Genomic DNA, 42,079 nt, shown 5'->3' on the forward strand with positions numbered 1-42,079 from the left:
GTGGACGACTTTTACGCCGCCCGCGACAACACTATGCCGTCGCTACCGTGGCCGAGTATTGCTCCGCCGTTCACACTCCAGATCCGACAAAAGCGTGTCGACAATCAACAGCTGATTGCCGCCACCCAGGTTGATGAGCACGCCGTCGGGCGTATCGCTGCCTGCCGCCAAGATGGCATCAAAGCTCCCAAACCCCGGAACGTCTAGGGCCACTTCGGTACCGTTTACCCCGCGCACAAACCCTTCGATACGGTCAAACCCACCATTTTCGCCGATGTAGATCACATCCTGGCCACCACCGGTTACAACGGTTTCGTTGCCAGCGGACAGCTGGAAATGATCGCCGCTCGCCGTGCCAATCAGTGTCTGGTCTGACCCATCGCCGACAAGGTTTTCGCCGGACAACTGATTGAAAATGTCCGCGCGCCCAAAAAGGCTATCCTCAAAAGCGATCCGCTCGATGCCAGCCAAAGCACTGTGGAAATGATCGACAACAGTGATGACCTCTCCGGTATCGGTGATCGTGATGAGCAGATCGTCTGTGCCCGTTTGACGCGCAAAAGTCACTTCGGTGCTGCGCACGCCGACCAGCTGCAAGACGTCTCGGTCACTTTCCTCAGGGACTTCAACCTCAACAAAACTCTCTTCGCCTTCGCCGATCTCAATTAGGTCCCCTTCGCCTTCGCCGATCTCAACTAGTTCCCCTTCGCCTTCGCCGATCAGGAGCAAGTCACCTTCATCTCCGCCGCCCCAGACAAACTCCACTCTGGTTTCGGCAATCCGGTCGTTGCCATCGCCACGGGTCCAGACATAGACATCCGCCCCTTCGCCGCCGTTGAGCAGATCGTCGCCCGCCAAGCCTTGCAGGGTGTTGTCGAGGTAATCGCCCTCAACAAATCCGGTGCCGTTGACGTCGACAAAGGCAAGGTCGCGCTCAATATCGACGAGAGACTGCCGTGTGCCATCGCTGAACTGGATCCATTCCAACCCATCGCTGCCGTACCCTAACTGGTTGTGAATGCTGATGGTTTCGCCAGTTTCAGGGATAGTGATCAAAAGGTCGGTCGATGTGCCATCCACCCGTGACAGGGTGATCTCGCCCGGAGCAACGTCCATCAAATAGAGGACGTCAATGGAGGCAATCCCGTTGCTGTCATCAATAACGTGGTCGTGGCCATCCCCCTTGTGCCAGATATAGGCGTCAGAGCCTTGCCCCCCGTCCATTGTATCCGCACCCAGACCGCCAATAAGGATCTCCTGATCGTATCCACCAATGATCTGGTCCGCGCCATCTGTTGTCGGCGCGAGCGATGCATTAGCGACGGCATTGCGATCCAAGGTCTCGTCAGCAAAGACGAAGCCGGACAATCCAGCCTTCAAGCCGTTTTGCACCGGTTGAAACTGGTTCTGAACGCGCACCGTTTCACTTGTGACTGGGTTGGTGATCAACAGGTCCAATCCATCCCGGCCAAAGATGACATCGGCGCGGTTCAGCCCCTCCAGCAGCAGGCGACCACTGCCGCCGTCAAAGTCGCTATTGATGATAAGGTCATTGCCCGATCCTGCGCGCCAATAGAAATCAGCGTTCTCTCCAAAGCCGGTCAACACATCATCGCCACCCAATCCGTCTATACGGGTTGCGCCGGTCATCGTGTCGTTGCCTTCGGTGCCGTATACGACGGCCATGTCGATCAGTTCCTGATCATTCAGGACCGTACCATCCGAGAGCTCCACCCGCTGAATGGGCCGCGAATTGGCAAATTGTGCCCCCCATGCCGCATTCAACAGCAAGACCGAGTCATCAACACCGTAGGACAACCGAATGTCAGAGATCGAGCCGTTATCGTTGACAAACTCCACCCGCAGGTCTGCGAGCGTGGTGTCCAACAGCCGCACCGTGTTCACCACGGTTTCGTCATTGCCGTACCGCGCGTCATTGATGGTATCGTGCCCGTCTCCAGGGCGGAACACATAGGTATCGTCGCCTGTACTGCCGCGCAGGCTGTCATTACCCGCAAGCCCATCAAACACTTCATTGCCGGAGCTGCCAGACAAGGTATCGTCGCCAATGGCACCAAAAACAATGCTGTTCCGGGCAATCTGCGCCGCGTCCCAAATGGAACCATCGGCAAATTCAAAATACTCAACGCCCTGGTTTGCACTCTGGAACTGCTGATCAATGGTGAGCGTCTGCCCGGTGGCCACAACCGTGACAATCAGATCGACCCCGTCACGTTGCAAAGAGACATCACCAGGCGTCACATCCAGCAGCTGAACCCGATCCACACTGGCGGAACCCGCGTGTCCGGACTCGTCAATGATGTCATTGCCAGAGTTGTTGCCGAAGACATAGATATCGGACCCACCGCGCCCGTTGAGCACGTCATCGCCGCCCGCTCCGTCAATAATCTCGTTGTCATTGCCTCCCGTCAGCACGTCGGCGTCTTCCGTGCCTGTGAGGGACACAAACGAGCCACTGACCGGGTTTGTCAACGCCGTGATTTCGGTCGCGGAGAGCTCACCATCGTCAAATTGCAGCGTCTCGATCACATCGCTGGTGTTGATGCCGAACTGATTTCGGATGATGACAGTGCCATTTGGCAGGGTCACGACCAGATGATTGACGTCTTGGGCAAACGTAGCCTCAGATTGGGTAAACCCCTGCACAACCAATCTGTCGCCCACAGAGGAGCCATTGTCCTCGATGGTAGTGGTGCCGGTGACACCTGCCCCGCGAATATAGAGATCGCCGCTGCGCTCTCCATGCAGGCTGTCGGTCCCGTCGCTCAGGTGCAGCGTGTCGGCAAACCGGAAGCCAGTGATCACATCGTCACCGGGCGTGGCACGTGCGGCGAAATAGTCGTCGATCAACTCCTGTGCGGTGATCACTTCCCCATTGGCGAACTCGAACTCTTCGACTTTGTAGGCGCTGTTGTCGGACCCAAACCCATGGGCGGCCGTCTGATTGATAATCCGCAGACTGTCACCGGGCTGCCCATTGGCAAAGGTCAGAACCAGATCGTTCAGCTCTACCGTCAGGATCAGATCATCACGGTTGATATCGGCAAAGATCAGACGATCCAGTGTCTCATCGCCGGCAGTGTAGATCTCTTCAATGCTGTCGACACCGCCGCCGGTGCCATAGTGATAGGCATCCGCACGCAACTCATTGCCGACATGTGTCTGATCATCGTCGGTGTTGAGGAAAACTCCCATCCGGTCATCGACGGCTGGTACAATGGTTTGGCCATCATCGGTTAGAATTTCAAATTCGAAACCAAGGTCATTGATACCCGCAAAGAGAATGCTACCGCCATTTGCGAACTCGACCAATATGTCGCGCCCATTGGACTGGACCGTTGCTGCAACCTGCGCCGCGTCAATCCCGCTCAGGAAAAGGCGGTGCATGCCCGGTGCGGCGGAGACGTCAACGCTGTCGATGCCGTCTCCTGCCGCGTAAACATAGCTCACATCCCAATGGTCACTTTGCGCCTGCGCGGCGGTCACCACAAGGGAGTCGCTGCCTTGCCCCAAATCGACAAGTGCGGTGCGCCCGTAAAAGGTCTCATAGGCGGCAATGTCCAGGGTTCCGGTATCATCGCCTGCGGTGCCCACGAACCCCGAGGACGCATTTACAGCTGCAAAGGCAAATTCAACCAGGGTCGGATTGTCGATATGACGCGCCAAGGCGGATCGAACGTAATCGTTGAAGTCTGAGTTGATCTGAGACGCGCGAAAAAACTGTTCTGCTTCGGCAAAGTACTCGTTGCGGAACGCGGACAGCAGCGGCATGATTTTTTCCAACTTGGCCATCGCCGCACCGGTGTCCTCTGGCAGTCGGGTACCAATTTCATAGATCACACGTTCCAGATTACCGTCGAGCAGCCCGTATGTTGGGCTGACGTCCGCATAGGTAAGCGCAAAAAACGGGCTGTCGATGAAGTCGATCACTTCCTCTGGTGTTGTGGCTTGGCCAGCCTGAATGCTTGCCATTTCAATGGCAAAGCGCAGCGCCAAGGAATCGATGAGCGTGTGATAGTGCCCAGTGGTAACTGTGCCGTTGTCTTCGCCGGGTGTTTCCGCACCTCTGAAAGCGTCCAGAAACGCAACCCTTTGTTGTTGCGCGTCGGCTCCTGGCAAATCGTGCACGCCTGCCCAGCGCAATGCCAGAGCCTCGAACCGCAGCTGGAACTCAGTGCCCGTCAATCCGGCAGCATCGGCCATCAGCGACTGCGCCATCGTGAACAGCTCCGGATCATGATAGGCCGCGCTGCGCAGATCCAACATGTGTCCGAAGCCTTTGGTGTTGGGAATGTCGAGGTAGGCCGACCCTTGCTCAAAAACGATCGGCGGCTCGGTTTGGCTGATCAAGGTGTTGACGCCAAAGAACACGGCAGCTGCCTGGCCAATGTCACCCGCCGTGGTTTCGTAAATGGTGCTGGAATGCACGAAGTTTTCTCCGCGCATCTCGCCAACGGGCGTACTCGCCACGGAAATGCTGCGTATCCCGGCCTCGTCCAAGGTTTGCAGCTCATTGGCCGAGCTCACACCGTCTTGATTGAGGTCACGCCACAGGCGCAGGCTGTCCCAAACTGTGTCACTGGCGTCAATGACGCCGTTGCCATCATCGTCCTGTGTCGCAAGGTCAGAAATTGCATCCACGGTTGCCGTGCCAAACAGCTCGGCTTGCGTTTCAATCAACCCATTCCCATCCACGTCCCGCGCCAACAGGCCGTCGTCCGGGTCGACCCAGCCGGTGAGTGCCGCAACACCATCACCATTGGCATCAAAGAACACCGGCACCTCGCTGGCTTGGGTGAGTTCGATGCCATCGCCATCCAAATCCAGTACAAGCGGATCCCGCGGCACCGGTTCAACGGGGTTCGGCATGCTTGGCCCGCTCGGCGGTGTCCCTCTGGGCTCGTCGGGACCTGGCGTTTTCGGTTGCAGAAGTCTTTGCAAGTCCTCCTCTTCTTCACTACGCCTACGGCCGCCGTTGTTGTTGTTGTTGCTGCGGCCTCTATCGTCGTCCTGATCGTCGCGATCTGGATCTGCCGGAGGTGGTGCCGGCGAAGTGGGTTCTTGCTCCAGCTGCTCCCGCTGCTCATTGGTGAGTTCCAGGTCTTCCCATTCGGTATCCGGAGAGATGATGATTGGCTCCCCGGGTTCGATAGGCGCGCGTCCGGGATCATTTCCACTTACCCCGTCACCATCTGGTCCTGAGTCTTGGTTGCCATTGCCATCATTGCTGTCGTTTCGGCCATTGTCCGGCTCGATCACAACCGGCTCGCCGGTTCTGTTCGCTTCGTCGATCGCGTTTTGGATCGTCGCGACGAGATTGTTGAAATCTCCAGCCGCTTGTTGAATGGCACCCAGCGTGTTGGCCAGCGCGCCAAGCGTGACCGAGGCGATAGCGATGGCCGCAGCTTCGGGTGCGACAACTGCACCGAACACCGCGAGTGCGCCGCTGGCCGCTGAAAGCAACAGTTGTGCTTCACCTGCGGTATTGCCAACCAGCGCCAAGCCGCCTGTCAACTCGCCTGCATCTGTCGCTTCATCAAGCAGCTTCAAAAAGTCTTCAAGTGAAATCAATGCCTGCGCAGCGGCATGTAGGCTGTTCAGTGAACCAAATTCGTTGCCCGCAGTTGCAAACAAGCCAGAGTTGCTAGAGCTTTCTATCGTGTTGATTATCTCGCTGAGAACACCAAGAATATTGTCGTTGAGCGAAAAAATGCTATCTGCGTCGCCCCAAGTCTCGCCCGCAGCTTCATTGAACGCTAGGTTAAAAACGCCAAGCACGTCACCATAACCGCCAGCTTGTTGCACTTGCTGATAGAAACTCAGTTCTTCTGGCATAGTTGCCTCCCCGTACGCGGCACAACTTCCCCGTTTCCAACCCGCGTTCGCAGATTGGATCAGGTCTTGCCGCGACCTTTGTGAACTGGCGGAGGGTGGGTTTGAACGCCGCTCCGCCGACTAAAATAACGCCCGGGAAAGCCCCATCCCGGTCGGGTGAATATGAGTACGGACGATATGAACCGGCCTCGGGTGCCGCAACAAAAAGCAGCTCAGAACACTCATCGCTATTTTTCCGATTGATCAAAAAATCGGACCAGCACTTAATCCAAAAAAAACAGCGCTTTACAGTATTTTTACTGCCAGGTTCTTTTGATCTCCCCCCTGGCATGAGGTAGTGAAATCATGACTTGAGCGAAGGTTCGCCTCGCGACAATTTCACGACCATACACCATATGGTGTATCGAGGTTTTAGACGAGTTTTAGATAGTTTTTATGCCAAACACGCATTTTCCCGAAAACGGGGACAATTCTCACGTCGAAGCGGAGTTGATCGAACGAATCTACAAGATTGCGATACGCCCGCAGGCCTACGATGACTTCATGGATCAATGGGCCAGCTACGTCTCTTCTGCCTTGGCCGATCTAACGACGCTGGAGCGTGAATATTCCAGCACAGCGGATCTGCAAACACCGCAGGTTCAGCGCCATTTCGAAATGGGGTTTCGCCTGCTTGAGGAGCTGGGACGCCAGGATGCGCCGTCTGCGGATGCCTCCACAAAGGGGGGCGCTGCCGCCTGTCTTGTGAACCGAACCGGGCAGATCGTTTGGCACAATGGCGCCGCTGGCCGCCTGTTCGATCTACGACGTGGCTCTCACGTGTCGGACCTGACGATGTGGGAGAAATCGCGTGGCGCCTTGGGCGGTATGATTGCGCGTTTGTCACCGACGGCGGAGGTCTCCCACCACAAAGCGGTACTACGCGTGCATTCCGAGGCCGCGGACCGCACCGTGTTTTTGGTTGCGGATATAGTGGACCGGACGGACGAAGCGGTGGTGTTGCTCCGAGAAGTTCAGGCCGATTGGCATGACACCGTCGGCGAGATGCTGACGCAGTCCTTTGGTCTGTCTCAGGCCGAGTTGCAAATTGCCGAATGCCTGGTGGAAGGGGCCGATATCCCTTCTATTGCGCAACGCCGGTCAAGCTCAGTCAATACAGTGCGCACGCAGGTGAAAACACTGATGTCCAAAACGGGCGTCTCGTCACAGACGGAGCTTGTACGTCTTCTGCTCTCCCTCAATGCGGTTGACGATCTAAGGCATCGCTCCAGCTCGCATGTAAACCAAGGGCAGACATCTCAATTCCTGCAACGGGATGGCAGGGTAATGACCTATCATCGGTTTGGCCCCGAAATGGGACAACCCGTTGTTTTTTTCCACGGCATGTTGGATGGCTGCGATTTTGCACCGAAAGCCATACAGCTCCTGTTTGAACATCGCATCACAGTTTACGCGATCGAACGCCCGCATTTTGGAAGCAACCCAGGGGACGGCGGTCCAAAAGAAACTGCGCACCAGCGTTTGGCATCGGATGTCGAAGATCTGCTGAACTTTCTTGATTTGAAACAGGTCACCCTGTTTGGGCACATGGGCGGATCAGTCTACGCATTTGCGGCGGCGGCGCATTTAGGAGAGCGCGTGCAGGCGATTGTAAGCGTCTCCGGCGGAGTGCCAATTGTCTCCGCGCGCCAAATTGCCTCGATGGCGCCGCGCCAAAAGCTTGTTGCCTATACCGCGCGCTACACCCCAAACCTTTTGCCATTTGTCTTGCGAGCTGGCATTCGCCAGCTGGATTTTGGCGGTGAGGAAAAGTTTATTCGCGCGCTCTATGCCTCCTCCCCGCACGATATCAACATGATTTCAAAGAGCGATGTCTTGGAAATCATAGCCGCTGGCTACCACTTCTCGGTTGCGCAGGGTTACGAAGCCTTTGAGGTCGACTCGTTCCACGTTCTCAGTGATTGGCGCGCTTCGGTGTCCGCATCAACGGTGCCTGTGATTCTGCTGCATGGGCAGGACGACCCGGTGGTCAGCGTCGCCTCAGTACGAGAATTTGCCGCGTGGTTGGGTCCACGTGCCTCACTCAACGTGGTGCCGGATTCCGGGCAACTGCTTCTTTATCAAGCGCCAGAGACGGTCGTTTCGGCCCTAAAGCAGGCGGTGTCCCAACCAGCTAGGCTCAGGACCCATTGATCTCCGATGATTGGGTCGTACTCTGTAACGGCATTGCAGATTTCAACAACACAGCCAGGCCGCCCATGATACGGTCAACGATCAAAGGACGATTGATCACCATGGATATCGTCTTGCGAACCCGCACATCTTTCAGGGGGCTCTTCCCGTCGGTACCGCCGATCATCGGTGAGGATTCACCAACGTAGTCGAAATGCAGATAGATCACACGGCTTGATGCGCCCCGCACCGCATTCACCTTGTCATCCGCCCGTAGACGATCCAGATCCTGAACAGGGAACTATTCAATCACATCCACATCACCTGCCAGAAGCGCGGCGACACGGGCCCGTTCATTGGTGCTGGGCTGGATCGTGGTGGCGGCCCAATGTGATCCTCCCCCGGTGAAGTGGTCCGCCGTTATGTTTAGGAAAACGGGGGTTTCACACTGGGAAACAAGCGACACAAGCCAAGGCTCTGTTGCACAAATCGAATGATGAGCAGACTTCCCCTTTCCCCGGACGGACTTATCCTACGGGCTCAGTGACGAGTATGCCAAAAGCTGTGTCGCTATTGAGTGCCGCAATCCGGACTTGGAGTTCGGCCACCTGCCGGTCGAAGTCTCGGGCCATGCCCCGCCCGGCAACACATTTGCAGAATGTGCGAGAGGAGGGCCTTGGCCAAGGAGTTTGACGCAGTTCATTTTCGTCTCTGCGCGGCTGCGTCGGTGATATCCGGTCAGTTTTCGCCAGAGTGCCCGCCCGAGATGTTTTCCGGCACTTACGGCTTCGTCTCACACGATAGCGCCCGCTGTGGTTGGCTTCCAAAGTTGTGCGTTTTTACGCGGAGAGAGAGCCATTGATGCGTCATTGGTTCGAGCACAATGGCGAGCGGCAGCTGCCCCACGAGCGGCAATCACATTGTGGCATCTGCGCGTGTCACAAGCCCCATCGGCTGTGACTGTGGCAATCTCCTGGTCGGGCGGGATTTGTTCCAGCAGGTCAGGCAGAATAGGTACGGCGCCGACGTTGCTTGTGGTGACGCCACCCGCACGGATTTCCAGTGTTTCCTCGTCATCCCGAGATGCGGATCGCGCCAAAGGCGTATTTTGCTACCTCCATGCTCGCGCGCGCTGCACTCTTTCAGCCGAAAGGTGATTTTTGCATCGCCCAAAGGGGGCCTTCACCCTTCGCCTTTATCCCGGTCGCGTCGATCAACAGGTGCCGCCACGGTAGGAGATGGCGACGTTCAGTGTCTTCTGACGGCGGCATAGGATGCTGAAGTCTTGCACTTTCCAGTCAAGCCCGGCCAGATGCAACAGGCTTTCGACAAAGCCGGTCGTCTGGCGAAGGGGCATACCGAAAAGCACCTTTATCGTGAGGCAAATCTGGATCGCGGCATCGCTGAACTCAGGCTGACGCCCGCGCTTGCCCGTCGTGGCCTCTGTCGCGGCTTTCTGCTGAGATCCTTGGGGGACATGCTTCGGTTCGTGGTCAGCGCTTCGGCTGCCAACATGATGCTGGTTCGATGCAATTCCGATGTGCCCATCGCATAGGCGGCTTGACTTATGTGAGCGACAGTCCAGACCACCGCATCATCGGAACCACGTCCCTGCGGGACCTTGTAAGCCTGCAATCAGGTAGGCAACGGGTGGGATATCATCCTATCAGACCGCGTTCGGCGCAGCATCTGACTGAGATTTGTGCCATCGACCCGAATCCTATGAAGAATGACCGCGATGCGGCGTGCGAGGGCGACCATCGCGTTATTACGACCGCGGCGCTGCACGAGTTGGGCTTCCCATGTTCGTAGCCATGTCGATTTACCACGGTTCATCATGACCACTGCCCGGCAGGCGATTTGCAAAGCAAATCTGCCGAGAGGGGGTGCGGCCTGGCACAATGCTCGCCTCGAATTGACGTTACCAGCTTTGGTGATACCGCCGGACACGTCCCGTTCACCGGACTGATTGCGTGAGGGCGTCAGACCAACCCAGGGGCCGAGCCGCTTCGAAGAGCGAAAGCGCTTTGGATCATCGATAGCTGCACGGAAGGTAAGCGCCACGACCGCTCCAATCCCCGGCATTGTCATGAGGCGGCAGCAAAATGGATCGTGCCCTGCAATCTGGCGCACATGTTTTTCGAGGCCAGCCAGTTCCTGTTGCAGGGACGCACGGCCCGCAGCATCGGTTCGGTCGCGGTTTCCAGCATCGGATTGCCTTCTGCCAACTCCCGACTGCGCGTCTCAAAACTACCGCGAAAGATCGCACCTGCCTTGAGGCCGAAGTTCCACAACAGTCCACGCAGCGACATTTCCAGAGCTATCATGTTATGTTGAAAGGCTTCTCGGGCGCCAAGAACAGCCCGGATTTCTTGAACCGACACAGACTTGCCATGAACCGGACGGAACCATCCGAGATGAAGCAGGCATGCAACCCCTTCAGCATCCCGTCGATCCGTCTTGATCGGCTGGCGATGAAATACATTCCCTACGACGCGGGCGGTAAAGCCATGGCGGCACTGCTGTCCGGTGAGATTGCGGCCCTGTCCACCGGGTTCTCCGAAGCTGTTGATCTGGCCGCTGCGGGCGAAGTAAAAATCATCGGTGTAACCTCGGAGGAACGCGTTGATGTGGCGTCTGATGCCATGACGCTTAAAGAGCAGGGCATCGACGCCACGTTTGTAAACTGGCGCGGGTTCTTTGGTGCTCCGGGCCTGCCCAATGAGACACTCGAAGCCTATCAAACCGCTCTTGAGAAAATGTACGACACGCCCGAGTGGGAAGCCGTGCGCGCGCGCAACGGTTGGGTCAACATCCACAACTCCGGCGACGCGTTCAAAGCGTTCCTTGAGAACCAAGAGCAGGTCATCGGTGATCTGATGAAGAAGCTCGGCTTCCTCTAAGTCACGCTCAAAACGCATACGATAGCAGCTCGGGGCGGGGATTTCCTCCGCCCCAAGCCCATCCCGTGGGAGGGGAGCATGGCACTTGATCGTTGGATCGCATTGATAATTCTTGGGGCCTGTCTGGCTTACGGCTATACCGCTTGGTTTGTGATGGATGAGGGGCTCGCCCCGTTCATGCGCCGCGCGCCGATCTGGCCAAGCAGTTTTCCCAAGGTTCTGTCTGTCATCGGCATTGCCACCTCGCTGATCATTCTCCTCGGGGTTGAGAAAAGCGAAGCCAAAGCGCTCGAAATCGACTATCGCCGCTTGCATGACTACCATCTCGGCCAAGCCATTGCTCTGCTGGGTATAATGGTAGCCTACGCCTTTCTGCTGCGCCCCTTCGGGTTCATCGGCTCGACTTTCGGTATTCTTGTCCTTGGCTCGGCCCTCTTGGGGGAGCGTCGTTGGATTGTGATGGCTGTGGTCGCCGCACTCGCCACCTTCATCGCCTGGTATCTGGTCCAACAGGTGCTCGGCATTTATCTGCGCCCGCTGCCGGGCTTCATCGGAGGTTAATGCCATGCTCGAAGGACTTTTGATTGGCCTGCAAACGGCCCTCTCGGTTCAAGCCTTGCTCATGGTGGTTGCGGGATGCTTGATCGGCACGTTCATCGGCATGTTGCCGGGTCTGGGTCCGATGTCGATCATCGCGATCATGATCCCAGTCGCCATTTCCATGGGCGATCCCTCGACCGCCCTGATCCTTCTCGCCGGTGTCTATTACGGCGCGATTTTTGGCGGCTCGACGTCGTCGATTCTCCTGAACGCGCCCGGGGTTGCGGGCACGGTGGCCAGTTCTTTCGACGGCTACCCGATGGCGCGCAAAGGCAAGGCAGGCAAGGCGCTGACCATCGCAGCCATCGCCAGTTTCGCCGGCGGCACAGTCGGGGCGATCTTGTTGATGATCTTTGCGCCCATGCTGTCTTCGGTCGCGTTGTTGTTCCACTCGTCGCAATACTTCGCCCTGATGGTTGTGGGATTGTCTGCGATTGCGGCCTTTGCCGGTACGGGGCAGGTGGCGAAAGCGCTGCTGATGACCATTCTCGGTCTGATCATGGCCACCGTGGGTGAAGGCGCGCTGTTTAACATGCCACGCTTCACCATGGGGTTGATGGACCTTCAGTCAGGCTTTGGCTTTGTAACGCTAGCCATGGCGATGTTTGCCTTGCCCGAGGCGCTGTTCCTCGTGCTCAAGCCCAAGGAAATCGGAGGGGAGGGAGAGAAGATTTCTGATCTGCGCATTTCCCGTAAAGAGGCGAAATCGATTGCGCCGGTGATCGGTCGTCAGTCGCTGCAGGGCTTCTTCATCGGGGTGCTTCCCGGCGCTGGCGCGACGATCGCCTCGTTCCTTGGTTATGCCGTTGAGCGGAACATCGCTTCCAAGGACGAGCAGGACGAGTTCGGCAAGGGCTCGATCAAAGGTCTGGCCGCACCTGAAACCGCGAATAACGCGGCCTGCACCGGTTCCTTCGTGCCTCTGCTCACACTCGGCATTCCGGGCTCGGGCACAACGGCGATCCTGCTGGGCGCGTTGATCGCACTCAATGTGACGCCCGGTCCGCGCCTCATGATCGATGAGCCGCAGGTGTTCTGGGCTGTGATCATGTCCATGTTCATCGGAAATCTGGTGCTGCTCGTCCTGAACCTGCCGCTGATCCCGTATATCGCCAAAGTGCTGTCGGTGCCGCGCAACTACCTGATCCCCTTCATTCTGTTCTTCACACTGATGGGGGCCTACATCGGACAAAACAACGCGATCGAACTGCTGATCCTTGTCGGCTTCGGTGTCTGCGCCACAGCGCTCAAGTTCGCCGATTATCCGCTGGCGCCGCTGCTGATCGGGTTCATCCTTGGCGGGATGATGGAAGACAATTTCGCCCGCTCGATGCAGCTTTATGACGGGGTTGCTTTCATTTGGGAGCGGCCGATGACACTCGGCCTTCTGGTGATCGCCGTGCTCTTGGTGCTGTTGCCCAGCTATCGTGCGCGGCGCGCCCGCGCCATTGCACGTGCCGAGGGGGTGGCCGATGGGGATTGACCCCTCTCCCAGGTCAAACAGGAAGGTGATCGCATGACTCGTGCGCTCACCTTTGCCATTGCGATTGCAGGGGCGCTTTCCTTCCTGATCCTTGGGTTGCCGCTGCCGTTTTTGCTTGGCCCGATGTCAGCCTGCCTGTTGGCAGCCTTGTTCGGGGCCAGGATGACCGGGGCGGGGCAATTCGGGTTCTTCATGCGCACGTTTCTGGGGGTGGCCGTGGGGGCCTCAATCACGCCCGAGTTGATCCACCATTTGCCCGACATCGCCATATCGCTGATGTTTGTGCCGTTGTTCATCGCTTCGATTGCCACCGTGGGCTATCCGCTGCTGCGCTTTGTGTTCAAGTTCAATCCCGTTACCGCGTGGTATTCTGCCATGCCGGGAGGGCTGCAGGACATGCTCATTTTCGGCGAAGAGGCAGGCGGGGATCCCCGCGCTCTGTCGCTGATCCATGCCACGCGGGTGGTGGTACTGGTGTCTATCGCGCCCGTGATGATCGCGATGACTTACGGTCTCGACCTGAGTGCGCCGCCGGGCGCGCCCATCGCCTCGTTGCCGATCAGCCAGATCGTGATCATGGCGCTGGCGGGGTTGATCGGCTGGAAACTGGCCAAGCGCGTTGGCCTCTTTGGTGCATCCATTCTGGGGCCGATGATCCTGACCACGATCCTATCGCTGACAGGGGTGGTGCAAACCCGCCGACCCGCTGAGATTATCCAAGCCGCGCAGTTCTTCATCGGCATCGCCGTGGGGGTGAAGTACGTGGGGATCACCCGGCTCGAGGTGCGCAGCAACATCACGGCTGGGCTGGTCTATTCGGCTGTGATGGCGCTCGTCTCGCTGGTATTCTTCAAGATCATCGTCACCCTCGAACTTGCCCCCTCACTCGACGCGCTAATGGCGTTCTTGCCGGGCGGTCAGGCCGAGATGGTCGTGATCGCTATCATCGCAGGAGCCGATCTTGCCTATGTGGTCACCCACCACGTGCTACGTATTCTGACGGTTGTTCTTCTCGCGCCGGTCGTGGCACGCGTGCTGAATATGCGAAAATAGGTAAACCTCAACGATCACGTCGATCTTGGTGAGAGTGGCGCGCCTTCGTTCATTTTGGACATTACAGAAACACAACAAAACGAAAGTGAATTGATCAAGCAAATCCAGGTCAACGGATCGGGTAACCGCCGCGACCGGACGTGCTACCAAATCAAACGGGCGGCAATGCGGTCATTCGCAGCGGTGGCTCGCAACGCCCGCTCTGGGCCGTTTGGCAAGCCCCCCGGGCCGGACCATCTTAGATTTCCATATCGAGAAGTATTGATGCCAAGCACTTTCCATGGGCGTCCAGCGCGAGTGATCGTGTGACCCCCCCGACAAGCGCTCCGCGCAGCACGAAATTCAGCGCGTGCAACTGTGGGATGCTGTAGCATGTAACCGATCCTGCGTCAGCAATACCGAAATGAGCCGCCACGCGGCCTGCGGTGACCTGTTCCTTGATCAAAGGCCAATTCTCCGGTTGAAGCGCAATCACCGAGATATTGGAGGTGTCGCCTTTGTCTCCGGCACGGGCATGTGCAATCTCATGCAGGAGCATCCTGACCCTCCATGATTTCGTAGCTCGTCACAACCTGTTCGGCGGGGATCAGGGCCGACGCGATGCCGATGATTTCCCGCGCGGACTTCGTTGCGCCACCGCCTCCGGCGGGACCGCAGAGGTACAGGCTTTCAACCTCTTCCCCGATTCTTGTTGCGGTTGCCTCGTCGACGCAACGTGCCGCGTAGCGCATGCGGATTTCGTTCGGTTTGCTGTCCCTGCACATCCTGTCCGGCGCAATGGAATTCAGTCCGATCAGCTCGCCGCGCTCCTCATGGACATGTTCATGGCAATCGACCAGACGTGCGCGCACCAGGTCCAGCGCAAGGCGACCGCGCGCGACGCAATTCGCACCGGCATAGGAAATCTGCCCTTCGCCCAGCCAACCGTCGTGATAGCCGACCGAAACCTTGAGCTGCCTGGTGGCTGGCGTGCCGGAGGCACCCGCAACTGCGACCCGGTCGGGGCCGACCTCGTCCAGCGTCACGGCCGAGAAATCCGCAACCACGTCAGGTTGGAAGTACCGCGCCGGATCGTGGATCTCGTAAAGCAGCTGCTCAATGCAGGTGGCGCGGCTGACCATCCCTCCGGCTTCAGGAAGCTTGGTGATGATCGCATTGCCATCAGCCGAAACCTCGGCCAGCGGAAAGCCCACTCGGGCAAGGTCGGGAACGTCCTTGAAGCCGGGATCGGCAAAATAACCCCCGGTGATCTGTGCCGCACATTCCAGCAGGTGACCTACCAGCGTGCCCCGACCAAGCCGGGTCCAGTCGTCCATCGCCCAGCCGAAACTATGCACCAGCGGAGCCAGGAACAGCGCCGGGTCCGAAGCGCGGCCACAGATGACCACATCCGCCTCCGCGTCCAGCGCCGCGACGATGCTACCGCAGCCGATATAGGCGTTGGCCGACACGAGCCTTTCCCCCAGCGCCGCGGCCGGTTGGTCGGTTTCTTCGAGCAGGTGACAACCGATCCGGTCCAGCACGTCGTCCCCGGTCACGGCGGCAACGCGCGTTGACAGGCCCATCTCGCGGGCGAGACGGTAAACCAGGGCAGCGGCGGCACGCGGGTTGGCCGCTCCCATGTTGGTTACGATCCGCGTTCCATTGGCCGCACAATGGGGCAACACGGCCCGCATACGGCGCTCCAACAGCGGGTCAAAACCGCTCGCGGGATCCCTGCGCCGCGCCTGCTGCGCCAGCGCGATGGTCCGCTCGGCCAGACACTCGAAAATCAAGAAATCCAGCTCTCCGCGTCTTGCCAGATCGACCGCAGGTTCGATGCGGTCACCCTGAAACCCGGCCCCTGCCCCAATGCGGATGGTCTTCATGTCGCGCCCTTTCCGTTCGATCGGCCCAGGGCGCGTGCGCCAAGAAAAACACCAAGCGCGAGGAAAGGCGTGACCGGATGCGGCCAGATCGCCAGCGCGATGATGGCCAGCAACAGCGTCACGTCCAGCCCCCGGTACCCGGTCAGCTGTGCGTTCGCCAGCAGGGCCGGCACAGCAAGGACCAGCGCAAATCCCGCCGCGACGGCTTCGGCAATGGCCAGCGGGCCACCATGCATCGTCATGCCCGGGTAGAGGATCAGGAGGAACGGCACCAGGTATGTCACGGCGCCCAGTCGCACCGCCTCTGCGGCAGCGGGCAGCCAGTTGGTCTTTGCAATCCCCGACCCGACGAAGACGGCGACACAGACCGGCGGGGTGATCACCGATATGGTGGCAAAGTAGAATACGAACAGATGTGCAGCGAGTGGATCGATACCCACAGCCGTCATCGCCGGGGCCAGGACGGCTGCCACAAGCACGTAGGCGGCGGTCGTCGGCAGTCCCATCCCCATGACGAGACAAACAAGCCCCACGATGATGGATACCAGCACTGTGGAATCCCCGGCCAGCGTCACGATCAGCGAGGACAGCGTGACCCCGATTCCCGTTAGATTGATCATGGATACCAACATCTGCGCCCCGGCCAGCAGAACGCCGATGATGACCATTCCTTTGCCCGCATCCTCGAGACCATCGACGACACGCCCCAGCATTTCACGCAACGACAGGGAACCCGCCTGAGTGGCGACAAAGGCAACCAGCAGCCCGAGAACCCCGTAAAAGGCGGAGGTGGCTATGGACCGGCCCAGCCATATCCCAATTCCCAACCCTCCGAGAGCGGCAAGGATAGGCAGAACTCGGCGCGGCGCGATGATACCAGCCCAGGTCGGCAATTCGTCTTCGGGAACGATGGCAAGGCCACGATTCAGCGCGACGAAGTGAACCGTGACGAAGACAGAGACGTAGAACATGACGGCAGGCAGGATCGCGGCCACGATGATGGTGGTATAGGGAAGACCCAGGATTTCGGCCATGACAAAGGCTGCCGCCCCCATAATCGGCGGGGCGATCTGGCCACCGGTCGATGCCACGGCTTCGACTGCCGCCGCAAAGGGGCGCGGATATCCCAGCCGGATCATCATGGGGATGGTGAAATTGCCGGTGGTCGCCACGTTGGCAACGGCAGAGCCCGAGATCATTCCGAACAGCCCGCTGGCAATGGTAGCGATCTTGGCGGCACCGCCGGGCTGACGGCCGCCCAGCCGCATTGCAAGATCCATGAAAGCCTGCCCACCCCCGGTATGCAGCAGCAACGCGCCGAACAGGACAAAGGCTGCGATCACCGTCGCCGCGACGCCCGTGAGCATCCCCCAGATACCCAGGTCTCCCAGGAAGATCGTCTCGGTGACAAAGGCGGTGTCGAAACCGCGATGCCGCAACGCGCCGGGCAGCAGGTTTCCGAACAGCGCATACCCCACGCCCGCGATTACCAGCGCCGGAAAGATCATACCGACCGTCCGCCGCCCCAACTCCAGGACCGCCACGACCAGCCCCAGCGTCAGCACCTTGTCCAGCGTCGTGGCCCAGGGCAGCGTCGTCATGATCGTATCGTAGTTCCAGACCACATACCCACAGGCCGCAATGGTCACGCCGCATAGTCCGAGATCAAGTAGCAGGCCCAGCGGTCGCCATGGCTTGCCCGCTCCCAGTGGGTAAAGTGCAAAGCCCAGCGAAGCAACCAGCGCAAGGAACAGCGCGCGCTGGATCAGCCCTTCGAACGGGCCTGTCGCAGCAGTGTAGAAAACGAAGGCCCCGACGAGGATCGCCAAAGCCTTCTGGATGCGGTCAAGCGTCATTTCAGGTCAGTTCCCGGGTTTGAGCTTTTCGGGGAGCGTGTGACCATTTTCCTCGAACCAACGCGCTGCGCCCGGATGCAGAGGAATGGTGCCATAGTCCAGCGTCATCTGTGCCAGGTCGACGCCTTTCAGGCTGGCCATGGCGTTGGCCTGCGCGCTGTCGTCCGTCATGATCGCTGCAACGATCTGGTAGGCGGTTTCCGCGTCCATCGAGGTCGGCGCCGCGACGCCGACGCCAAAGCTCCAGGTGGTGTAGGCCGGAATGCCGTCTGCCGCGCCTTCAGGAATATCGACAACCGAGATGTCGGGCATCTTCTGCCGCAGGGTATCCGCCTGTTCGGCACTCAGGCCAACGACAGAGATGTCGACTGCCGTGGCAATATCCATGGTGGAACCATCCAGTTTTTGCCCCGAGCCGGATTTCACATAGCCCGCTACCCGGTTGTCCTTGATTGCGCCGACGATATCGGTGGTCGAGCCGCGCACGTAATCGGCCGACAGTCCCAGCGTTTCAAAGACCGCTTCGGTGGTGGCCTCGGTGCTCGACCCCTTGATGCCCGGGTTGAACCGCACGTCCTGCAGCCCCGCGAGGCTATCGATCCCGGCATCGGCGCGCAGGATAACGTTTTGCGGCGCATTGGTATAAACCCACAGCAAAGCCAGGTCCTGCGGGTTGCCGTCAAAGGCATTCTTTCCGGCCACTGCATGCTGCACAGCATTCGTCGTCACCAGACCCAGGTCGACCTGCCCGCGCGCCATGCGGCGGATATTGTCCATCGTGGCGCCGGTTTCGACCACAGATGCCTTTAGCCCATCGGCCTTTTCGTTGATCAACTGGCCCACTGCGACGAAATAGCCATAGTGACTCGACGAAGCCGAGGTCGAGCCGATCAGCAGATCCTTGTCCTGCGCCAACGCGGGCCCCGTCAGCATAGTTGCCCCCAATAGGGCGATCAGTGCGTGTTTCATTCTATCCTCCCTTTGGCCCGCTTGCCGGACCCTGCCGCGATAATGGAGGCGCAATTCTATTGCGTGAAGTGAGATATATGGCATAATTGATGCATGATTATCAACAATCTTGATCTCTCGGACTACCAGGCTGTCTTCACACTTGTCCGGGCCCGGTCCTATCGTGCCGCCTCGGATGAGCTTGGGCTGTCGCCCTCGGCCATGTCACGCCAGATCTCGGCCATCGAAAACAGACTTGGTATCCGCCTGTTCGACCGCGACACGCGCAACGTCGTCCCGACCGAGACCGGGCTAACATTGGCACGGATCGCGGAACGGGTGCTTCATACCGCACAGGACGGGATGGCAGAGTTTGATGCTCACCTGTCGGCGCGCAACGGGCACCTGACCATCGCGGGCCTGCCATCGGTCACGGCGGGGCTGTTGCCCGGGCTCCTCAAGAGCTTTTCCCAAAAGCACCCTGACCTGGACCTTAGGATCATGGATGCCCTTTCGGGGACGGTGCTCGAAGCGGTTGAATCCGGGGTGGCGGATATCGGTTTCACGGCGGGCACCGTTTCCGCGCGAAGCCGCCTGTCCTTTCAGCCCCTGGTTGACGATGCCTTCGTCGCCATTGGGGCTTCGGACGGTCCTCTGTCCCAGGATCGCACCTATTCCTGGGCCGAGATCGCCGCGATGCCCTTTATCGCCATGGCCAAGGGGACCAGCGTACGGGAGCTGCTGGACGGGGCGTGCCTGCGGATCGGCACACAACTCAACCCACGCTTCGAAGTGGCTCACCTTGCCACCGCAGGCGCATTGGTAACCGAGGGTCTTGGGGTCACGGCCTTGCCAAGCCTGACCCTGCCGGTTCTACGAACCGAACGCCTTATTTTGCGGGAAATCCCTGATTTCGGAGCACGGCGCATGATCGGATTGGTGCGGCGCTCCGGCCGCTCACTTTCGCCGGCGGCCGAGGCGTTTTTCGGTCATGTCCGCCAGACGCGTTTTCAAAAGGATTCCTTGCGTTCATTCACCTGAGTTTCATCCGCCACCGACGATTGGTCTTCGTTTCTTCCTTCCGTTCGTGACACTCCTGAAAGTTGGCAATGGGTCGCCACTGTCAATCTTCCGCTCAAACGGTTGCTCGTCGTGACCAGCCACGAAATCCCTTGCCGAGACGGGCCAGAGCCCGGTCAAACTCTTGACTTGGGACATTCGGCCCCGGTTCAAATTGCTCTTTTTGGCGGCTCCACATCTGTTGAACCATCCGCATTACAGACCCAAAGCAGACAGGGAGAAAACGATCACCCCGAAACATGTGACATTCGCAATGATCAGCAGCGCCACCGCAAGGGATCCCAGATCCTTGGCCTGTTTCGCCTCAAGCGACCACCCGGGAGAGATCCGGTCGGTCAGCACCTCGATCGCGGTATTGAGCGCTTCGACCGCCAGGAGCAGCGCAAAGAGAATGGCAAGGGCCGCAACCTGCATGAGTGATGCGCCCAACCACAAGACAAGAACAAAGCCCATGGCACCAAGCGCCAACTCCTGTCGGGCCGCGGCTTCGCCCAGGAGGCGTCGAAATCCTGCCAGCGAATAGCGGGCAGCGGCAATGAAATGCGCAGCACCGGTCACCGGGTGCGGGATCTCTGGCGTGCGGAGGGCATGCGGCGATTTCTTGGCTGTCATGTGCTGGACCTTTCCGGGCGGCATGTGGAGGTGAGATCAAGGGATGGCTCTCGGACGGAGGTCGAGACATCCATCAGCCCCAGAACCGTGTGAAACAGGTTGTCCTGGCTGACCGGTTGTCTTGTGAGATCGTCCAGACAGCCTCCATCAAGCTGCATGGCCTGGCGAAAACGTTGCGGCAGCCACATCAGGAAGGGAACCTTGGTCTGCACCTCAGGCGCCATGAACATCGGCGCGGCGTGAAGATAGAGACCGGCCTCGCCAAGGGATTCCCCGTGATCGGAGAGGTAGATCATCGCGGGCAATACCCGTTCTTGTTCCTGAAGGCGTGTGATGGCGCTGGCGAGGATGTGATCGGTGTAGGCGATGGAGTTGTCGTAGGCATTGGTGATTTCGCCTTGCGTGCAATAGTCGAATTCAGCGGTTCGGCAGTCGCCGTCAAAAGGCGCGAACCCTTGCGGATACCGCATGTAATAGGCAGGCCCATGACTGCCGATCATGTGCAGGACCAGAACTGTGTCCTCCTTGATGCTGCCGATTTCCTGCTCCAGGGCCTCCAGAAGCGCCTGGTCGGTGCATTCTCCACTGGCGCAGGCCGCAGAACCGATGGTGGCATCGATCCGGCGCGATCCGGTGCGGCGGGCAACTCTTTGATCGCCGGTATTGTTGTCGATCCAGACAGGATTGATACCCGCATGCTGCAGCACATCCAGCAGGTTTTCACTGCCCATGAACCGCTGGTGGCTGTAGTCCGTGCGCGAAAACGGGGAAAACATGCAAGGCACCGAAACCGCGGTCGATGTTCCACAGGAAGACGTGTCGCTGAAATTCAGGATATCGAGCTTTGCCAGTTCCGGCGTCGTGTTCCGGGTGTAGCCATTGAGGCCAAAGTTCTGCGCCCGCGCGGTTTCTCCGACGAAGACGACCAGCAGAACGGGTTTTTCCGCGGCCAGAAGATCAGGCCCCTTGACCGCATCCTGCCCCAATGGCGCGACTTCGGTGTTTCTGGCCCGGATCTCCATCTTCGCGTAGCGCGCGATGGCGCCGATTGTGGCGCCGGGCTGATAGCTGCCCATCAACTCATGGTGTTCGCGGATGATCGAGACGTTTGCCTTGAGGTTGATAAAGAGAAACCCAAAGGTCAAAACGAAACTGGCAACCACCGTCAGCGGCATTTTCCACAGCAAATGGCGCGCTGGCGGATAGGTGATGCGCGGCCAGAACAGCAACAGGGCGGGCAACAGACCGCTGAGCGCCATATGGCGCAGATAGGGCAGCGTGATCAACTGGCGGGTTTCAGCGACAGTCGTATTCATGACGTTCTGAATCATCAGCTTGTCGATCACCGCGCCAAGATGATCCTGATACCATGCGGCAGCCGCAGCAAGCAGGATGAGACCGGCAAGAGCCGGGCGCTGCACCCGTGGCAAGGCAAACGGGCTGAGGGTGAAAAGGGTCAGCATCCAGACGGCACAGGCAAAGAGCAAAACGTTCATCGGCGCGCCGTCGAACAGCCTGCCGAGATGCCCCCAGAACACGGTATTGAACACCAGCATCATATAGGAGGCGACAATGAGGTTGAGCACCACAGGCGAAAGGCGCGGGCGCCGCAGAACCAGCGCCGCCAGAACGCCCGAGAAGGTCCAGGGGATGCCGCCTGCCGCGAAGGGCAACAAAGCATAGCCGCTGTCCCTGGCGGCCCGGGGGAATGAGACGTCAGAGGCGTTTTGATCTGCGCGCGATGGAGCCCGCTCTGTGGTGTTTCGGTTGTGGTCCGTGGCCGAAAAAGAGGTGGCTGTCGTCATCTGACTTGAAGTCCCGCTGCAAAGTGCAGCCCATGGATAGGGTGCCCCATGTGTCCCCAAGCTTGTCGCAACTATACAAATCGGTAATCTCCGGGCGGCTTGACCGGCGGGAAAATGAGCGTATGCAAAGTGCCATCGCCCTCCTTTGGAAAGCTCCTGAATGCGTGTTCTTGTTGTCGAAGACGATCCTGAGACGGCTGACTACATCACCACCAGCCTTAGGGCTGAAGGGCATACGGTCGACCATTGCGACAATGGCAAAGACGGGTTCCTGAATGCCCTGGACAATGATTACGACGTCATGGTCTTTGACAGGATGCTGCCGGGGCTGGACGGGCTGACGCTGATCAAATCGGTGCGCGGGGCCGGCAACGAAACCCCGATCATGTTTCTCAGCGCCTTGGATGGTATCGATGATCGGGTTGAAGGCCTGAAGGCCGGTTCGGATGATTACCTGATAAAGCCGTTCTCCTATCAGGAGCTGTCCGCCCGCCTAGCAGCACTGGTGCGCCGCCCGCCGCTGAAAGCCGAGGAAACCGTTCTCCACGTGGCCGATCTTGAGATGAACCTCGTCCGGCGGACGGTCAGCCGCGGCGGCACGCAGATCGACCTGCAACCGCGGGAGTTCAGCTTGCTGGAGTATCTCATGCGCAATGCGGACCGGGTGTTGACCCGCACCATGCTGCTCGAAGCTGTCTGGGATTTCCATTTCGACCCCAAGACCAGCGTGGTGGAAACCCATATCAGCAGGCTGCGCAACAAGATCGACAAGCCCTTCGCACGGGAGCTGATCCACACCATCCGCGGTGCGGGTTACAGCCTGCATGGATAAGGCGCCGCTCTTGCGCCGTTTGCGGCGCTCCACCTCCGTCCGCTTGTCGCTGCGGTTTGCCCTGCTCTATTCCCTGCTGGCCGCGCTGGTCTTTGCTGCCGCCTACAGAATGGCCGATTACGAGACCTCCAAATGGATCAGGGAACAGCTCGCCGACCAGGAGGCTGTTTTCCTCGAAGCCTATCGCCAAGGCGGCAGGGAGGCGGTTGTTGCGCAGCTGGCGACATATGGCGCCTTCAATTTCGAGGATCACCGCATCTTCCTGCTGGTGGACGCGGAGGAGCGTCCCCTTGCCGGAAATGTGAAACGCATCACCGCAGACACGGCGTCCGGCTACGTGGATGCCTCCGCCATCGTCTTTGTTGCGACAAGCCGGAACGAGGGCTTCGGCTATATTCTGCGCGAGGTCGAGCTCGGCACGGACACGCTGGTTCTGGGTACAAGCACCTATTTCCTGGCTGAATTGCTGGAGGGGCTCGGGGCCGGATTGATTGCCGGTTTTCTGTTCATGCTCCTGGTCGGCGCCGGCGTTGGCGTTATTGTCGGCCGCCGCACGGAACATCGGCTTCGGCAGGTCACCGCGACTCTTGACGATGTTGCGCAGGGCGATCTGCAGGCCCGGGTGGCACTGATCGGCAATGATACCGACGACCTGGCGCGGTTGTCGCGCGAGATCAACAGGACGCTGGGACAATTGCAAAAACTGGTCGAAAGCCAGAAGCAGATTTCGGCCGATATCGCGCATGATCTGCGTACCCCCATGCAACGTCTGCGCCAAAGGCTGGAAGCGATCGGCCAATCACCGGAATTGCCGGAGCCGTTGGCCAACGAGGTCTACAAGGCCATCGATGCGGCCGACGATCTGATCGAGACCTTTCACGCGCTGCTGCGGATTTCGCAGATCGAAGCCGGCGCACGCCAGGAAAACTTCGCCCAGGTTGATCTCATCGCCGTTCTTGACCGCATCGAAGACGCCTATGGCGTAGTGGCCGAGGAAAAGCAGCAAGTGCTGACATTCACCGTCGGGCCAAACCCAATAGGTGTTTTCGGCGACCAGCAATTGCTGGCCCAGATGATGGCAAATGTCATTGAAAACGCCCTGCGCCACTGTCCACCAAGCGCACGCATAGAGGTTGTACTTTCAGCACGGAGCGGCCGGGTTTTCTTTTCCGTCTGCGACAACGGAAAAGGCATACCCGAGCAGGAAAGAGAAAAGGTATTTCGCCGGTTCTACCGTGTGGAAAAGAGCCGGACGACGCCGGGCAACGGGCTTGGCCTGAGCCTGGTCAAGGCGGTCATAGACCTGCATGGAGGCGTCATCACGCTGTCCGACAATTCTCCCGGGCTATGTGTCACAGTCGCATTTCCAAAATCTGGCGAAAGTGCCGACTGAACTGATTGGCTGGCCAACACGTCTGGATGCCATGTCACCCGTAGCGCGCTAGGTTTTTCCTTATCAAGAACATGATATGTCAGTTCTGCGGAAAAGGTGGAGGTCGCGAAGTCCGATTCCGGCGCATTGCCGCCAATGGTCAAGTCGCAGCAAAGGTCAGCCAGAAGAGATCAGACCTGTTCACCGCTCGATTTTCGAGACGTGAATCACGCTGCAACGTAGAAATCAACGGGGTCTGGCCCTAATGTTCGGGTGAACAGGAGGGTGCGCGATGCAAATTGACGGGCTGCAATACGCCAATTGGTCGGAGACCGTGTTTCGTCAAATGCGGGAAGGAGGGGTGGACGCTGTCCATGTTACCATCGCCTATCACGAGATGTTCCGGGAAACGGTCAGCAATATTGAAACCTGGAACCGCCACTTCGAGGCCTATCCCGATCTGATCACTCGGGCGGGGACAGCCGAGGAGATCCGCGCGGCAAAGGCCGCCAACCGCACGGCAATCATTTTTGGCGCTCAGACACCCGCCCCGATGGAAGATGACATAGGCCTGGTCGAAATCCTTCATACCCTGGGATTGCGTTTCATGCAGTTGAGCTACAACAACCAGTCCTTGCTGGCGACCGGCTGCTACGAAGCTGAAGACCCCGGGCTCACCCGCATGGGCCGTGAGGTGGTGGCGGAAATGAACCGGGTGGGCCTTGTCGTGGATATGAGCCATTCGGCTGAACGCTCCACTCTGGAGGCCATCGAACACAGCACGCGGGCGATCGCGATTACACATGCAAATCCCGCAGGATGGCACCCGGCGTTGCGCAACAAGTCCGATACCGTGCTGCGGGCCCTGGCCGAAACCGGCGGCATGCTGGGGTTCTCGCTTTATCCCCATCATCTGCGTGGCGGGTCGGACTGTACGCTCGAAGACTTCTGCCGGATGATTGCCGATACGGCAGAGCTTATGGGGGCAGAGCATATCGGGATCGGTTCGGACCTCTGCCAGGATCAGCCGGACAGCGTGGTGGAGTGGATGCGGGTCGGTCGCTGGACCAAGCGCATCGACTATGGCGAGGGCTCCGCCGCCGCGCCGGGTTTCCCGAGACAGCCGGAGTTCTTCCGCGACAACCGTGATTTCCCCGGACTTGCAGAGGGGCTGCGCGGCGTTGGGTTTTCCGAAGCGGATGTGCGCGGAATCCTGGGCGAAAACTGGTTGCGCTTCTTCGCAACCGGGTTTGGGCCTGCACCATGAACGGTCTGCGCCCCGCCTCAGAGGTCATGCGCCTGTCGCGTCTGGGGTCTGCCCATCAGACCCGGTTGAGCTTCATGCGCGTCCTGCTGCGGGGATTGCGCAAGGGCGGTTGGCAGGTGGATCGTCCACTATGGGACATCGACGCCCAGGGCGTGGGCCGCGCTGTCTATCGTGTCCGCGGGCAAGGACAATGCTACAGCCTCGTTGCCTTCGCCCATGACTTGCCGGACGCCCTGCGCTCGGACCGGGTGATTGCGGAAGCCTGGGACGCCACCTTTGCCCTGATGGATGGCGAAGTCTCTGCCGCAGATCTGGATCGTCTGGCCGCCAATGTCCCGCGACAGGAGGCGGGCCGGGTCAGCGACCGCGAACTGGTTCTTTCGCGCGCCAACCGGTCGACCCGCCTATGGTCCCACGTGGTTGAAAGACTGGCGGCAGGTCGACAGCCGGATGCGGAGCGATTGGCCGAAGTGGGCTATCTGATGCGCACAACTGCCGTTTACGGCTCGGGAAAGTTCGGCGCGGCGGACCACACGGCGCTGGCTGGCCGGGACTTGATGGACGGGCCTTTTCGAGCAGAAATGCTGGCGGTCTGGCTGATCCGGGCCTTTGTCTGCGATCTGGTCGAGCACCTGGCCCGTGCACGCGGCGGAGCACGGGCAACAACACTTCACCCCGCCCTGCGGCGGAGCCTGGGTATCGGCAATTCCACCGGGCTTGGCATGGCACCGTTTCTCGTGAACCATCCGGCCCTGCTGAACGCGTGGATTACTGCACGGGAAACCGCGCTCGCCCGGATCAGGGCTTTGCCCGAAAGCACCCCCGGGACCCGTGCCAGTTTTGAACGCGCCCTGGGCGGTTTTGCGCGTCTGCTGACGGGGTGGCATTCCGAACACCCGATTCAGCGGGCGAAACTGGCAGACCTCTCTGCCGATCTGGTGCTTTTGCGGGCGCATATCGCCAAGGGGGCTCTGGAGGCTGCAACGCCCTGGGCCAAGCTATGGGACTGGGCCATGCGCACCCTTTCGGTGGAGGGACAGGAATTGCTGCTTTCCCTCATTCTGGAACCGCATGGCGCCTATGTGGATGACCTGGCCGAGCAAATGGGCGCGCAGGAGCGCAAGAGCGCCCGCATTGCCGGCGCCATGACCGTGTCGGAGCTCAATACGCTGATTGCAAAGCAGTTCGACTGGGCACTGACACCTGATTACACATCTCCTGAGGCCTGCGCGCGGTTTTGGTACGTGTCGGAAGCAAAGCTGGAACCCCGGCTTGGAGAGCGGCACACGGAGCCCGGCGCAGAGCGCGAGCAGCCTTTGGGCATCGGACGTGCAGTGTCAGAGCTGGCAGGCGCGTTGGACAGCCGCCCCCCAGGCGAAACCGTGGCGGCCTTTCTGCGCCTCCAGCCAGAACATCGCCGCGCCGTACGGCGGGTGCAGATGGCGAAATCCGCGCCATATGGCGAAATCCGCGACAACCTGATCGCAGCCGACCTGCTGCCCATCGACATATTGCGCTGCAAGCTGGCCTTTTTCGGAGCCACAGGTTTCGATCCGCGGTCCGACCGTTGGGTGCGCATTACCATGTACCAGAACGCGCCATTTCCGGATGAATTGCACCAGTTGCCGGAAGACGATTGGTGCCTCCCCGCGGCGGAGGCAGAGGCATGAGTGAAATCCGCACACTGTCCGAGATCACGACGACCTGTACAAAGGCGGTCCGGGGCGCGGGATGCCCCTGGGGAATGGCCGAGGAAGCCGGGCTGGCCGCGAGGCTTCTCTCTGCCCACGGGTTGCCCGGGGCAGAGGCCGTGGCCGACCTGCTGGCGACGCCGCGCAGCTGTCCTTGCTCGAAGGCAAAGGGGGCACCGGCCTGCGGACTGGCAGAGATGGTGGCGCTGCTGGATGCCCCGCCAACGAGCGATGTGGCCTTAGGCGACACGGCCGCGCCGCTGTTGTTGCTCGGCTTCGCACTGGCGGAAGGCGGGTACTGGGATCTGCGCTGGCCTGGCGGGGCGGCCCGGTGCGGGCCAGCAGGGGTATCGCTTTGTGGGGAATTGCCCGGGCCCATCGCGCGGGTCGACCTGGCGCGCAGTATCGAAGCGGAAGACATGCGGCCCGCCGATTGGCGTAGTCGCCCGGTGAAGGAAGACGCATGGGGCGCATTGGAAGACCTGGCGTCGCGGCTGCTTGTGCCTGAAACCACGCAATCACGCGCCTCCGGGGCCGGACCAGACAGATAGACAGCGAGGAGAGACCTGATGGCAAAAGTATCTGTTGCCGAAATCCAGGAGACGAGCAGAGCTGCCTTGGAGGCCCACGGTGCCGGACCTTGGCAGGCAGCGGAGGTCGCCAGGGCCGTTGCCCGAGCCGAACAGACCGGCAATGTCATCTGCGGGCTCTATTACCTCGAAAGCTACTGCCTTCAGCTGCGCAGCGGGCGCGTGAACGGTCAGGCAGAGCCGGTGGTATCCGTCACGCGTCCCGGTGTGGTCATGGTGGATGCGCAATTCGGATTTTCTCAGCCGGCCTTTGCCAAAGCCCTGCCGAAGGCGCTGGCCGCTGCGCATGAAAACGGCATCGCCACGCTGGCGGTTGGCCACGCGCATACCTGTACCTCGTTGGGCTATTTTACAGAACAACTCGCCGCGCAGGGATTGGTCGGGATCGGCATGACCAACGCCTCTGCGATCGTTGCCGGGCCTGGTGGCAAGACGCCTGTTCTGGGCACCAATCCGATTGCCATGACCATACCGGGGGATGGTGAACCCGCATTGCACGCAGACTTCTCGACCGCCGCGGTGGCGCTTGGAAAGATCACGATGGCCAAGGCTGCGGGAGAACAGATTCCCCTGGGCTGGGCCGTGGATTCGGGCGGCAATCCCACGACCGATCCCGAGGCTGCCTTGCGTGGTGCACTTGTCTCGGCGGCGGATTACAAGGGCTGGGCTTTGGGGCTTCTGGTCGAGGTGCTGGCCGCCGGACTGACCGGTTCCGTCAACTCGCTGGACGTGAAGGGGCTCAAACTGCCGGATGGCCCGCCGCATGACTTGGGGCAATTCTACATTCTGATCGACCCCAGGGCCCACGCCGATGGTCTTGCCACAAGGATGCGCCGTATAGCCGAGGCAATCGCGGCCGACCCGGAGGTGCGCATCCCTGGTGTTCCTCGTCGACACCTAGATCCGGTGCTGGTGCCCGACAACCATTGGAAAAAGGTTACCGCGCTGATGTGATGCCCTGCAAAGCCAGGTGATGGAATGCCGTGATGAAACCTGTCTGGCAGCTGTATTTCTCAGCTGTTCGGGCAATCGTTCAAACCGATGGCAGCCCTGTACTCATCTCTTCTGCTCCGTTGTCCAAATCGGCCACATGCGCCTGCAAGAGATGATGAAGAGAGACCGTGCTGGCAGTCTAGGAACCATCGAAGCCACAAGGCCCAGGCGCCAAACATCGCCCTGGCAGCAACCTCGGCGCAGGTGGATTTGCAGAGAAAGCAGACCGTTCAAACTTGCTCTCCCGGTTCGTCCAATTGGCTCCAAACACTGGAGTCCGGCACCCCGAAAGCGACTTTCGCCGCACAAGCAGCCAAGGGGCGCGACCACCCCCTTGGCGTATCTCTTGAATGGCGCGCGGTCAGATCCTACAGAAGGTCATCGGGCCAGTGGTAGCCTTCACCATAGAAGATGCCCGTGGCGTGGTCTGATAGCGTTAAAGCCCCCTTCTCGGTGAGGTTCCCGGCCTCTGCCAAGAGGGCCTCGCGCATTGGCAACACATCGTATTCAGACACCCCCACCGGGACTTCCAAAGGCACGAGCTCAAAGACATCCGCTACCCCAGCGAAGGTCTCAGCCAGTGCTGACGCCAACTGCATAGCGTCGTTTGGCAGCGATTGTTTGGCCATTGCCTGTGTCTCCACCGAGGGCGGCACGGCCAGCACAATCGATTCCATATTGCCGGTCCCCCGGATTTCCCAGGTCACAATCAAACGGCCGTTGTCGAGTTGGTCCAGCTCGGCAATGAACCCGTCGCCGGAAGAACCGATCGACGTGTCGATTTCCACATGGTCGTTCAGCGGATTGCCCAACAGATCAAAACTCTGCACGAAGAGGTGGTCCGAAGCTTCGTTTCGCCACATCAGAGCGACACCGCCTCCCTCCAGGGCGATTGCCTGGTCAAAGGTGATGTAATTGGTGCCGGACAAGTCCCAATCAAAGCTAATCTCGGTTCCCTCGACTTCCCCCGTGGCATCAAGTCTCTGGGCCTGAATGCCAACCTGCTCGGAGAACCATGTCACCAGGAAATCGCCATCATCGTTCAGGACAACGACCTGAGAGGCCTCCTGAACGCTGTTGGTGGTTGTGTTGACGTGGAACTCTGCTGAGAAAGGCGTCATCTCTGTTCCTGGACCGGTGCCCCCGACAAGCCCAACGTCGACAATCTGCCCGAAAATTCCACCGTTGGAGTCAATTACATCGGCTCCACGCCCAGACTCCCAGGTCACCACGAAACGACTGTCGCTTAGGGCGGTCACGGAAGGGATCCGTTGATTGCTGAGTGTCGTGGTGTTGACGATCATCTCATCGAGGCTCACCGGAGACGAAGCGCCGCTTGGATCAAGGTCAAATAGCTCGGCCTTTACGCCGGTGTTGGCGCCGTCTTCCAGGGAGGTGGTCCAGACGACAACGAATTTGTCATCCCCCAAGGCTGTTACCTCGTGATCTGACGCAGCAAAAAGCGGCGCATTATTGTTTTGGTCGTCGCGCGCGCCGATCAGGAACTCGCTGCCAACAGGATGCCCATCCGATCCCAATTGCCGCCCGACCAATCCGCCATCATAGTCTTCCCAGATGACGACTGGCACGCCGCCGACATCCGCGATTTCCGGGTTTGCATATGAGAAATGTGATTCATTTTGGTTGATCTTGGTGATCGGCTGGTCCGGAACACCATCCGCCGAATAGTGCTGTACCCAGATGCCATGACCATCCACGTCTTCGGAGGTGAAGACCAGGATCCGCTCACCGTTTGCCATCACGACATAGGACGGATCGGCGGCCTCCAGCATTGTGGGGACCAGTTCAGTCGGCAGCCCAGCGGCAGGCGGAGCGCCGATGATCTGGGTCTCGATCGCGCCCTGATGTTCCCAGGTGACGACGAGCCGCCCGTCGGGAAGTTGATCAAGATCTCCTATCGCATCATTGTCGTTGCCAGAGACAATTAGGGTGGCTTCAGTCAATGGGAAGCCGTCCAGATCGTAGCTTTGCACATAGACGTTGCTACTGCCATATACGGCATTGTCGTCGCGCCACATCACCGCGATTCCGCCATCTTCCAGCGCAACCACTTCCATCACGGCCCCGTGGTCCGTTTCTTGGGCCTGCTCAAAACTCCCCGAACTGACTTCTTCACCACTGGCGTCAAAACGTTGGAACCGCATGGCTTCGTCGTAGGAAATCCACACAGCATAGTAGCCGCCATCTTCTAGGGCTACGATATGAGGGGCATCAACCTGGGCGACGGTGGTATTGACGGTGGTATTGATGTCAAACGGCGGCGTTTCTGCGACCAGTTGCCCGCCTGCATCGAGCGAATAGACCCTGGTCAATACCTGAGAGCTTGGCCACTCAGTCCAGGTCACGACAAATCCGCCATTGCCGAGGTTGGCCACATCAGCCTCTTCGAAGTTGCCGCTGACGCCTTCGCTGACTTTGAACGGGGTGGAATCGACCAGTTCCAATTGACCGGAAGACGAGATTTGGACCCGTTGTGCGACAATGTCGGTCTGAGTATTGTCAGGACCGTCGCGGAAGTGGTTTTCTGACCAAACCAGAACTGCCTGACCATTCCCCAGATCAACAAGTGTGTGATCAATAATGTTCCGATCAGGCAGGCCAGATTGGTCCCACCGGCCAAATGGAACTTCGCTGCCCTCAGCAACGCCCTGATCGTTCAACAGGCGGGCGACAAGCTCCCCATCCTGCCTTTCCCAAATGGCCATGACCTTGTTGCCTATGGTGGCGATTTTTGGATTTGCCTTGTTGCCGATGGCTGAGGTGCTGATGGTCTGCGGCGCGAGCGGATCCGACCCGTCCGCGGGGAAGCGGATCACCTTGATGACACTTTGCCCAGCTTCCACATCAGTGAAGGTGACCAGGCGCTCGCCACTGGTGAGGACCACTACCGAAGGGTCGCCCCCGTCCATTGTGTAATTGACGTATGTCGGGGTGGCGTCCACCTCATGCGTAAAGATATCGCCGGAGTAATTCTCGACCGTTACCAGCAGATTGCCACTGGGCAACAGATCCAGCTCCGCAATGAACTTGGCTCCATTGGTGCTGGTATTTGTTGTGTCGATTTCGACATGGTCGGTGAGCGGATTACCATTCAGATCGAAGGTCTGAACAAACAGGTTTCCGGTGGTCTTGTGCCGCCACATGACCGCGACGCTATCGCTGTCCAGTGCTACAGCCTCATCCAGGATCAGGTTGGCGGTTCCAGACATCTGCCAATCAAAGGTGCCTTCGACACCGACAGTTTCCCCCGGATGATAAGGGTCACTGTAGTCAAAGCGCTGAAATTGAATGCCGACAGTTTCCGAGAGCCAGGCGACGAGGACTTCACCATTTCCGAGGTCAACGGCCTGCGGTGCGCTTTGGACATAGTTGACGGTGCTGTTGATGTGAAATTCCGCGCCTTGGAGAATCCAACTCCCGCTACCGCTAGGGTCCGGTTGGTAAATCTGCCCGAATATCCCATCGTTTGCATCCTGGCCGCCAGTGCCATTCGGCGAGGCCCAGGTGACAAGCATGCTGCCATTGCCAAGCATCAGCACATCAGGCGTGTCCTGGCTGCCGGAATAGCCTGTATTGACGACGAAGGGATCGCCCGAAGTCCCTCCGGGCTGCAGATCCTGTGCCACAACCGCATATCCGCTGCCATCGACAACGCTAGACACCCAAACCGCTGTGAAACCACCTCCGTCATTTGCGACAATCGAATGGTCTTTGACCGCATTGAGCGGTGCGTTGGTGCCCGGATCCCTGTGGCCGAAACTGAAAACGTCACCCGGGAAAGAAGTGGTAAGAAGATCCCAATAGCGGGCCTCCAGACCGCCGTCCGTGGCCTCCCAGATGATGGCGACCGTGTCATTTTCATCCACGGCGATCTTGGGAAGCGCGTTGTGGTTGACCGTTCCGGTGCTGACCCGCTCTAGGCTTATCGTTGCACCTGCTGCATCGAAACGCTGCATCCAGATGGCAAATCCCGTGCCATCGTTCCATGCAAAGGTCACAATCTTCTCACCCGAGGGCAGGATGACCATCGAGGGGTCTTTTGCGTCGTCAATCAGTGGATTCGAGAGAATTACGTCAGCCATAATAGCCCTTTCACTATACTTTTACGGGCATATGATGATCACATGGTTAACAAATAATTAACAATTCAAATGCTTGAAGTTGTGAGAAACTCACATCAGGCAGATATCAGATTGATTGCTGCGCACACCGACAATGCCGCCGCAAAGGCAGCATTCCAACTCTGCTTTGAGTTGGTGTTTTAGATCATGTGCACAACACGGCGCCGCGCGTTGGACCAAGCGTTGCACCTGGTGTTTTCCAGGCATCGTTGCCGCCGATCTGGATCCTATTGTCCACCGAGGCTGCCATCACCTGCCGGGCGGCGGCTATTGGGGACTTGCCAGATCTTTCGCATTCGCTGGAGTGCGCCATGGAGGTTCCGCAATCGATAAGCAGCACTTTCGGGCGGCTATTCCCGGGCCAGAAACGCCAAGAGCGCGGCGCTATAGCCAAACGCACCAAAACCGGCGATCACACCCGTCGCCACGCCGGACACATAGCTATGATGCCGAAAGGCTTCGCGCTGGTGAACGTTTGACAGGTGAACCTCGTAGATCGGCTTGTCAAACGTCGCCAAGGCATCGCGGATGGCCACCGATGTATGCGTATAGGCGGCGGGGTTCATGATGATGCAATCCGCTTCAAGGCGCGCGCGGTGGATCAGGTCAACCAGTTCGCCTTCGTGATTGCTTTGGGCAAACACCATGTCCAAGCCGTTCTGGTCACAGATGTCCTGACAGGCGGCTTCGATATCCTTGAGGGTCAGGAAGCCATAGATTTCGGGTTGGCGTTGCCCCAGGAGATTGAGGTTGGGACCGTTCAGAATGAACACGGTTGCGTTGGACATGGGTTTATCAGACTTGCTGTTCGTGGATTAGCTTTGCGGCATGCCCTTGGTCCGCCCCAGTCGCTTTTGTGCGGCGATGCGGAAGGGCGCATTCAATGAGCCAAAGCCCTTGAAACGCGGATCGCGCTGGACGATCTCAAAGAACATTCCGCCGGCGAAGCTGCGGGAATACAGCTGGAAAAAGGCCGCGCCATTCTCCTCTTCATAGAGGATATTTGCCGCCTGCATCTTGCCGAGCAAGACATCGCTCAGGTCAAACCGCGCCGCCAGATCGGCATAGTAGTTTTCAGGCATCGGCAGGGAGTCAAAACCGATCTTTTCAAGGGCCGCAGCGGTTTCAAAGATGTCGTCGCATTGCAGCGCGATATGTTGAAAAGCCGTGCCAAAACTCTTGGTCAGGAACTCCCCGGCCAGGGTGCGGTGCGTCTCGGCGCCATTCAAGGTCACGCGCAGCGCCCCTTCCGCATTCTCGACAACCTGGCTCCGCACAATGCCATCGGGATCGATCACGTCCACCATCGGAGACTTCTGCATGTCAAACAGCGCCGTGTAAAACAGCGTCCAACTGAGCATGTCTTCATAGCTCATGGTCTGCGCCAGGTGGTCAATGCTCCGCAATATCGGCTGTTCGGGCGCGGTTTCATCGGTGGCCACGAATTCAATATCCCAGACACGCGCCAAATCGGCCTCATCCCCGATGAAATGCAACACCGATCCATGCAGGCCACGGATGGCGGGGATGTCCAGTTCCCCGGGGCCAAGAGGCTGTTCAAAGGTCCGGACGCCCAGGGCCGAGGCGCGGGCAACCGTGTCCCTGGCCGAGGGCACCTTCAGCCCGATATCGCAGACGCAGAGACCGCGGGTATTCCAGGCATGCGCAGCGTGGCCTTCGGTGTCCGCATTCACGACAAAGCGGACCTCCCCTTGTTGCCACAAGTCGATCTGCTTGTTGCGGTGCTGTCCGACGCGGGCAAATCCAAGTGAGCGCAGCAAGGCCGAAATAGCTTCGTGATCCTCGCCCCGCGCGGCGAATTCCACGAATGCCACCCCATCGACCGAGACCCGCGCGGGAATATCCAGCGGATCCGCCACGATGCCGGGCTCGGCCCGGTTCACATCATCCATCAGGGCGATCAGCGACCGGTAGCCATCCTGCGCAACCATACGTGCATTGTTGCCGCGGAACTGGTCGTTGAACACCTCAAGGCTGATCGGCCCCTGGTAGCCCGCCGCCATCACAGCCCGCATGAAATCGGTAATCGGCAAGTCGCCTTCGCCGGGCATGTTGCGGAAGTGACGGGACCAGTACAGCAGGTCCATCTCGATCAGCGGCGCATCCGCCAACTGGACGAAAAAGATCTTCTCGCCAGGGATCGCGCGGATCGACTTGGGATCCAGCCCCCGGCCCAGCGTATGGAAGCTGTCCAGGATCAGGCCAATGTTGGGGTGGTCGGCACGGCGCACGATCTCCCAGGCGTCGCGGTGATCGTTGACGTTCTTGCCCCAGGCCAGGGCTTCATAGCCGACCCGCAGCCCCCGTGTCCGGGCGCGTTCGCCCAGCTCCGCCAGGTCATCCGCCGCGCGGTCAATCCCGCCCAAGGAGGCCGGGTGGACACTGGAGCAGATCAGCACCAGATCGGCGCCCAGTTCCTGCATGATGTCGAACTTGCGTTCGGCCCGGTCAAAAGCCTTGGAGCGCATCGGCTCGGGCAGGCATTCAAAGTCGCGGAATGGCTGGAACAGCGAGATCTCCAGACCATGGTCGCGGATCATCCGCCCCACCTCGCGGGGGCTGCCGTCATGGGCAATGAAGTCCTGTTCGAAAATCTCGACCCCATCAAAGCCGGCGGCGGCTATCGCCTCTAGCTTTTCGGTCAATGTGCCAGAGATCGAAACGGTGGCAATCGCGGTTTTCATGTCTCAGAACCTTCTTGGTATTGATCGGCCTCAGTAGCCGAGGGCGCGCGGCAGCCAGATGACGGTCTCGGGCACGAAGGTGAGGATCAGCAGCACCAGCACCTCGACCAGGAAGAAGGGCAGGATCGCCCGGGTCAGGCGCGCCATCCCGACCTGCGCGACCCCCTCGGCCACGAATAGACACAGCCCAAGCGGGGGCGTGATCAGCCCGATCATGAGGTTGAAGATCACCAGGATGCCGAAATGGATCGGATCGACCCCCAAGGAGACCGCAATCGGGTGCAGGATCGGAACCAGCACCAGCATGGCGGCGATGCCCTCCAGAAACAAACCGACGAACAGGAACAGCACGATGACGGCCAGCAGGAAGGTGGTCTTGCCATCGACGTTGCCCAGCACCCAATCCGTCAGCATGTTGGGAACGCGGTTATAGGTCAGCAGCCAGTTGCCAGCGCCCACGGCGGCAATGATGATCAGGATGACCGAACTGTCGCGCATGGCTTCGGCAAACAGGCGGGGCAAGGCATTTAGGGCGATCTTGCGATAGACGAACACCCCAAGCACCAGCGCATAGGCGACGGCAAAGGCGGCCGCCTCGGTCGGGGTGACAATCCCCATCAGGATCGAGCCCACCACGAACACCGGCATCAACAGCGGCAGGATGCCCTGGCGCAGGGCAACGCCCGACGGCACGCGTGTCAATTCGCTTGCCGCACCGGGATCGGCGACCTTGACCGTCAACATGACATAGGCCGACAGGAAGACGGCCAACAGCAGGCCGGGCACCACACCGGCCAGGAACAGCGCGGGCACGGAAACGCCTGATACGATCAGCGCATAGATGATCACCGGGATAGAGGGCGGAATGATCGGCCCGATCACCGAAGAGGCAGCCGTCAGCGCCGCGGCAAAGCTGCGGTCATAGCCGTGTTTCTCCATCTCCGGGATGAAGACGCGGCCGATGGCCGAGGTATCCGCCACGGCAGAACCGGACAGGCCGGCAAAGATCACCGAGGCCCAGATATTGACCATGGCCAGGCCCGCGCGCATCCGCCCCACCAGGACGTTTGCAAAGGCGATGATACGGCCGGTAATGCCGCTCTCGTTCATCAGCTCCCCAGCCAGCACAAACAAGGGAATGGCCAGAAGCGGGAATGAGTTGAGGCTTCGGAAAATCTCGGTGGCGACGATGCGGATCGTGTAGGGGGCATCGTTCATGGCCATGAAGCTCAGCAGCGCCGCGACAATCGCAATGAAGATCGGTGCGCCAACCACAAGGCAGGTGATCAGGATTGCATAGACCATCAGAGGTTCCCCATCTTGGCGGTGCGCAGGCGTTGCAACAATTTCAGGGCGGCGGCAACGGCCAAGAGCACGCCCCCGATGGCAATGGCGTATTGCCAGGTGCCCAGCTTGCCAATCCATTCCAGCAGCGGGATGCCGGTGGTCTCGGCCAGGGCATTGGCGGCGGATTTCAGGCCGGAGCTGTCGATATGCCCGCGCCGCAGGGCAAAGGCATGACCGGCAAAGGCCAGGACAACGCCGGTGGCGAAGGCCAACAGGTCAGAGGCCACGAACAGCCAGTGACGCAAGCGCTGCGACAGCATGTCGGCGATGATGGAAAACCGAATGTGGCTGTCGGACATATAGGCATAGGCGATGCCGAACATGACCCCGTAGATCGTCAGGTAGATCGGCAGCTCCTCACCCCAGGCGATCGATTTACCCATCGTGTAGCGACGCAGGGCGTTGACGAAGATGATGACGAAAACCAGTGCCATGGAGAGCCCGGCTCCAAAAGCAAAGAAACGTTTCGCCGCAGTGGTGAACTTGTCCATTGGCTCGCCCATACGCAGTGTCAGGCGCGCCCAGAGGCGCGCCCGGTTGGTTTTCAGCTTACTTGGCCGCGGCGACCGCGTCTTGCAGACGATCGATCCAGACCGCATCATCGCCCAGTTCGCCGCGCAGATACTCTACCACGGCGGGCTGAGCTTTCTCGGCAAACATCGCGATTTCATCGGCGGTCGGGGAATAGACCTGCATACCCTCTTCCTGCACCTTCAACACGCCTTCGGCGGTGCCCCACTGCTGGATCGAACGGCCCATATTGCCGGCCACCCGGGCGGCCTTGGAGACCACGGCCTGCTCGGCAGCAGACAGCGACTGATAGAACTCGTCCGAGATCAGGATGAAGTCGGCGGCATAAACGTGACCGTCAAGGGTCATGTATTTCTGCAGCTTGTGCAGACCGTTGTTGTAGATGGTGCCGACGGGGTTTTCCTGGCCGTCGACAACGCCGGTGGACAGGGCGTTGGGCAGTTCGGTCCAGGCGATCGGGGTCGGCTCGCCGCCCAGGCCCTTGACCATTTCCACATAGAGCGGAATCGGCTGAACGCGGAACTTCAGACCTTCCATATCCGCCGGGGTGCGGATCTCGCGGGTGCCGTTGGTGAAGTTGCGGAAGCCGGTTTCACCATAGGCCAGCGTGCGCAGGCCGGTCTGCTCCAGGCAATGCTCGGCCAGCGCGTCGCCAAACTCACCGTCCAGCACGTCCCAGGCGATGGTTGCCGAGGAGAAGGTATAGGGGATGTCCAGAACGCCAGCCGCGGGGCAGGCTTTCGACATTGCACCCGAGACGATCACAACCTGGGTCAGGCCTTCTTGCGCCTGACCGACCAGCTCGGTCTCGTTGCCCAGCGCGCCGGCCGGGAACAGCTCGACGGTCAGCCCGGTTTCGCCTTCGACGATATTCTTGAAGATATGCGCAGCCGAGCCTTTCTTGGATGCGGTCCATTCATCCGGATCCACATGCGCCAGGCGCAGGGTTTGCGCCTGTGCGGCCGAAGCCAGGCCCAGGACCAGTGCTGCGGCTGCAGCAACTTTGGTGATCTTAAACGTCATGGTTTTCCTCCCTTTAACGCTTTTTGCCCTGCGAAACTGCAGGATTATTGATCGAAGGCGTCGAATGTTGCCTTCATTCGGTTGGGGTCGGCAGGCCGACCGGTGAAAAGTTCGAACGCGCGCACCGCCTGGAAAACGGCCATTCCCGAGCCCTTGAGCGTGCGACACCCCCGCTCTGCCGCCGCGCGCAACAGCTCTGTCTCAAGCGGGAAATAGACGATATCAGCGACCCACATCTGCGACGTCAGCAGGCGGATCGGAAAGGCCGAGCCGGGCAGTTTGGCCATGCCCATGGGCGTGGCGTTGACAATCCCGTCTGGGGGGTCCTGGGCGACAAGCGCGTCCAGGTCAGGCACGCTTTGCGCCATGCACTGGGGGCGGTTGCGCATCACCTGGCGGGCCAGGGCAGTGGAACGGTTCTGGTCCGTGTCGTAGATCGACAGCCGTTTCACACCACAGTCGATCAGCGCATGTGCCACCGCCACTCCGGCCCCGCCTGCCCCCAGCAACAGGGCGTGGTCTTGAGGCTCGGTGCCAAATTCACGCCGGAACCCTTCGGCAAACCCCCAAAGATCCGTGTTGTGACCATAGCGTTTCCCATCCCGGAACACGACGGTGTTGACCGCGCCAACGGCGCTTGCGTTGGGCGACAGCTCTGCCAGCAGATCGATGACCTCGATCTTATACGGAAAGGTGATGTTGAGACCGGCATAGCCCTCGGCTTCCAACCGGTCCAGCAGCCCGGCCAGAGACATATTCGCATAAGTCGGATCATCCATGTCATGCAGGCGATAGGCACAGGAGAGACCCTGCGCCCTGGCCTCGGCCATGTGCATGGAAGGGGTGCGCGACTTCGAAATGCCACGGCCGACGAGGCCAACCTCGATCTGCTGGGTCTTTGCGGCGTTGCAATCTTGTTGAGCGTGCACGGACGGGTCCCCTCCCAAAGCGGCCCTGAGGATTCGATGGTCCACGATATTTGAACCAAGCGGTTAATTAGGTCAAGGGTTTTGTACCGTGCGGTTAAATAGCACTGCTTGAACCACCGGGTTAATTGTCTAAACTGCGCTGGCAACAGACCGGCCAATGATCGACCAGAAAGACGCAAGCCTTGGATAAAAATCAAAAAAAGCAGCCTAGAAGCTGGAAGCAGGATCCGGAGGCCGTGCGCGCAGACATCCTGCGCGCCGCCAGAAAGGAATTCGCCAAACACGGTCTTGCAGGCGCAAGGGTGCAGAATATCGTCGATCAAACGCAGACCTCGAAGCGTATGATCTTTTACTATTTTGGCGACAAAGAGGGGCTCTATCGCGCGGTTCTGGAAGAGGCCTACCGGAGCGTTCGTGCCGCCGAAGCCGAGCTGGACCTGGATGGGTTTCCCCCCGTCGAGGCCCTGCAGCGGCTTGTCGAGTTCACCTTCGATCATCACCAGGCCAACGAGGACTTCATCCGTCTGGTCATGATCGAAAACATCCACAACGGCCGCCATATGATCGAAAGCGAGTCGCTGAGCGCAACCAACACCCCCGCCATCGAACAGATCACCCGGATCTGCGAGGCCGGCAAGAAAGCGGGCGTGTTTCGCACCGATGCCTCGCCGTTGACGCTTCACTGGCAGATCAGTGCGATGTCCTTCTTCAATGTCTCAAACCGCGCGACGTTTTCCGTGAACTTTGGCGATGCGCTGTTTTCCAAAGATGGACAAAGCCAGCTGCGCCAAAAAGTGGTGAAAAGCGTCCTGGACTCCGTGCTGGCCTAGGCTCAGGGCCCACTAATTCTACTCTACTGGCGCCAAATCCACGATATATCAGAGGTTTGGTGCGCGCCGTGCATAGTGGGTCTATTCGCAAGCGCGCCAAGACGCTGAGATGAAGTGGATTTGGCGTCCGTCGGATTTGACGGAATTTCCTCCTGCTTGCCTCTCAATGCTTTGAAATAGAACCACTATTGCGGCAGCATTGCTCGTGAGCAGACAATAATTCTGTCAAACCAGTGGTGCAGGAATAATGGGCCCTGAGCCTAGGCTCAGGGCCCATTAACGGCAGTAAACCACCCTTCATAGTTCGTGTCTTTGGTCAAAGGCGCTGCGGCAGTTCGCGCGCCTGAGAAGGGCCAGGCTGCCGCATGCCCCTTGATGTCCGCTCAAGGGCCGCGGCGACGCGGGGATCCGCTTTGCCCGGTATTCAACCAACCTATAACACCGATCCATTTCCGATATTTGAACTGGCGCCCACGACACGCAAAATCGCGTCGAAAACAGTTTTGGCGAATAGGGGCCCCGATGTACAAACAGCGCACTGACGAACACCAGGATATCCGCGACGCCATACGCGCTCTTTGCGCCGAGTTCCCGGACAGCTACCACCGCAAGGTGGACGAAGACCGCGCCTACCCGGAAGACTTCGTAAACGCCCTGACCCAAGCGGGATGGATGGCCGCGCTGATCCCAGAGGAATACGGCGGATCGGGCCTGGGACTGACCGAAGCCTCTGTCATCATGGAGGAAATCAACCGCGCCGGTGGGAACTCGGGCGCATGCCACGGCCAGATGTACAACATGAACACGCTGGTGCGACATGGCTCGGAAAAGCAGAAACAGGACATCCTGCCGAAACTGGCGTCGGGCGCGTTGCGGCTGCAGTCGATGGCGGTCACGGAACCCACCACCGGGACCGACACGACCAAGCTCAAAACCACAGCCGTCAAGAACGGCGACCGCTACGTCGTGAACGGTCAGAAGGTCTGGATCTCCCGCGTCCAGCATTCCGACTTGATGATCTTGCTGGCGCGCACGACTCCGCTTTCGGAGGTGAAGAAGAAGTCAGAGGGCATGTCGATTTTCCTGGTCGATGTCCACGAGGCCATGAAGTCCGGCATGGACGTGAAGCCCATTTCCAACATGGTCAATCACGAGACCAACGAACTGTTTTTCGACAATCTCGAAATCCCCGAGGAAAACATGATCGGCGAAGAGGGCAAGGGCTTCAAATACATACTGACCGGCCTCAACGCGGAACGCACCTTGATCGCGGCGGAGTGTATCGGCGATGGCTATTGGTTCACCGACCGGGCCGTCGATTATGTCGGCGAACGCCAGGTCTTTGGCCGTCCCATCGGCCAGAATCAGGGGGTCCAGTTCCCGATTGCCGAGGCCTTCATCGAAATCGAAGCGGCCAACCTGATGCGCCAAAGGGCCTGCACGCTCTATGATGCCGACGCCAATTGCGGTGCCGAGGCGAACATGGCCAAGTATCTTGCCGCAAAGGCCTCTTGGGTGTCAACGGCGGAGTAAAATTCGGCCATTGTGGCGGAGCAAAAGTCGGCCAGTTTGGGGCGAGCGCCTTGGAGCG

Annotated in this window: 30 protein-coding genes and 1 pseudogene; 14 read left to right on the forward strand and 17 right to left on the reverse strand. The window is 59.4% G+C overall.

Annotated features, from left to right (window positions below):
- Positions 1–42: 42 nt before the first annotated feature.
- Complete coding sequence (locus PXK01_RS19075; protein WP_274861310.1) at positions 43–5,856, reverse strand: calcium-binding protein; 5,814 nt, start codon at positions 5,854–5,856, stop codon at positions 43–45.
- Between the two features lie 435 nt (positions 5,857–6,291).
- Here PXK01_RS19075 and PXK01_RS19080 point away from each other — a divergent pair, with 435 nt between their 5' ends.
- A complete protein-coding gene (locus tag PXK01_RS19080; RefSeq protein ID WP_274861312.1) occupies positions 6,292–8,049 on the forward strand; it encodes an alpha/beta fold hydrolase in 1,758 nt (585 codons plus the stop codon).
- Here the strand turns inward: PXK01_RS19080 and PXK01_RS19085 are convergent.
- The 3 genes and pseudogenes from PXK01_RS19085 to PXK01_RS19095 all read right to left on the reverse strand — a co-directional run bounded on the left by PXK01_RS19085 (position 8,036) and on the right by PXK01_RS19095 (position 10,119).
- The gene (locus PXK01_RS19085; protein WP_274861345.1) at positions 8,036–8,314 is read right to left on the reverse strand and encodes an ABC transporter substrate-binding protein; all 279 of its coding nucleotides are present in this window, start codon (positions 8,312–8,314) and stop codon (positions 8,036–8,038) included. The genes PXK01_RS19080 and PXK01_RS19085 overlap by 14 nt on opposite strands.
- Positions 8,315–8,555: 241 nt before the next feature.
- A pseudogene (locus PXK01_RS19090) lies at positions 8,556–9,469 on the reverse strand (IS5 family transposase); the annotation flags it as partial.
- Between the two features lie 194 nt (positions 9,470–9,663).
- Positions 9,664–10,119, reverse strand: coding sequence for a transposase (locus PXK01_RS19095; RefSeq protein ID WP_342456206.1), 456 nt, complete (start codon positions 10,117–10,119; stop codon positions 9,664–9,666).
- 14 nt (positions 10,120–10,133) lie between these two features.
- Here PXK01_RS19095 and PXK01_RS19100 point away from each other — a divergent pair, with 14 nt between their 5' ends.
- From PXK01_RS19100 to PXK01_RS19115, 4 genes are all read left to right on the forward strand, one after another.
- Entirely contained in the window at positions 10,134–10,931 is a 798-nt protein-coding gene (locus PXK01_RS19100) for a Bug family tripartite tricarboxylate transporter substrate binding protein (RefSeq protein ID WP_274861314.1), read from the forward strand.
- 78 nt (positions 10,932–11,009) lie between these two features.
- A complete protein-coding gene (locus tag PXK01_RS19105; RefSeq protein WP_274861315.1) occupies positions 11,010–11,492 on the forward strand; it encodes a tripartite tricarboxylate transporter TctB family protein in 483 nt (160 codons plus the stop codon).
- A gap of 4 nt (positions 11,493–11,496) precedes the next feature.
- Positions 11,497–13,014, forward strand: coding sequence for a tripartite tricarboxylate transporter permease (locus PXK01_RS19110; protein WP_274861316.1), 1,518 nt, complete (start codon positions 11,497–11,499; stop codon positions 13,012–13,014).
- A 33-nt stretch (positions 13,015–13,047) separates the two neighbouring features.
- On the forward strand, positions 13,048–14,067 hold the full coding sequence (locus PXK01_RS19115; RefSeq protein ID WP_274861317.1) for an AbrB family transcriptional regulator: 1,020 nt from the start codon (positions 13,048–13,050) through the stop codon (positions 14,065–14,067).
- A gap of 238 nt (positions 14,068–14,305) precedes the next feature.
- On the opposite strand, the gene PXK01_RS19120 is transcribed toward PXK01_RS19115, so the two are convergent.
- The 4 genes from PXK01_RS19120 to PXK01_RS19135 are packed head-to-tail and all read right to left on the reverse strand — an operon-like array spanning position 14,306 to position 18,760.
- On the reverse strand, positions 14,306–14,605 hold the full coding sequence (locus PXK01_RS19120; protein ID WP_274861318.1) for an AtuA-related protein: 300 nt from the start codon (positions 14,603–14,605) through the stop codon (positions 14,306–14,308).
- Positions 14,592–15,935 carry an acyclic terpene utilization AtuA family protein gene (locus PXK01_RS19125; protein ID WP_274861319.1) on the reverse strand — a complete coding sequence of 448 codons (1,344 nt, stop codon included), beginning with the start codon at positions 15,933–15,935 and terminating at the stop codon, positions 14,592–14,594. The genes PXK01_RS19120 and PXK01_RS19125 overlap by 14 nt, the downstream gene beginning before the upstream one ends.
- Entirely contained in the window at positions 15,932–17,791 is a 1,860-nt protein-coding gene (locus PXK01_RS19130; RefSeq protein ID WP_274861320.1) for a TRAP transporter permease, read from the reverse strand. The genes PXK01_RS19125 and PXK01_RS19130 overlap by 4 nt, the downstream gene beginning before the upstream one ends.
- Before the next feature lie 6 nt (positions 17,792–17,797).
- Positions 17,798–18,760: a TAXI family TRAP transporter solute-binding subunit gene (locus PXK01_RS19135; protein WP_274861322.1), complete on the reverse strand. Its 963-nt coding sequence runs from the start codon at positions 18,758–18,760 to the stop codon at positions 17,798–17,800.
- Positions 18,761–18,853: 93 nt separating this feature from the next.
- On the opposite strand from PXK01_RS19135, the gene PXK01_RS19140 reads away from it, so the two are divergent.
- Positions 18,854–19,780, forward strand: a complete 927-nt coding sequence (locus tag PXK01_RS19140; protein ID WP_274861323.1) for a LysR family transcriptional regulator — start codon at positions 18,854–18,856, stop codon at positions 19,778–19,780.
- A 234-nt stretch (positions 19,781–20,014) separates the two neighbouring features.
- Here the strand turns inward: PXK01_RS19140 and PXK01_RS19145 are convergent, their stop codons facing one another.
- Positions 20,015–20,431: a diacylglycerol kinase gene (locus PXK01_RS19145; RefSeq protein ID WP_274861324.1), complete on the reverse strand. Its 417-nt coding sequence runs from the start codon at positions 20,429–20,431 to the stop codon at positions 20,015–20,017.
- Positions 20,428–22,107 (reverse strand): phosphoethanolamine transferase, encoded by a 1,680-nt coding sequence (locus tag PXK01_RS19150; protein WP_274861326.1) that lies wholly within the window; start codon positions 22,105–22,107, stop codon positions 20,428–20,430. The genes PXK01_RS19145 and PXK01_RS19150 overlap by 4 nt, the downstream gene beginning before the upstream one ends.
- Positions 22,108–22,396: 289 nt before the next feature.
- On the opposite strand from PXK01_RS19150, the gene PXK01_RS19155 reads away from it, so the two are divergent.
- From PXK01_RS19155 to PXK01_RS19180, 6 genes are all read left to right on the forward strand, one after another.
- On the forward strand, positions 22,397–23,068 hold the full coding sequence (locus PXK01_RS19155; protein WP_274861328.1) for a winged helix-turn-helix domain-containing protein: 672 nt from the start codon (positions 22,397–22,399) through the stop codon (positions 23,066–23,068).
- A 10-nt stretch (positions 23,069–23,078) separates the two neighbouring features.
- Positions 23,079–24,461, forward strand: coding sequence for a sensor histidine kinase (locus tag PXK01_RS19160; protein ID WP_274861329.1), 1,383 nt, complete (start codon positions 23,079–23,081; stop codon positions 24,459–24,461).
- Positions 24,462–24,732: 271 nt separating this feature from the next.
- Positions 24,733–25,707 carry a membrane dipeptidase gene (locus PXK01_RS19165; protein WP_274861330.1) on the forward strand — a complete coding sequence of 325 codons (975 nt, stop codon included), beginning with the start codon at positions 24,733–24,735 and terminating at the stop codon, positions 25,705–25,707.
- Entirely contained in the window at positions 25,704–27,377 is a 1,674-nt protein-coding gene (locus PXK01_RS19170) for a hypothetical protein (RefSeq protein WP_274861331.1), read from the forward strand. The genes PXK01_RS19165 and PXK01_RS19170 overlap by 4 nt, the downstream gene beginning before the upstream one ends.
- Positions 27,374–27,949: a DUF3726 domain-containing protein gene (locus PXK01_RS19175; RefSeq protein ID WP_274861332.1), complete on the forward strand. Its 576-nt coding sequence runs from the start codon at positions 27,374–27,376 to the stop codon at positions 27,947–27,949. Before PXK01_RS19170 ends, PXK01_RS19175 begins: the two co-directional genes overlap by 4 nt.
- A gap of 18 nt (positions 27,950–27,967) precedes the next feature.
- Positions 27,968–28,942, forward strand: coding sequence for an Ldh family oxidoreductase (locus tag PXK01_RS19180; protein WP_274861333.1), 975 nt, complete (start codon positions 27,968–27,970; stop codon positions 28,940–28,942).
- Between the two features lie 407 nt (positions 28,943–29,349).
- On the opposite strand, the gene PXK01_RS19185 is transcribed toward PXK01_RS19180, so the two are convergent.
- The 7 genes from PXK01_RS19185 to PXK01_RS19215 form a co-directional block, all read right to left on the reverse strand.
- On the reverse strand, positions 29,350–33,084 hold the full coding sequence (locus tag PXK01_RS19185) for a hypothetical protein (RefSeq protein ID WP_274861334.1): 3,735 nt from the start codon (positions 33,082–33,084) through the stop codon (positions 29,350–29,352).
- Positions 33,085–33,473: 389 nt separating this feature from the next.
- Positions 33,474–33,911 carry a type II 3-dehydroquinate dehydratase gene (aroQ, locus tag PXK01_RS19190; protein ID WP_274861335.1) on the reverse strand — a complete coding sequence of 146 codons (438 nt, stop codon included), beginning with the start codon at positions 33,909–33,911 and terminating at the stop codon, positions 33,474–33,476.
- Positions 33,912–33,938: 27 nt separating this feature from the next.
- Positions 33,939–35,828 carry a bifunctional sugar phosphate isomerase/epimerase/4-hydroxyphenylpyruvate dioxygenase family protein gene (locus tag PXK01_RS19195; RefSeq protein ID WP_274861337.1) on the reverse strand — a complete coding sequence of 630 codons (1,890 nt, stop codon included), beginning with the start codon at positions 35,826–35,828 and terminating at the stop codon, positions 33,939–33,941.
- A gap of 30 nt (positions 35,829–35,858) precedes the next feature.
- Positions 35,859–37,133 (reverse strand): TRAP transporter large permease, encoded by a 1,275-nt coding sequence (locus PXK01_RS19200; RefSeq protein WP_274861338.1) that lies wholly within the window; start codon positions 37,131–37,133, stop codon positions 35,859–35,861.
- Positions 37,133–37,666 carry a TRAP transporter small permease gene (locus tag PXK01_RS19205; RefSeq protein WP_274861340.1) on the reverse strand — a complete coding sequence of 178 codons (534 nt, stop codon included), beginning with the start codon at positions 37,664–37,666 and terminating at the stop codon, positions 37,133–37,135. Before PXK01_RS19205 ends, PXK01_RS19200 begins: the two co-directional genes overlap by 1 nt.
- A gap of 58 nt (positions 37,667–37,724) precedes the next feature.
- Positions 37,725–38,729, reverse strand: a complete 1,005-nt coding sequence (locus PXK01_RS19210; RefSeq protein WP_274861341.1) for a DctP family TRAP transporter solute-binding subunit — start codon at positions 38,727–38,729, stop codon at positions 37,725–37,727.
- A gap of 44 nt (positions 38,730–38,773) precedes the next feature.
- The gene (locus PXK01_RS19215) at positions 38,774–39,658 is read right to left on the reverse strand and encodes a shikimate dehydrogenase (protein ID WP_274861342.1); all 885 of its coding nucleotides are present in this window, start codon (positions 39,656–39,658) and stop codon (positions 38,774–38,776) included.
- A 236-nt stretch (positions 39,659–39,894) separates the two neighbouring features.
- Here PXK01_RS19215 and PXK01_RS19220 point away from each other — a divergent pair, with 236 nt between their 5' ends.
- A complete protein-coding gene (locus tag PXK01_RS19220) occupies positions 39,895–40,488 on the forward strand; it encodes a TetR/AcrR family transcriptional regulator (RefSeq protein WP_274861343.1) in 594 nt (197 codons plus the stop codon).
- 522 nt (positions 40,489–41,010) lie between these two features.
- Positions 41,011–42,021 carry an acyl-CoA dehydrogenase family protein gene (locus PXK01_RS19225; RefSeq protein WP_274861344.1) on the forward strand — a complete coding sequence of 337 codons (1,011 nt, stop codon included), beginning with the start codon at positions 41,011–41,013 and terminating at the stop codon, positions 42,019–42,021.
- The last annotated feature ends 58 nt before the right edge of the window (positions 42,022–42,079 follow it).

This window comes from Phaeobacter sp. PT47_59 (assembly GCF_028890025.1).
Classification (GTDB): Bacteria; Pseudomonadota; Alphaproteobacteria; order Rhodobacterales; family Rhodobacteraceae; genus Phycobacter.

Excerpts from the sequence above, each read along its gene's own strand:
- PXK01_RS19110 (WP_274861316.1), top strand. The coding sequence starts at position 11,497 with ATGCTCGAAGGACTTTTGATTGGCCTGCAAACGGCCCTCTCGGTTCAA.
- PXK01_RS19130 (WP_274861320.1), bottom strand. The coding sequence starts at position 17,791 with ATGACGCTTGACCGCATCCAGAAGGCTTTGGCGATCCTCGTCGGGGCC.
- PXK01_RS19125 (WP_274861319.1), bottom strand. The coding sequence starts at position 15,935 with ATGAAGACCATCCGCATTGGGGCAGGGGCCGGGTTTCAGGGTGACCGC.
- PXK01_RS19195 (WP_274861337.1), bottom strand. The coding sequence starts at position 35,828 with ATGAAAACCGCGATTGCCACCGTTTCGATCTCTGGCACATTGACCGAA.
- PXK01_RS19205 (WP_274861340.1), bottom strand. The coding sequence starts at position 37,666 with ATGGACAAGTTCACCACTGCGGCGAAACGTTTCTTTGCTTTTGGAGCC.
- PXK01_RS19200 (WP_274861338.1), bottom strand. The coding sequence starts at position 37,133 with ATGGTCTATGCAATCCTGATCACCTGCCTTGTGGTTGGCGCACCGATC.
- PXK01_RS19175 (WP_274861332.1), top strand. The coding sequence starts at position 27,374 with ATGAGTGAAATCCGCACACTGTCCGAGATCACGACGACCTGTACAAAG.
- PXK01_RS19105 (WP_274861315.1), top strand. The coding sequence starts at position 11,010 with ATGGCACTTGATCGTTGGATCGCATTGATAATTCTTGGGGCCTGTCTG.
- PXK01_RS19135 (WP_274861322.1), bottom strand. The coding sequence starts at position 18,760 with ATGAAACACGCACTGATCGCCCTATTGGGGGCAACTATGCTGACGGGG.
- PXK01_RS19100 (WP_274861314.1), top strand. The coding sequence starts at position 10,134 with ATGGATCGTGCCCTGCAATCTGGCGCACATGTTTTTCGAGGCCAGCCA.
- PXK01_RS19165 (WP_274861330.1), top strand. The coding sequence starts at position 24,733 with ATGCAAATTGACGGGCTGCAATACGCCAATTGGTCGGAGACCGTGTTT.
- PXK01_RS19145 (WP_274861324.1), bottom strand. The coding sequence starts at position 20,431 with ATGACAGCCAAGAAATCGCCGCATGCCCTCCGCACGCCAGAGATCCCG.
- PXK01_RS19210 (WP_274861341.1), bottom strand. The coding sequence starts at position 38,729 with ATGACGTTTAAGATCACCAAAGTTGCTGCAGCCGCAGCACTGGTCCTG.
- PXK01_RS19225 (WP_274861344.1), top strand. The coding sequence starts at position 41,011 with ATGTACAAACAGCGCACTGACGAACACCAGGATATCCGCGACGCCATA.
- PXK01_RS19075 (WP_274861310.1), bottom strand. The coding sequence starts at position 5,856 with ATGCCAGAAGAACTGAGTTTCTATCAGCAAGTGCAACAAGCTGGCGGT.
- aroQ (WP_274861335.1), bottom strand. The coding sequence starts at position 33,911 with ATGTCCAACGCAACCGTGTTCATTCTGAACGGTCCCAACCTCAATCTC.
- PXK01_RS19080 (WP_274861312.1), top strand. The coding sequence starts at position 6,292 with ATGCCAAACACGCATTTTCCCGAAAACGGGGACAATTCTCACGTCGAA.
- PXK01_RS19095 (WP_342456206.1), bottom strand. The coding sequence starts at position 10,119 with ATGACAATGCCGGGGATTGGAGCGGTCGTGGCGCTTACCTTCCGTGCA.
- PXK01_RS19185 (WP_274861334.1), bottom strand. The coding sequence starts at position 33,084 with ATGGCTGACGTAATTCTCTCGAATCCACTGATTGACGACGCAAAAGAC.
- PXK01_RS19170 (WP_274861331.1), top strand. The coding sequence starts at position 25,704 with ATGAACGGTCTGCGCCCCGCCTCAGAGGTCATGCGCCTGTCGCGTCTG.
- PXK01_RS19120 (WP_274861318.1), bottom strand. The coding sequence starts at position 14,605 with ATGCTCCTGCATGAGATTGCACATGCCCGTGCCGGAGACAAAGGCGAC.
- PXK01_RS19115 (WP_274861317.1), top strand. The coding sequence starts at position 13,048 with ATGACTCGTGCGCTCACCTTTGCCATTGCGATTGCAGGGGCGCTTTCC.
- PXK01_RS19180 (WP_274861333.1), top strand. The coding sequence starts at position 27,968 with ATGGCAAAAGTATCTGTTGCCGAAATCCAGGAGACGAGCAGAGCTGCC.
- PXK01_RS19155 (WP_274861328.1), top strand. The coding sequence starts at position 22,397 with ATGCGTGTTCTTGTTGTCGAAGACGATCCTGAGACGGCTGACTACATC.
- PXK01_RS19140 (WP_274861323.1), top strand. The coding sequence starts at position 18,854 with ATGATTATCAACAATCTTGATCTCTCGGACTACCAGGCTGTCTTCACA.